This is a genomic window from Synechococcus sp. HK01-R, from assembly GCF_014217855.1.
GTDB lineage: Bacteria > Cyanobacteriota > Cyanobacteriia > PCC-6307 > Cyanobiaceae > Synechococcus_C.
On record NZ_CP059059.1, the window covers coordinates 1,879,376 to 1,936,160 of the forward strand.

Below are 56,785 nucleotides of genomic sequence, written 5' to 3' on the forward strand. Positions count from 1 at the left end.
TTGCCCGCACCGGAGTGGATCATCAACAACTGGCCCGGCAGCGCCACGATCCTGGCGATGCGCTGCAAAGGCAAGCGGGATGGCAAGCAGATCGACGAGACCCTTACTACGTCACCGTCTCAGGACCACAGCCACAGCCTTGCTGCAACATGTGAGAGACCGCTGGTCGATCGAGAACAGCTGGCACTGGCTGCGAGATGTGCCGCTGCGGGAACACGCCCACCGCTACCGCGGGAACAACGGCGTCCAGATCCTGGACATGCTGCGCCGCCTGGCCGTCAATGTCCTGCGCTGGAAGTGATCTGGTCGATCAGCGAGAGGATCGTCGCCCTCGCTCACGACATCAAAGGCCTGCTCAGATTGCTGGGATGGAGGCCAGCAGTTGAGGGGCCATCAGGATGACGTCTAATAGGACCCGACCAGCTCCCAGCGGAACTGTTTAACCCAATCTGCTTGACGATCTGCGTTCACGATTCGCTGTCATAGTCTGGGGTTAATGAGCTTCTCAAGAAGCACCGCTGGATCAATTCACTGCTTGATTCATGGCTCTGTGTAGTCAAACGCACTACCTTCAGTGAGCCAGCGGGGCTGATCCGCTCGGTCATAAATGAACCAGGGCTCAGGTCGGTTGAACTCCTCTGGCGTGGTCTGGGTGAGCACCCAATTACAGAACTGAGCCGCTATAGCAGCAGGTATCAGATTGGCGCGGTTGCCACGGAAGAACGAAGCGAGTGGGAATTCATCAGGATCTGGGTTGCGTAGGTCGGCTTGCATACCAGTATCCACCTCCCCGGGAATCAACTCTGCAACGGTGATTTTCGGATTCAGATCATGCCGCAGACTTTCAGTAACGGCATGCAAAGCGTGCTTGCTCATGCAGTAAGCACCAAGGCCTGGAAAGATCGCCTGCGCTGACCGAGTCGATAAGTTGAGGATTCTGCCGCCTGTTGGCATGAATGGCGCGACTGCAGCAGCTAGTCGAACCGGCGCCACAGCCATCAGACACAATGCTCGCAGCAGATCAGATGTGCTCTGGTGAATCAGAGCTCCTAACGGCTTCACATCTCCAGCCGCATTCACCAGCCCCGCCACAGGTCTGCCGTCGATCACAGTCTTCAACATGTCGACAGCGGTACTGAGCCCGTCCGCGTCGCTGAGATCTGCGCTCAGTGCAGTGAGGTTCTCGGCAGGCTTGCAAGCTTGTCGTGACAGTGCCACCACCTCGATCCCAGAGGCCAGTAACACGTGCACCAATTCACGCCCGATTCCTCGGCTGGCGCCGCTCACCACAACCAAGCCATTCTGTAGTTGATTGCGCTGATTCAGAAACGGCACTACTGACTTATGCACTATGTTACGACAACCGTTTCCTTGTGGCTTGGAGAAACGTTATCCTTATTCATAACTGAGCAGCAAATTCTAATCCTAATGTGATAATCAACCATGGCTCAACGAGATGCACGGTCTGATTGGCAGGCCTTTGCAGCGGAGGAGATTCCTACGAAACACGATTTTCGCCCTCTCGAGTTCGTGCTGGCTGACGTCATGGCCACGTTCGGCGATTCAAGGCCGCCCGCCATTCTCGATGCTGGATGCGGTAGTGGAGTATTCAGCCAAATGATTTTTCACAAGGGCTTTTCTGTTGTTGGTGTTGATATTAACAAATCTGCCATAACGCAAGCCCTTCAATCCACTGCAGGATTGAGGCAAGCCTCAGATGGTGCTTCTGGCAGGCGCCTCGATTTCTTGTGCGGCGATATTCTTAGCTCGGATTGCCGAGCTTTGCAAGTTGGTTCGTTTGACGGTGTAATCTGCCAACTTGTCATTTCGATTGTTGGGCCAGGCCATGACCGAGCCGCCCTGCTTGCGAATCTATACAAAGCACTTCGCCCCGGTGGCTATCTCTATCTTTCAGCTTCGGGCGTATCCGATGACATCAACCCCATGTATGCTGAGCTCTACAGGTCAGACGCAGAAGTCACTAATGAACCGCACACGTATGTATCACGCAACGATCAAGGCAAAGCTTTGTACTTCACGCATCATTTCTCAGAAGAGGAGCTGCATCAATTGTTGAAAAATGCTGGTTTTACGGATCAACGCATCGACAAAAAGAGAGAGACAAGCAGCCGAAGAAATACTCAGTCTGCTTACTTCTTTTATTGCTGCTGTCGCAAGCCTTTGGCGCCTAAGTATTTATATTAAGCAGGTCTGCTGCGCTCACTTCCAGTAGTGAATGCCTTCAGGTTTCAGTTTAATAGATTATCATGATAGGAAGAAATATCGCGAGGATAAACTTCTCGGTTTCATGCTCATTGAATTGATTGATATTTCGTGATACCATGCTTTGTATTAATCAATCAATCTCAGTAGTAATCGGATCTGGCTGATCAATATCTGCGGTCGGCGGAATATCTGGATCGACTTGTCGATAGCTCTGTTTCAGTGTTAGCAACTGCCGCAATCGCAAGCCACTCAGCCAGGCCAGTGCAACGGTTGCTCCATCAGCGATCACTGTCATTGCAGCAGAACCAGCGTTGAGGTGTCCGGTGGCAGCCTCAACGCCAAGGGGACCTGACGTGCCCCTCGGCAGTTGCTCCAGGGTGAATGAGATTCCTCATTCGGCCAGACTGTGCCGGGGACTTCACCAAGATATGAATCCGCCACACAGCCGAGCAGATCATCCGCAAGCTCAAAACCGCTGAGCAGCTGATCGCCCAGTGCACAACCGTCGCTGATGTTTGCCGCGCCATCGAGGTCACCCAGCTGACCTATCACCGCTGGAAGCAGCAGTACGGAGGGATGTAGGCCGAGGAGACCAAGCGATCACCCAACTGGAGAAAGAGAATGCCCGCCTCAACAAGCATCTGGCCGAGGCTGAACTGGAGAAGACGATGCTCTAGCCGCAGGCCCGGCGAAGCCGCAGGAGTAAGCCGAGGGAACCTTCTGAGCCCAGAACGCCGCCGCAGGTCTGTTGAGGCCCTGCGCGCCATGTTCCGGGTTTCGGAGCGGCTCGCCTGCAGGGTGGTGGGCCAACACTGCAGCACTCAACGACATGCCATCAAGGTTGTCGACATCGAGGAAGCCAAGCTGCGGCGACGTCTCCGGGAGATCGCAGCTGAGCACATTCGCTGGGGCCGGCTTATGGCGTATCGCCTGCTCAGGCGAGAGGGCTGGCTGGAGAATCACAAGCGGGTGCAACGCCTCTGGAGCGAGGAGGGGCTCCAGCGCCCTACACCGAGAAAGCAGAAGCGAGCCAGGCGCGCCGATGGACATCCAGTTCGACGCCGGCGCCGATCCGCGTCGGACGGCGTTGCAAGGCCAACGACGTGGTGGCAGTGCTGGAGGAACTCACCAGCCCCTATCCAGCTCCGGCATTCATCCGGAACGACAACGGCCCCGAATTCATTGCTCACGCCCTACGGCTCTGATGCATGAGGAGCGGTAGGGCCACCGCCTACATCGAACCAGGAGCACCGTTTCAGAACGGCTTTGCCGAGTCGTATGAGCTCCGCTGGACTTCGTCTACAACAGCCGTTTCAGGGATGAATTCCTCAACACCGAGCTGTTTGCCACGGTGGCGGAAGCCCAGGGCTTGGCTGATCGTTGGCGCTGGGAGTACAACACACGCGGGCCGAATTCGGTCCTTCAGGGGCGTCGAACCCTGGAGGCAGCACAAGCAGCTGCTGCATAACTACCCACTCTCATTGCGCTTGGACCAATAAAGGGGGTCACGTCACCACCACGATGTTCAGCTGGCGAAGGGGGTGTGATCCCTTCGCTGGATGAACTCCTAGTGCAACCTCGCTCCAGGAATCAGTACCCTTAAGCTGAGTCAATGTTCAGGCCATAGTTAAGCACCATTGCGCCTCCCCCTTAGGGCTATGTATTCGCTTTAAGTGCCTGGAGGCCAGCAGGTGAACCAGCAGGACGTAGAACAACGCTATCGACAACAAATTTTAGGATATCCAGGCGAGTGACTTGACAAGTCAATCAAAGAAATACATATTTAAAGCACAATGAGCACATCGCCTCACGAAAGAAGCAGCGTCAATCACGACTGGCCACCCTCGAATCAGGACAGCCTGGTATCGCGAGGCTTACAGGGGCGCGACAAAAATCCGTGAAAACCCCTAAAGTATTAATTGACCAGGCTATTCATCAATGTCTAACTGGGAACCATTATACGCAACCTTACAAGACGTCAAATTTGACGTCTGTCAATTGAAGAATCATTACATAGAGTGCATCAGGACTTTAGCTCCCAAGAATTACAAAGAAGGCGATGATGGCTATGATTGCTTAGCGATTACGAGCAGGAATGGACACATACACGATGGGATATCACGCAAGAGTATTGAGGAAAACAAAGATATCTTAGGTACTTCCGAGAAAGCAGTTAAACCCACTGAAATATTTTATGGCTATGTCCAGGAATTGAAGCATCTTTTAGAGGAAGCAGGGCTGGATTGCTATCGAATGAGGTACATGCGACTTAAGAGCAGAGATTATTTAATGCCGTTTCATAGAGACAGGATTAATGAAGAGGGGGCTTGGAGACTTCACATCCCTATCGTTACCAATCCTGACTGTAGCTTTCAATGGAAATCACTAGACAATAAGGTTTTTCAGGTCCATTTCCCTGCTGATGGCAAGGGTCATCTTGTTCGTGTAGATATTCCTCATCGAGCACTTAACAATGCACCTGCAGGCCTATTCAATGACCGAGTCCATTTAATTTGTGACATATATCAGCCACCTAGCTTAGATAGATTGGCTATTGTAATCATGGGAAATACAGAGACTAGCCAGAACGAAAAATCAAAAGTTGATTTATTAACGGCCTCTTCTTCTGGCAGAGATATGTTAATACCATGCACTCCTTCGACAGAGAATATATGTTTATCCTCAGGGCGCACCACCGGATCAGCGCACAAAGATTTAACAGATGATTCGATTTCAATGAATGGTAACTATAAAAGGAGGTTTCCTGGATTTGGCTTTTCAAAGCTAGCGCTTATTGTACTTGCTCTTCAGCAATTAAAAAATGGTGATCTTAATCCGGATCAGCCTATTTCAGCCTCTAATGACATCAACTCTGTGGATTATCTCAACATCAGAGGGAATACAAAAACAATTTCAGTTATGGGGGTTGTCAACAGTATTATCCATGCCCAATCCACCAATTCCTCGTTGGCACTTGCGCAGTACCTATTCGGCGATATCGATAACTATATCGCAAATGCATTAGAGCTATTTATAAAAGCTGATATATCTAGTCCAGAATGCCTCCATATCTCTAGCAGAGAAATGGAATCAAATCGAATCTCCCCATGGGAAGCTCTAAAATTTATGGATTTTATTTTTTGTGAGTGTCCTGAATTCTTTGACTATGCCAAGGCTGAAAGGTATGAATATATGGGCCGCTGGTTAAAATCGTCGAATCGTAAATTCGACAGTAATTCTGAAACGTGTGTGTTCAAGGTTAAGACCAAGAACCTCTCTCACTTTAATGGTGTGTTTTTATCTGAATATGAGGATGGTACTCCTAGCAAGATTCGTGTCGACTTTCGAGCAAATCATCAAGCCGTCAATAACTAGTACTCCCAACATCACGCGACTTAATGCCTACCCTTCAAGATCTCCGATCCGAAACATTCAAACACTCATCGTCAATCAATCAGATTGCAAAAGATTGGTGCAATAGTGAAACGAAATACGCAGGGTACATTGTTCTTCATGACTCAACTACGATCACTGTTGGAGAGTTGGATTTCTATCCTCCTCAATACGACAAAGCCCTGAGACAGGTTGATTTCGTGCACAATTCATACCTATCTAATGTAATTGCATTCAAGCAACTTAATAACGTACACTATTGCGGTAAGTCGTCGCTGATCATCGATGAAGAGGGCCTGCCAGTTATGCCGTCGTCAAGGTTCAAGGGAAGAATACATTACGTGCATCCATTATATTCCGATGATGTTGATTTTATGCGCTATAAAGATGACCTTGACTCGACACATATCAGGGTAGTTGATGAGCCTGTTGTCCGGGTAGTGAATAGTGATTCTATAAACAACTATGGTCATTGGCACTTGCAGACTTTGCCTTCAATTAAGTTCTTAGAAGACTTAGGCATTCTCGGTGATATGTACTTACTTTTGCCATCACTAAAGCCGTGGCAGAGTAGTTCATTGCGGTTCTGGTTTGGGAATAGCGTTAATATATTAGAAGTCAGGAAGGAGGTCATCTTGTGCAAGGAGCTAATCCATATTTCGGCTGCAGATAGATTCGATGAGGCTAAGTTTAACGGGAATCAGTTTTCCCTTTACACAGAGAAGTTCTCATCATCCGCTCCTCTGGATGGCTCCTATATATACCTTACTCGCCTTGACTCCTCTCGAAGAAGAGTGTCCAATGAGCTTGAGCTTATTGAGGTAATAAAATCGCTAGGCTTCAAATCTTATACGATGGGAGTTTTAACCTACAAAGAGCAGATTGATATCATGAAAGACGCAAGAGTAATAGTCGGCCCTCATTCAAGTTCAATCGTCAATCATTTATTTGCGGGTTCTGCCTCTAAAGTTTGTGAATTGCATTGCCTAGCAGCACTTCCCGGCATGCACGCATCCCATATGCGGAACTCGGCCTTGATCTCCGGTAAGAGTTACTATTCTCACATCAGCTCGCGCAACTCAAAGCAAAAAAACGATGAGTCAGGAAAAGGATGGCACTGGAGGGTGGACCCCATAAGTGTCGCTAAATACATTAAAGATTTCATTTGAATACCTTTTGATTTGCGCAATAGGTTTTGAAGTTTTAAGTAAGTTGTTTAGCACGCATAGCGGCTCTGTTTTAAGCCTGTAGGCCGCGTCCCGTCCGGAGGTGTAAATCCGAGCCTCGATTGCCCTGATTCGAAAGTGAACAGGGGTGAATGACGGGCTTTCATTCAAGAGGCAATGGGTGACTTATTGCTTAGCTATGAATCCATGAGACGTGGACCCCTGTCAATTGGTCCAGGGTGAATGAGAGGGCTCATCCGGCCAGTCTGGGTCGGGGACTTCACCATGAAACGGACCAGGCACACGGTGGAGCAGATCATCCGCAAGCTCAAGACCTCCAAGCAGCTGATCGCCCAGGGCAAGACCGTCATCGAGGTTTGCCGCCTCATCGAGGTGACGCAGCCGACCTACCACCGCTGGCGGCAGCAGAACGGCGGGATGCAGGCCGAGGTGGCCAGGCGGCTGACCCAGCTCGAGAAGGAGAACGCTCGCCTCAAGAAGCTGCTGGCGGAGGCAGAGCTGGAGAATGCCATTGACGTGGCCCCTGGAAATTGGTCCAGGGTGAATGAGAGTCCTCATCCGGCCAGGCTGGGCCGGGGACTTCACCATGAAACGCATCCGCCACACACCCGAGCAGATCATCCGCAAGCTCAAAACCGCTGAGCAGTTGATCGCCCAGGGCAAGACCGTCGCCGACGTCTGCCGCGCCATTGAGGTCACCCAGCCGACCTACCACCGCTGGAAACAGCAGTACGGCGGCATGCAGGCCGAGGAAGCCAAACGGCTGACTCAGCTGGAGAAGGAGAACGCCCGCCTCTAGCCGAAGGCTTCTCCGAAGGAGTAGAAGCTTCTGGCCGAGGCTGAGCTGGAGAAGGCAATGCTTTAGCCGCAGGCCCGGCGAAGCCGTAGGAGTTAGCCGAGGGAAACTTCTGAGCCCGGAGCGCCGCCGGCTGGCTGTCATGGTCCTGCAGGAGCATTACCGGGCATCCCAGCGGATGGTTCGCCGTGTGGTTGGCCAGCACCGCAGCAGCCAGCGCCATGGCGGCAAGGTCCTCAACATTGAGGAGGCAAGGCTCCGCCTTCGTCTCCGGGAGATTGCCGCGGTACACATCCGCTGGGGCCTGCGCATGGCCTACCGCCTGCTGCGGCGAGAGGGCTGGACGGTGAACTACAAGCGTGTGCAACGGCTTTGGCGGGAGGAAGGCCTGGAGCGGCCTACACCCAGGAAGCGAAAGCGGGCATGGCCCGCAGATGGCTCGGCATGGCGTCATCGGGCTGAGCATCCCCACCATGTATGGGCCATGGATTTCCAGTTCGATGCCACGGCCGCCGGCTCAAGTTCCTGAACGTGATCGACGAGCACAGCCGCCTCTGCCTGGCGATCCGGGTGGGCAGGCGGTGCAAAGCCCAGAACGTGGAGGCGGTGCTTGAGGAACTCACCAGCCTCGACCCGGCACCGGCATTCAACGGTCGGACAACGGGCCAGAGTTCATTGCCCAGGCTCTACGCGACTGGTGTGAGGCCAGCACCACTACCAGCAAGGCTTACAGCGCGCCTGGATCGATCTGGGAGAATGGATTCGCAGAATCGTTCAACGGCCGGTTCCGGGATGAGTTCCTCAACACCGATCTGTTGACCACTGCTCCGGAAGCACAGATCCTGGCTGATCGTTGGCGCTGGCAGTACAACTCACTCAGGCCGCACTCGGCCCTCCAGGGGCGTACTCCCCTGGAGGCAGCTCAAGCAGCTGCTGCATAACCACCCACTCTCACTGCACCTGGACCAATAAAGGGGGTCACGTCAGTTCCACTGCCAGCTGAATGCTCGTTGGACCGTTAGCTTTGCCGTCGTCTCCGGCGTGAAGATCGCTGTGAACAACGTGGGCGTGTCGAACTCGCTCTACAAGGAGTTCCAGCGCAAAGGGCTGGAGAAGCTCTGGGCGCCGGTGGCCGATGGCCTCGCCATCGGTCGACCCATCATCGATGGGTCGTTTCCGTCAGCGTTTATCAGAAGAGGATCTCAAAAGGATCAATGAACTGATCAAAGAGCGCGGTATGGGCATGCTGCTGGAGGCTGTGTTGTCACTGGATGACGACGACAACTCAGGTAACCCAGTCGCTGATGCCGGAATCCCGTTTTTGATCGACTGACTGTTGGAAAATGCGATCGCCGACGTTTGGAGGCGATGTATTGCTACAGCTCATCCATAAATCTATCTGTGCTGTAGCCAAAAGACTAATCCGATACTATCATAGAGAGATTGGGCCTTTCATGTTCGCTAACCATGCTGTGGCCTTCATCTTTAAGAGTCACCGCAGCACTATAGATCGCCAAATCAACCCCGTTTTTGTGATTAAGAATGCAGCCCAGTATTTCCGAAGACAAGCACGCTCTCCCGGTATGCGCTGACATACTGTTGATGACAGGGCTGCATGAGGAGCTGCAATGGCTCAAGAAGGTATTTGACTGTGAATTCCAGCGCATGTCTGTACTTGGAACATCATATCTTCTTGCCAATTTCACCTTCTCTAATCGCAGTGTGACGATTGTTGCGCTCCGTCAACAGGAAAAGGGTCTGACCAGTTCGGCGATTACTGCCACTAAGGCAATGTGTCTATGGAGGCCAAAGTTGGCAGTGATGACCGGAATCTGCGCAGGTGTCAAGGGTTCGGTGAACCTTGGTGATCTTGTCGTAGCTACTCAATTTTTCGAACACTCTAGTGGGCAATTGTTGCATAGAGGGTTGATTCCATTGCAGAATCGGGTCTCTCCACCGCCATGGGTGCTGGATTTTCTGATTTCCCTGACTGATACGACTAAGTTGCAAGAATTGGTTCGTCTTGGCTTTGGTTATTCAATGCCGAGCGAGGCAGAGCCGCGAATTCATTACGGCGCAATGGCATGTGGCCCACAGGTGATTAAGGATCAGTCCTACATCGACATGCTCAAAGACAATGAAATTTCACTACTGGCTATCGATATGGAGTCGTATGGACTTGCTCTTGCTTCATCGATGTGCAGCACCTATCAGCGTCCTGTTATTCCATTGGTTGTCATGGGTGTCTGTGATTGCGCGGATCTAGAGAAAACCAATGACTGGCATGACTATTGTTCATACTCTAGTGCCGCATTTATCCGTTCCGTTCTAGAGGTTGCCATTGGACGAGACAAGATCTGCAGTTGGATAAAAGAGTGAACTATTAATGAAAAATACCACGCAAATCGATACTCTTGTCTCAGGGGGTATCATTGTCACCATGGATCACAATCGGCGCGTCATCCATGATGGCGCGATTGCCATTAGCGGTGGTCAAATTGTAGCGGTGGGCGATCGACATGAGCTGCACTCGTCCTACGAAGCTCTGAATCACATCGATGCCAATGGTCGAACAGTGATACCTGGTCTGATCAATGGTCACGCCCATATTCCAATGACTCTGTTCCGTGGTTTAGCGGATGATGAGGACCTTGACGACTGGCTAGAACATACGATCTTTCCTGCAGAGGCGATGAATGTCGATGAAGCATTCGTCCGTTGCGGAACACGTCTGGGACTCGCAGAGCTGATCCGAGGAGGTGTCACCACTGTTTGCGATATGTACTACTACGAGAATGCAGTAGCTGAAGAGATGGTGGTCGCCGGATTACGCGGTGTACTTGGTCAAGTTCTTATCGATTTTCCCGCTCCGGATTGTGTCGATTACAACGCGGCGATGGACACTTTGCATCGCTTTGTCGAACGTTGGCATGGACACCCTCTAATCACACCGTCCATTGCTCCGCACGCCCCCTACACCGTTGGGGATGACCATCTGATTGCAGCACACCGTTTCGCTATTGAGCACAATTGTCCACTGATCATCCATCTCGCAGAAACTCAGCACGAGGTGTTGGAGAGCATCCGCCTTAAAGGGCACAGACCTGTGGAGCATCTGGCGCGCCTTGGGGTACTCAGCGAGGCCATGGTGGCTGCCCATGTTGTCTGGGCTGACGACCACGAACTCGAGCTGCTGGCCCAGCATGGCGTCGGCGTGGTGCACAACCCACAATCGAATATGAAACTTGCTTCAGGTGTAGCGCGTCTCCCGCAAATGTTGTCGCGCAATATAAGTGTCGGTCTCGGTACAGACGGATCAGCCTCCAACAACGACCTCAGCCTCTGGGAGGAAATTGATACGGCAGCCAAATTGCATAAGTTAATCACTCTTGATCCCAAGGTGGTGTCAGCGCAGGAAGCATTTGAGCTCGCCACCATTCATGGTGCAAGAGCCTTGCATTTGGATCACATGATTGGCTCTTTGGAGGTGGGCAAGCGTGCGGATATTGTCGTAATCCAGATGGATCCCATCGATCAAATCCCACTACGAAGCATCTACTCGGCACTGGTCTATGCCACGAAAGCGAATGATGTATGCGATTTGATGGTTGATGGACGTGTCCTCTTGCGTGATCGCCAGTTAACCACACTCGATGAGGATCTGATTAGAGAAGAAGGGCTTGTGCTTCGACGACAGATTATTGAACGGCTTCAGCCCTCTGTCTAACTACTCAGGATCTAAGAGTCGACCAATCTCAACCCCACCTCGCTGTTGCTCTTGTGGTGATCTTCAGGAATGGGTAGCGGCCCTGGCTCCTCGAGCTCATCAGCGTGTGGCGGCGCCGTGCTCGGCTTCCCCGACGCCTCCAAGCCTCAGCGACCGCCGCAGGCCGGTTCGAGATGAACACTGCGCCTCAGCATCTGACGCTCCACCTGTAGCACCGGTGGGTTGGCTGTAGGGCTGCAAGCCGTGCGCTACTAGTGCGGCCAAGGGGTGTTGGTTGTACAGGGGGCAGGGCTATTCCCGGGGTTGCAGCTGCTCACGGATCTGGGGGTAGTTCGTTCCGCCTTTTCTTCCAACGGGAACCATCACGGTGGCCCACCAAGGCCCGGCTGCGCCCCAGGATGCGTTTTGCCTGCCGCGGCATGTGTTCGGCGTGGGTAGGGTTTAGTTGTTCGACATCCAGGGCTGGATCACTAAACGCTGGCTGCGGTGATGCGTTGGATGCTCAACGACATCCCCCAAGACCCCTGCCGCAACGAATACCGCCAGGGTTCCACCTTCGGCTCTGAGCACCGCCATTGGTACCGGGCCAAGTTCTTTCAGCAATACCGCCTCTTTTTCCGTTATCAGCGATCGAGAGTGATCGTTCTGGGGTGGGTGAACGGCACGGCCACCAAGCGGGCCTATGGCAGCTAGACAGATGCCTACCGAGTCTTTCAATCGATGCTGGCCAACGGTCATCCCCCCAGCGACTGGTAAGAACTCCTTCAGGAAGCAAGCTAGGTCAGCACGCGCTTCAAGCTGCTCACAGCAAATATCACCGATCCGAATAGCGAATCATCTGGTTGACGCCACAAGCTTCAGTTGATCGCGCAGGGAATCCACCTGCTGAACCCGCAGCAGCAATGGTTCACCGGGCTCGGCGTTCGCAGGGCATTCCGCAGCTAGGTCCATGGCCAGCTCCTCGATTCGCACCAGGCCGAGCCGATCCTGGGGGCGGAGCCAGCGCAGAAAATCGGCTTGCCACTGCTCGCTGTTGTGAGCTTCAAACCACACCTGCTGCCAGTGACGCTGATCTTCCCGGGAGATCGCGATCCCCTCACGCACGGCGCTATCGAAACTATTGAGCAGCTCCTGCAGCGCATCTGGATTCAGGGGTATCTCGCCGCTCAGTTGGGCCTCAATTTGACGTTGCACCACCAGATCTCCGTAGCGGCGGATGGGTGATGTGGCTTGGGCATAGGCGGATAAACCCAGGCTGAAGTGGGGCGCTGCTGCGGTGCCCATCAGACCGCGACTGAGGCAGCGCTTGATTGCCGCAAAGCGCACCGCCCCGTCGGGAAGCTCATCCAGTTGTGCAGGTGAAGGAAGATCCGCCGGCAACTGACTGCGGAAGGGCAAGGCCAAGTCGTGCTCCACGCCAAAACGAGCCGCCACCGCCCCCGCCAGGATCATGGCCTCAGCCACCATCAGCCGTGATGGACTTGGTTCGGTGATTTCAACGCTCGGTTGCTCGTCGTTGCGACAGCGGATCCTGCCCTCCGGCAGATCCATTAACAGCGCTCCATGACGGACCCGCCATTCGCGGCGTCGCTCGAGCAAGTCGTTGAGCTCCGCCAGATCGGCCTCTTCGGGCGGGGCAAGGTCGATCAACTCATCGGCATCCTCATAACTGAGCCGATAGCGCGGGCTCACCCAGCTCCGTTCGATGCTATAGGCCTCGATTTCACCGCTGTCATCCAGCTCTACCCAGGTGCTCCAAGCGGCATTGCGTTGCCCGGCCAGCAAGCTGAACGGACCGGTGGAGAGGATTTCAGGGAACATCGGCAGGATGCCCCTGGCCAAATAAAGGCTGCTGCCCCGTCGTCGTGCCTCCAGATCCAGGGGGGAATCAGGTGCAACCAAGCGTCCGGGATCGGCTACATGGATCCAGATCCGAAGCCTGCCATCGGATCTGCGCTCCAGCGCCAGGCCGTCGTCGATATCGCGGGTGTCGTCATCGTCGATCGTGACGCAGCGCTGGTGGGTGAGATCAAGGCGTTCAGCATCACCAGGCAGTTGCTGAGCGTGCTTGACCAGCAGGTGTTGAGCTTCTTCTTGAAGCGTTTGGCTGAATCCTTGGCACCAGCTCGTGCCGTCCATACTCATGAGCTGATGGCGGTCCCACTGGCCAAGTGCCGCCAGTAGATGGCGCAGGTCGCCACGATCTTCACCAAGGCGTAGGCGTCGGAGCGATCCCTGTAGGTCTGGATCCAGTGAATCGAGGCTGCGTTTGCCGGAGGCAAGTTCTTTGATCGCTGCGATCCAGTTTTGATGCGTGGGATCGAGTGTTGCCAATTCAACGGGTTGAGCGAGTTTCAGCAGCTGTCTCCAGCGTTCCTCTCTCCGCTCGATCAGCTTTTGATGCTGTCGCTCACGCCGTCTCATCCGCACATCGCTGAGACTGCGGGCGACCACTCCCTCCTGTTTGAGGCGGAACAGGTCTTGATCCGATTGCAGAGCTAGCCAGCATGCTGCGCGCTGAGCGGCTCCGTCTTCGGCGCACACCAACCCCGCGAATTCGTTCAGCTCAAGCGTCTCGCCGGATTCATGAAGTAAGACCCATGTTTCGCCCCATTCGCGACGCATGGGACGGTGGTTGGCAAGGCTTTGCTCGTCAAATTGCCAAGGAGAAACCCCCAGCCTTGGCGGGGCTGATGCTCCGCTAGGCAGGGGGTGAAGGATCTGAATCTGACGGGCTGGAACAACCTGCTCCTTACCGCCAAATCCAACAGAAAGACGTACTTTGCTGCCCTGAATGGATTGAACAACCGCCAACTGAGCTGATTTCTGGTCAGAAAATCCGACCAGATCCCCCTGTTGGCAGGCAGGAACAGCCAGGGATCAACCCTCTGGATTCACAAAAGGCAGAAGCGCCACGATGCGGGCACGCTTCACGGCGTTCGTGAGGTCTCGCTGTTGCTTGGCGGTGAGGCCGGTGAGACGACGGGGAAGGATCTTGCCGCGCTCAGTGATGAATTTCTTGAGCAGATCCACATCTTTGTAATCGATGGGATCGCCGGGCTTGATCGGAGAAAGACGCTTCTTGAAGAAGGAGCTGGACATGAATCAGGAACGGTGGTGAACGGTGAAGACCTGCAGGGTCACTTGATCTCCTTGTGGGGAGTCGACTTGTTGCAGTGGGGACAGAACTTCTTGATCTCCAGCCGTTCGGTGGTGTTCCGGCGATTCTTCTCGGTGGTGTAGCGGGACACACCGGGAGAGCGCTTGGCGGGATTGGACCGGCATTCGGTGCACTCGAGAGTGATCACGATCCGGACGCCCTTGTTCTTGGCCATAAAGGACGTTGCGCCGCAGTTGCGAAGCGAAGTGACAAACAACAAGCTTACAGGTCGGACTGTCCTGCTCCTCTGAGCACTCCTGGTGGTGGTGCTTCGTAGGATCACTCACCGTTCCGGCCGTGACGATGCGGGTTTCACTTTCCTGGCTACAGGATTTGGTGCAGGTGAATGAACCCGCCGATGCTCTTGCAGAGCGTCTGTCCATGGCGGGGTTTGAGGTCGAGGAGATTGAAGACCTCACCCGTTTGGCCCAAGGGGTTGTGGTCGGCCATGTCCTTGAGAAGGACTGCCATCCCAATGCGGACAAACTGAGTGTCTGCAAGGTCGATGTCGGTGCAGGGGAACCTCTGCAGATCGTTTGTGGTGCCAGCAATGTGCGTGCTGGGATTCACGTGCCGGTGGCCACAATCGGCGCCGTTTTGCCAGCCGTGAATCTGACCATCAAAGCGGGTGAGCTTCGCGGTGTCTCCAGCCAGGGCATGATCTGTTCGCTCACGGAGCTAGGCCAGCCCAGCACTGTGGATGGCATTGCCATTCTCGAGGATCTGGTCGCGGTGATCCCCTCGCCTGGCTCGCCTGTGGCGCCCCTTTTGGGCCTCGATGATGTGGTGCTTGAGCTGGCGATTACGGCCAACCGCCCGGATGGACTTTCGATGGCTGGAATCGCCCGGGAGGTTGCAGCACTGACTGGATCCAAACTCAGCCTCCCTCCACTGCCACCCCCTGCGCAGACCGAGGGGCTCGCTGTCGATCCGCCCAGCACCGCTGCGATGCATCGCGGTGGTGTCTACGCCCTGACCCCAATCGAGGGCATCAAGGCTGGAGCCCCGTCACCGGCTTGGTTGCAACAGCGCCTCCAGAGGGCAGGCATGAACAGTGTGAATACGGTGGTTGACCTCACCAACCTCGTGATGCTTGAGCAGGGGCAGCCCCTGCATGCCTTTGATGCCGATGCCCTTGAACGGCTCAGCGGGCAAGCGGTTGAGGCCAGCGACTTCGGGCTTCGCCAAGCTCGCGATCAAGAAGTTTTTCAAGGGCTGGATGGCCGGGAATTGACCCTGGATTCCAGAGCTCAGGTGGTGACCTGTCACGACATTCCCGTTGCCCTCGCTGGGGTGCTGGGTAGTGAGGCCAGTTCGGTCACGGACTCCACGACCAGGATTTGGCTGGAATCCGCGATGTTCTCCGCAGCGTCTGTCCGCAATACGGCCAGAAGTGTGGGGCTGCGGACGGAAGCATCCAGCCGTTTTGAGAAGGGCCTTCCTCGTGAGGTCACCCTGCTTGCAGCCCAAAGGGCTTGTACGTTGATTAAGCAGGAACTCGGGGGCAGTTCCGGTTCTACAAGGATTTGCGCTGCATCCCACCAAGAGCCTGAGCCTCTTGCCTTGCGCCGCGATGCCCTGCATCAGTTGCTCGGCCCGATCGATGGTCCCGATGGTCCCGAGGACCTTGAGGATGACGCCATCGAACGCTGTCTCACCGCCCTCGGTTGTGGCCTTGTTGCATCCGACGATGGTTGGACGGTGACGGTCCCTCCTTCCCGTCGTTGTGATCTGATCCGAGAGGTCGATCTCATTGAGGAGGTGGCCCGCCTGGTGGGCTTCGATCGGTTCTGTTCTCATCTGCCTGATCCTCTGCGTCCTGGAGGACTCAGTCCGCTCCAGACTGCGGAGCGGCGTTTGCGTCAGTTGTTGTCTGCTGCCGGATTGCAGGAGGTGACCACCCTGTCGCTGACTGGTCCCTCAGACCAGGATGTGCGAATCCCTATCAGCAACCCCCTTCTGGCGGAGACCAGTCATCTCCGTTCCAGCCTCTGGGAGGAGCATCTACGCATCTGTCAGCGCAACCTCCAGGCTTCACAACCTGGCTGCTGGCTCTTCGAGATCGGCCATGTGTTCTCGGCCGATGGAGATGCTGGCATCGTGCAGGAGTCGAGACTTGGTGCCGTGATCTGTGCGGAGAGGCGACTCGAGCGTTGGTCTAGCAGTGGCAAATCCATTCCCCTCAGCTACTACCAGGCCCGTGGTTTGTTCAGCCCTCTCTTCGAGAGCTTCCACCTTGATGTGCAGGATCGCCCCTTCAGAGACGACGAGCGTCTCCATCCCGGGCGCAGTGCCCAATTAGTCCTGGAGGGACGTCCGTTGGGTTCATTCGGTCAACTTCACCCCTTGCTTTGCGAGCGCTACGACCTTCCGGACGCCACCTATCTTCTCGATCTCGATCTGTCGCGCTTGCTCCAAGCTGCGACGCGGAGCAATCGCTGGATTCCATCCTTCAAGCCTTATCCCACCGTTCCAGCCATGGAACGAGATCTGGCTGTTGTGGTCAGGCGTGACCAGAGGTCGGGCGATCTGATTCAGGCGATCCGTAAGGCTGGAAAACCATTGCTGGAAAGCGTTGAGCTGATCGATCGCTTTGAGGGTGGTCAGCTCTCTGCAGATCAATGCAGCCAGGCCTACCGAATCCGTTATCGCGGTAAGGATGCAACCCTCACCGATGAACAGTTACAACCTGTTCACGACAAGGTGAGGCAAGCGCTGGTGAAGCAATTCGGAGCAGAGCTCAGGAGCTGATCCGCTTCAACAGTGCAAGGCATTCGAGATGCGTGGTCTGTGGAAAGAAATCCACTGGCTGGAGCCGCTCCATCTTGTAGGGGCCTTCAGGTCCCGCCAGCAAAGCAAGATCACGAGCAAGGGTCGCAGGGTCACAGCTGAGATAGGCCATCCAGGCAGGTGGATCGGCCACGATCGTTTCAACAATAGCTGGATCCAGACCCTTGCGAGGTGGATCCACAACGAGCACCTCGTGGCTTGGCAGGGCATCGGCAAGCAGCTGTTTGACATCTCCAGCCTTGAAACGGGCGCTCACTAACCCGTTGGCGCTGGCGTTATGGATGGCCTGCTCGATCGAAGCCTTGTGGAGCTCTAGGCCAAGCACGTCCATGCCGGCGGCTGCTAATGGGAGGGCGATCGTGCCGATGCCGCAGTAGGCATCGATGACCCGGGTTGATGGCGCGACCTGTTGAAGCCACTGGCGCAACACCATTACGATCCGTTCGGCCTGAATGGTGTTCACCTGGAAAAACGTGGTGGTAGCCAGGGTGAGGTTGAGATCGCAAAAGCGTTCCCGAATCGTTGGTTGACCAGCCAGGGTGCGGGTTTCATCTCCCAGCACGCGATTGCTTCTCAGCGGTTGCCGATTGAGCGTCACGCCCTTGATCTCCGGCCATCGCTCCATCCATTGGGCAGCCAGTCGTTCCACACCCGGAAGCTCCCATGTGCTGCTGATCAAGGTCAACAGCACCTCCCGCGATTGCGTTCCGATCCTCATGCCCAGGTGGCGAAGACCATCTCCCTGATGAAGATCCGCATCGGCCACCCAACCTGTTTGATCGAGATCCTTCTTGATTGGGTCGAGCAAACAATCCAGTCCTGGATCAAGAACTGGGCAACGATTCAGATTCACCAGACGGTGACTGCCGCGCCTGTAGTACCCCATGCGCAATGTCCCTTCCTCATCCCGTTGAAGCGGGATCAGGGCGCGGTTGCGGTAGCCAAGTGGTTGGGCCTCCAGAGCAAGCAGTTCCTCGACTGGCGAGTTGATGCCACCAATCCGCTGGAGGGTCTGGATCAGACGGTCCCGTTTCCAATGGGCCTGGTTCTCATCGTCGAGATGTTGGAGCGTGCATCCCCCACAACGGTCTGCATGAATGCAAGGAGCCTGTCTTGCTCCCTCTGCTGGAAGCAACGTCTCAATTCGACGTCCACGCCACTGGGATCGGCGACGCTGTTGCAGTTGCACCCGGGACACTTCCCCAGGCAACAGGTCGGGCACCACAATCACCCAGCCTTGCCAGCGAGCGATGCCCTCACCCTGGAGCGTCAGATCCTCACCCTTGAGGGTGATAGTGAGGCCCGGTTCCGGTCGGGGGTCCATCTCGGCCATTGCAAAGGCGTTACACCCGGGCCGATCAGCGCAGCTGCTCGGCCGGAGAGCACTAAACTCTTCTTCAGCATGCCAGCTGCCATGAGCGTTGTTCGGGATCTGATCCTGCAGGCCGATGATGATCTCCGTTATCCCACCAGCGGCGAATTGCGTTCCATTGTCGATTTCCTCGGCCAGGGAGCGACTCGTCTTGCTGTGGTTCGGATCCTGACGGACAACGAGAAGAAAATCGTCGATGAGTCAGCTCGACTGCTGTTTAGCCGCAAGCCTGAGTACGTTGCACCCGGTGGCAATGCCTACGGTCAGAAGCAACGAGCCCAGTGCCTTCGTGACTACAGCTGGTACCTGCGACTCGTCACCTATGGCGTGCTTGCTGGCAGCACGGAGATGATCCAAAACATTGGTCTCGTTGGTGCCCGTGAGATGTACAACAGTCTTGGGGTTCCGATGCCCGGCATGGTTGAGGCCATGAAGGCCATGCGGGAGGCGTCGCTCGCCCTCCTTTCCGAGGATCAACAATCCTTGGCTTCTCCCTACTTTGATTTTCTGATCCAGGGGATGCAGACCACGACCTGAACTTGATTTCAGCTGCAGAGCCGGTGCCTTGTCACCGGCTTTTTTGTGAGCCATAGGTCTTTTAGGTCTTGCCTGAGACGCTCAATGAGTCCTATTTTGATTCCGGAGCGAGACGCTAGAGGCTCTCACTTTTGGCTGTGGGCTGACGCTGCGATGGGTCGCGAGTGTTCGCCTGCGTATCTGCATCTACAGCAGTTACGCCATGACTGGAACGATTGCAAATACTGAGTAATTTGCGTTGGCCAGGTGTTCTGGACAAGCCAGTACTGGACTTGGACAGAATTTGACTGCGCTCTTGGGCATGGCCTGGATGTCAACATTGCCTTTTGCGCGTTTGCCGCGAGGGGCTTTCTTGGATCAGTGGGATATAGGCTTCTTGCACGCAGAATGATGGAGAAAATAAATGTTGATCATTAAGCCGTTAGGGGTGGGCCGTTGAGGTGCCTCTAGGGCTCCAGCGCACTCCCCGTGCAGAGCCGAATGTCTTAGCTGAGATTAGTTCTTGGACCCAGTGCGAGTCTCACTTGATTGCCATGAAGGCTTGATTGTCTCATGAGGGACGTTATATGGGACTTGGAGTAAGTCTCATGCTTGACTATCGCAACTACTTCTGTCGATACAATTCACGCAGCATCTGGTAGGCCTCATTGAGGCGGCGCATGGCATCGGTGCTGCCACCAGCGTCTGGGTGAGTCTCCATGGCCTTCTGCTTGTAGGCATCTCTGATGGCCCGCAAGGTCAAGGATGCACCTGCCTGGGTTGGTAGTCCCAAGAGTTTCAGGGCTCCATGCACGGTCATGGTGGACTGCAAGGCCTCAAAGGACGTGGTGCGACGGCTGCGTTTGAAGCGATTCACAAACCGACGAATCAATGTCGGCATTCGATGAATCAGATCCGTGGTGGCAAAGGGGTCCTCCAGGACTCCAGCTACCACCATCACCTGGCCGAAGGAGGGGCTTGCGTTCACCCAACCTTCACATCGTTGATCAATCTGTCGTGCCGCTTGAGACCAGGTGAAGGTGCGGCCTTCACTTCCTTCGGCACTCGGCCAGATGTCACGGGCTAACCAGAGCATGGCAGCCTCGAGAACCGTCTGGCCCGGGGCTTGGCCGTAGAGATTGAGCCAGTGTTGCAGTGCTTCCTCTGCACAGGCCTGAAGATCCCCAGGCCCGATGGGTGGCAGCAACAGCGTTTCTTCAGAGCGGTCAGTCTCTTGGGTTCTCTGTTGAAGGCTGTTGCGTAATTGCGTGGTGCTTCGTCGAACGAATCCAGGTAGGTCAATTCCAGGTTTCTCGTCTCGACCGAAACCGGTGTGTGAAAAGCCTGCAAACGAGGGGTCTTGACCAGGAGGAGCTTGGAGTCCGACACCCTTCTCACTAATCAAGACCAGTGCACAGTCATCGCGATAGGGGGTCGTGGGTTCACTGTCGGTTGGCTCCTTGGTGGCGACACGAACTGGCTCATCGTGCACCTCTGTTTCTGTTTGGTCTGGATCCCCTGGTAAGAGCTCTTCAAGGAGGCGACTCAGGCAGTCACCACGGGCCCGCAAGCCCCATTCTTCCTTGAGGGAATCGACCCAGCGAACAAGATGATCTGGCAGCTCAACGCTGATGCGACGCTTCCCGTCAACTTCAGGTCCCGTCACTCAGCCGACAACGCACGACGTAAGACTATCGGCCCTGTAGACGCCTGAGCCATTCCTGCTGGGCTCGGATCGCATCTCGATAGCGTTGCTCGAGACTTTGATTCACCCTTTGAGGGAGGATCATGGCCGGAGGCATCGGATTCAGGCCGCTACGGGGAGCGACCAGGACCGGCGGCGGTGGCAGCGGAGAACTTGGATATGTCTGCCGAGGGCGTGCTGGTTTGCTGGCTGGCGTCGGGTTGTTCGTTTTGGGCCCGGCTTTGTCCTGCTCTTTTGTCTTGGCGGTCTTGGCGTCCTGACCGGTTGGAGCATTCAGGGCAGGGGGAGCCTGGGTTGGACTGACGGATCGCCGGCGTGCAGCTTCGGCCTGACGGGCTGCTTCCAGGGTTTCTTCACGACGACGCAGGATGGCGAGCTGCTGGATGGGAACAACACTCAGCAGATGTCCTGGCGTTGCATCCGCTGGATAAACGAGACTGACCCGAACGGGATTTAGTTCGCCGCCTTTAAGATTGAGCTTGGCAATGGGAAGGCTCTGACCCGACCTGAGACCGACATGCACTTCCTGGTAACCCTCTGCACTCTTGATGCCGATTGATCCTCGAAAGGCGGTGAATGGCGGACGTCCTGACGCCACAGGGTGGCTGAATACGAGGTCGTAAGGACCTTCGCCGGAGAGGTTGAGGTCAATATCAAAGCGCACTCCATAGGTCCCCACATTGTTCACTGCGGAATCAACCATGCGGGTGCTGAGAGCATTCACCTGGATTTCGCGGGTTCCAAAGTGATGCTTGTGCGTACTTGTGAGTGGCACATGCAACGGCCCCTGCGATAAATCATGACGAATCAAAGCTTTGTATTCATCCCCAAGCGCTACGCCAGCAACCCTTGAAAAGACTTTCCCGCTTTTGATTTCGGCAATCCTGTTGAGATAGATACGCCCAGGTGCGAGCATTCCGCGATCGAGCACAGCTATTAACTGTTGCTCATTATCTGTTTCCTCTGCTGCAACAACTGCCATTTGAAAGGGGCCATCACTCGATCCGCGCAGAAGGCCATTGGCAATCCCTCGTGCTGGTAGAACCGTGCTGACAATTACACGCCTGGATCGTGGCGGGATGACAACCTCTCGAGGTAATCGTCTGTCCAGTTCTCCTCGCAACATCTGCACTGCTGTGGCATCACCAGGGCCTGTATTCCAAGGCCTGGGTCCCAGAGGCTTCACCCCCATCAGTTTGTTGGGATGGTATGGCGCCTCGAAACTGTTTTTGACTGATCCTTTGCTGAATCGAAGGGTAACTGGCTGGTCGCCGGGGTTAATCGCAATCGCTGCAATAGTTAGAAGGCCACGCTGGCGCCGTCCACCTAACTTATTGGCATCTCCAGGATAGTATTTATGATGCATATGAACACCAAACTCTCCATTGAATGTGTGAGTCGCATTCTTTAAAGGTTGGTTTGTTTCAATAGCAATTGCTGAGCCTGGTGCCGTGTTCACCAGTATTCCTGGACCCTCAACAATTTCTGGTTGGTTGGAGTGCAGCACGGGCACATCGTTGAAGCGGCCGTTGAGCGGCTTTGCCTGCTGGCCAGCCATCAGCGGCACGTAAGCTCGCGCGGGGGCGACCAGGGCTATTTCAGCAGTCGCAAAGGAGACGCCCGCCAAGACCAGGAGTGGGATTCGCTGAGACAACCGAGACAGGTTCGGAGGGCGTTGGGCGGGTCTGCGGTCTGTGCAAACCACGCAAGTTCCAAACTTAATCACGCCGCCCATATCAGCCAAGCCCATCCCCATCAAGCCTGGAGTTTCGCCAACATGGTGGCGTCTGAGCCCGTGGTTATGTTCCCTGCCTTTTGCACCCAGGCCTGTCGTGGTGACTGGCGTCGTCAGCATCAGACGCGCAAGCTGGAGATGTTGCGCTTCTGGCGTGATGGGCTTGAGCGCCAGCTTGCAGCTCTCAACGCCTCCATCCACACACTCCAAACTCAGATCGAGCGGGACCAGAATGAGGCTGCCGATCCCAGCTGACTCGGTTCAGGCCATCCCTAGGTCTGAGCAGCGGCATGACAGTCGCTCCAGTCCCCGTTTGACGCGTCTGTGAATGGTCATCGCACTGACGCCGAGGGCTCGACCGGTTTGCCGCAAACTGCGTCCTTGCAAGATCACTGCCTGAATGGAGGTTAGCTCATCCTTGGGTAGACGCTTCAGCTCGCTGATCAGTTGCTCGTAGCGCTCCCAGCGTCCCAGCGAGTGCATCGCTGACTCCTTCTCATCGATGGCGAGCTGGACGTTGCTCTCATCAAGGCTGACCCAGCGCGTTCGATGGGGCAACCAGCTCACTCCCATGGTCGATGCGCTCTCCCAGGGCTTATCAACGCCGTTGCTTCGTCCCCTAGACGCTTGATCCTGAATTGATCTGGGCAGCCTGACCAATCCATGGCTGTCACGCAGGTAATGCAGGATGGCTCCTCTGATGTGCGGTCTTGCATAGGCACTAAAGGGAACACCTCGAGATTCGCTGTACAGGTTTGCTGCTCGGATCAGTCCGAGTCGCCCGACCTGGATGAGGTCATCCATGTCGACGTTGGTTCTCAGGACGTAATAGCGTGCCAGGGGCAACACGAGGTCGAGATGCTGTCGCACCCGTCGATTTCGCTTGCATTGTTGCTGTTTCATTGGTTCGGAATCGGTCTGTGCCGCGTTGATCAGCGGCCCTCGTTTCAGCGATTCACACCGCGGCAGTCCCTGACAACCGTGAAACCACTGCTTTAGGCAACAACAGCCTTAAGCAACAACAGCCTTAAGCAGTTCCTCAGGTCCGTGCCTCTTCAGCCACGCCACGTCAGAGTCATCGGTCGCTAGGAGATATCCGGCAAAGCCCAGACCATTGATGCTGAAGCCCCTGGCTTTCTCTCGATTGCGCAGAATCACGGCTATCCAGGTTGGTGAGAGCAGCAGGTTGTAGGGGTGGCGTGGTACAGGCTCCTTGGCTGGATCGCCTAGACCCAGTTCGACGACCAGATCTGTGTAGAGCCTGTAGAGATCCTGCTCATTGCTGTCGCGAGCTCGAACCCCACAGGAGTGTTCGAGCGCTCCAAGCTGAGCAGCGCCCTGCTGGGCATCGGATTGTTGGCTCAACCGTGTCTCAAACCAGGTTGCTCTTGGACAGATCGCTGTGAGCTTGTTTCTTGGCAGCAGCTGAAGATGCCGATGGGGTTGGCTGGCTCCTGCCAGCGGGCCACTGTTGAAGAACCACAACCCTGTCGTGTCTTGATCAACACTCTGCACGGCGTGCCAGTCCTCTTTGTTCAGCCAACCCGTCTGCGCTGCCCACTGCCGTGTGATCAACAGCATGTGGCCCCGTTGCACGGGATATTTGTTGAGAATCAACATGTGACCCCGGCCAACGCCTTCGACTTCCAGATTTGGATCCCATGGTCTGAATGGATTGGGTTTTGGTCCGGCTGGTTGCAGATGTCGGGGCAGGCGGCTCTGAAGACGCCGGCATTCGAACTGAGAGGCCCAGGATCCCAGGCTCACGATCTCCGTTTTCAGTGGTTTGAGTGCACCGCACTGCTCGGCTTCATCACTACGGCCAAGAGCTGCTTTCCAAAGTCGTTGCTCAGCCATCAGCCTTGAGTCGAGCGATTGATGCTCCCTGGTAGAAGCGGCCAAGAATCTCATTGAAGGCCAGACCCTGTTGCGCGAGCTCCTGGGCACCGTGCTGGCTCATGCTCGCCCCGAGGTGGCCATGGGCTTCTGCGCTGATCTCACTCGTGGCTGCATACAGGCTCTCCACGAGGCCTCCTCGGTAACTCAACACCATTCCACGGGTGGCATCGGTGGCTGATCGTGTCGCCTCTGATTCACTGCTCAATCCTGAAAAGGCCTGCCAGCGGGTTGTGTCTCCAAGGTTGTAGATCGAGCTGGCGGGTCGCACCAAATGCACCAGGGCGTAGGAACGCGCTGCAACGGCCTGCGCTTTGAGGGCTTCCTTCCTCCAGTGGGATGGCATCTCTGCGCCCACCACGGAAGCAACGTATCGCTCCAGATCAAGCATGTTCACGGCCAGCCAACCTGCACCCTGCCGATGCAGCGTGATTCGACCGGTGTAGGCCTTTCCATTCACCTGAATGCTGCTGCCAGGATCCGATTGGCAGAACCAAGGCTGACGATGGCTATCACCGCGCAGCATGCTCTGCAGAACGGTTGATGAGAGGAGCTGGCCGGATGTCGTCAGACAGCTTGCACCTTGAGCAATCACCACGCTCTGCACTGGATATTGGCTGAGCAATGCCACGCGAAGGGCTGGATTGAGGGAGCTGGAGGCTGGTGGGACCCGGGGTACGGGGTAGCCCCTCTCCACCGCTTTTGCTGCCTTAGGCACCGTTGCTTGATTGGCTCTCGCCTGTGATGGGCTTTGCCCCTGAAGCAGCGCATCCAAGAGTGGCTCCTGGTTCTTCTCAGCTCCAAGATCAGCAGGCGGTGCCAGCTGGTCAACAAGCCGCCAACCAATGCCTGCGCTGCTGATCAGCAGGATGAACAGGGCGACCCTGTGCCCGTGGCGTGGCATGAATCCATCACGGAAGCACAGCCATCCTCGCTGACCCAAGAATGATCGTCATGTCCCTCAGTCGTTGGAACGGTCTGGCCCTGATCGTGGGGGCTGGCGGAATTGGTCGTACCCTGGCCTCTCAGTTGCGTCAGCGTGCATCGGGTTTGCATGTGGTTCTCTGCGGTCGCCAGCAGGGCCCTGAGGTCGCCTGGGAGCTCGATCTAGAGCAACAGGACTCCCTAGGCGACTTGGCACCACGGATCGCTTCCTCTGGGCTTCCTCTGCGCCTAGTGATCAATGCTTCGGGTTGGCTCCATGATCAACACCATCAACCTGAAAAGCGACTGCAGCAGGTTGATGCCGATGCCTTGCTGAAAAGTTTCTCGATCAATGCGATGGCTCCGCTCCTCCTGGCCAAGGCCGTGGAGCCATGTTTGCTGCGCGATCACCCCTTTCACTTCGCCAGCCTCAGTGCCAGGGTCGGCAGCATTACCGATAACCGCAGTGGTGGTTGGTATGCCTATCGAGGTGCCAAGGCCGCGCAGAACATGTATCTGCGCTCATTGAGCCTTGAATGGGCCCGACGTTTCCCTTCGGCCTGCGTCACCCTCCTTCACCCTGGGACCACCGACACAGCTCTCTCCAGACCATTTCAAACGTTTGTAGCTGCCGATCGACTCTTCAGCCCTGAGCGGGCAGCTGTCCAGCTTCTCGATGTTCTCTCCCAGCAGACGCCTGAACAAAGTGGTGCCTTCCTCGCCTGGGATGGTCAGTCGATTCCCTGGTGAGCGTGTCGCTTGAGGATCTCCAGAGGGATCAGGTCCAGGGTGCTGCGTTCGGTGGCCGCCAAGCGCACCAGCGGTGCCATTCCGTCCTCATAGGCCTGCCGCCAGCGTGGAGCACACACGCACCAGTGGTCCCCCGGGCGTAGCCCTGGAAAGCCGAAGGCCGGCACAGGGGTCGACAGATCATTCCCCTGAGCCTTGCTGTAGCTGAGAAAGGCTTCGGTCATGACGCAGCAGACGCTGTGCTGCCCCAGGTCAGAGCTCTCGGTGCGGCAATGGCCATCGCGAAACCAACCTGTCATCGGTTCACAACCACAAATCTCTAAGGGTTGCCCCAGAACGTTGAGATCTTCCGTGCTGGACTGGTTTTTCACGGTTGATGTGGGTGGATTCCGGCCTGGAGTCTGCCGAATGAATGGCACATTGCGCGACAAGGTGGTTGACGGATCCCGGGGGCGAGGCGTTAAAGGTCAGTCAGTTATGCCCCCTCGATGGACTGGGAGTTCACTGAAGACGCGGCCTTCATGGCCCTTTGCGACGCCTTTCGCGAGAGCGGAGAGAGTTCCGCCATTGAGTTCCTGGCCAATGGTGAAGGGGCATTCCATTTCCAGGAGCTCTCTCAGAATGCCGCTGGCGAGGGGCTCGACCTGAGCGATTCCGATGATCTGGAGGCTTTTCAGCAGGAAGTGATCGACACCATGGAATCGCTCTGCCAGGACTGAGAGGGCCTGGCACGCTCAACCAACTCAGCCGTAGTAGAAGCTGATTTCCTTCTCCTTGAGGCCGTCCCAGCCCGCTTCGATCAATCGTTGGTTGAGGGTCTCTTGGTCGAAATGCTTGGCTCCTGTTCTCACCACGCGATTGCGCATTGATTTGCGGACACCACTGCGCTTTCTTTGCCCTTCCTTCTCCATGACATCGCGGTAGAGGTTGAGCATGGCTTCCGGTAGCGGCGTGCCGTCGAGATCGATCCCCGCATCAATGGCGCGGTCGATGGCATCAGGTCCACTGAGGTCCATGGAAGGGAAGCGAGAGAACGATCCCAGTCTGGATTGTGAGTCGGGAGCGGCGAGAGAAGCCGTCAGGCGCTGAAATATCGCGCTTTGCTGTGGAGAGCCACCAAGGCCGTGGTGCTCTGCTCCGGGTGGAGTTGCTCGGAGTCATCCATCTGCAAACCAATGCGGTCTGCTCCGAGCCATTCCAGTTGTTGACGCGAATCGCCGACCGTCGGACATGCCGGATAACCAAAGGAGTAGCGGCTGCCTCGATAGCGCTGGGCCAGCACCTCACGGATTGGCATGCCATCCGGATCCTGGAAGCCACACTCGCGACGGATCCGCGCATGGGTCCACTCAGCGAGGGCCTCAGCCATCTGCACCGACAATCCATGGAAGAACAGATAGTCGCTGTAGGCATCGTTCTTGAAGAGCTCTTGGCTGAATCGGCTGGCTTCTTCTCCCATCGTCACCGCTTGCATGGGAAGCACATCGCTGGGACGTCCGCCTTCCAGGTCCCTAAAGAAATCAGCGATGCAATAGCGGTTGCCGCTGCGTTGACGAGGGAGATCGAAGCGACCGAGTGTTGTCGTCGCGTCCTCCGCAAAAACAATCAAGCTGTTGCCATCACGACCACAGGGGAAATAGCCATAAGCCACTGCCGGTTGCAAGAGATGCTCCTCGCGGATCCGATTCAACCAGTTCTGAAGAATCGGTTCTGCTGTTTCCTCAAGCTGCGCCTCATAGTCCTCGCGGCTTTGCTCTTTGGTTTTGCGCATCTGCCATTGGCCAGCGAATAGGGCCTGACGATCGAGATAGGCGATCACTTGCTCGAGTGGGATATCAGGTTCCCCTTGAAGCAGATGTGAGCCCAGGAACGGGGGCTTGTTGGCGGTCTCAGCAGGCACGGCATCCGAACGCTCAGTGCTGAGGGGTTGTGGATCAGGCGATGCACCGACGGACGTGGTGGGTTGGACCGACGCGTCCGCCTCACCATCTACGGCTTCACGATCATCGGAGAATCCACTGGCTGCCAGGCCAACGCCCTCGGGAATTCCATTCAGGAATCCCTGATGATCATCCCAAGAGCCTTCGCTGCGTGCACTGACGAAGGCATCCATAAACCGTAAGTCGGTGAATGCGTCACGGCCATAAACCACCTTTCCCTTGTAAACCTCACTGCAGTCTTTGTTGACAAAGCGTGGGGTCAGCGCTGCGCCACCAAGAATGACTGGAACGCTGATACCAGCCTCGTTGAAGGCTTCGAGGTTGTCTTTCATGAATGCTGTTGATTTGACCAACAATCCACTCATGGCAATGCAATCGGCCTGATGTTCCTGCTGAGCCGCAATGATGGCTCCAACATCTTGCTTGATCCCTAAGTTAATCACTTCATAGCCATTGTTAGTGAGGATAATATCGACAAGATTCTTGCCAATATCATGCACGTCCCCCTTCACGGTTGCGATCAAGAACTTCGCCTTTGCTGAGCGCTTGCCATCCGTTTTCTCCATGTGCGGTTCCAGGTAGGCAACAGCCGCTTTCATGGTTTCTGCGGATTGGAGCACAAAGGGCAATTGCATTTGCCCAGAACCAAACAGATCACCCACGACCTTCATGCCATCCAGCAGGTAGGTGTTAACGATTTCTAGGGGTGCGTACTGTTGCAGTCCTAGGTTGAGAGCTTCCTCGAGGCCGATGCGCTCACCATCGATGATGTGCTGCTTAAGGCGCTCTTCAATGGGAAGATCTGTTAAGGAGGGGCCTGATTGACGTGCCTCCTTCGCGCTGACACCCTCAAATAACGTGGTGAGTTCAGTGAGGGGGTCGTAGCTACAGACGCCACCTTCAAACCGTCGTCGATCAAGAATCAGGTCACGGCAGACCTGTTGATGCTCTTCGCTGATCTTGATCAGAGGCAAGATCTTTGCCGGAGAAACGATCGCAGCATCCATTCCTGCCTCACAACAGTCATGAAGGAAGACTGAGTTGAGACTGATTCGTGCTGCGGGCGAGAGACCGAAGCTCACATTGGAGACTCCCAGCAGCACATGAACGCCTGGCAGTTCTGAGCGAATGCGACGGATCGCTTCAATGGTTTCCAGGCCATTGCGGCGATCTTCTTCGATACCCGTGGAAATCGGCAGTGCTAACGGGTCATAGAAAATTTCACGCGCTGGAATTCCATACTCAACGGCATCTCGATAGGCGCGTTTGGCAATTGCCACCTTCTTGTCGGCGGTTCGTGCCATCCCTTCTTCATCAATCGTGCCAATGACGACGGCAGCTCCATAACGCCTGGCTAGTTCGAGAACTTTGAAAAACCGTTCATCTCCATCCTCATAGTTGGTCGAGTTGAGAATGCACTTGCCGCCAGCCACTTTCAAACCTGCTTCCATCTTTTGCCACTCAGTCGAGTCGAGCATTAACGGCAGGTTGATGTTGGTGACAACGCGTGAGACCAGCTCGTGCATATCACGTTCGCCATCACGCCCCACGTAGTCAACATTCACATCGAGGATGTGAGCATTTTCCTTGACTTGTCCTCTAGCAACAGCGACCAGGCCATCCCAGTCTTCTGCATTCAGAAGTTCCCTTACCTTCTTGGAGCCACTTGCATTCAATCGTTCTCCGACGATCAGAAATGAATTGTCTTGGTGATAGGTGGTGGCTCCATAGATCGACGCTGCAGCCGGCTCATAGCTCAACTGGGTCCGCTCCATGGCGCTATGACGCGATGGACGCTCAGCAGCCTTGAGATCTTCAGCAAGCTCGGCCAGCGCTTGGATATGTGCTGGCGTTGTGCCACAACAACCACCAATCACTTGCACACCAAGATCTTCGACGAAGTGCATCAGCTGCATCTTCAGCTCCATGGGTTGCAGCCGGTAGTGCGCGACCCCACCCACATTCTCTGGTAAGCCGGCATTGGGGATGCAGCTCACCACAAAGGGGGACTGCTCCGCCAGGTAGCGGATGTGTTCTTTCATCTGCTCCGGTCCTGTGGCGCAATTCAGGCCAAGGATGTCGATCGGAAATGGTTCTAGGATTGCAACAACAGCGGCAATATCCGATCCCACGAGCATGGTGCCTGTGGTCTCCATCGTCACCGACACCATCAGTGGCCGCCGTTCACCGGCCTTTTCGAAGGCCGCTTCAATGCCCTGGAGAGCAGCCTTGATCTGCAGCACGTCTTGACATGTCTCGACGATGTACAGATCAACACCCCCGGCCAGTAATCCTTCCGCCTGCTCTTGGTAAGCCGAACGCAAGGTGTCGAACTCGATATGACCCAGCGTCGGGAGCTTGGTGGTTGGCCCCATCGATCCGGCTACAAACCTTGGCTTTGCTTCCGTGCTGTACTCATCAGCGACAGCTCGGGCTAGTTCGGCAGCCCGTTGATTGAGCAGGAAGGCCTGATCCTCTAGTCCGTATTCAGCAAGGACCACGGATGCAGCTCCGAAGCTGTCGGTCTCGATGACGTCACAACCCGCTTCAAGAAACTGACGGTGCACCGCCTGAACCGCATCTGGTCTCGTGATCACGAGGTTCTCGTTGCAGCCTTCCAGTTCTGCGCCGCCGAAATCCTCTGCAGTGAGGTTCAACTGTTGAAGGGAGGTCCCTGTAGCACCGTCAAACACGAGGACCGGCCGATCAGGGGAATGCAACCGGGTCAGAAAGCGGCTCGCAGCTGTCGTCGGCGCCACCTTGTCTGACTGCATTCCCCGTTTGCGTTGCTTTGGGCATCCTATGAAGTCCACCTTGAACGCTGGAGCTGGCGGCAACCCCGCAGCTGAGTCAGTCGCCGAGTTCGATCCGGGTCACCCAGTGATCAAACTCCCGGTCACGCCCCTCTGTAATGGCGACGAGTCGTTCTCGCAGGGCCTCCATGACCGGACGCTCACTCTGGAGAACCGTTGATTCCAACTGACGAATGGGAGTGATCTTCGCTGCTGTGCCAGTCAGAAACACCTCATCAGCGATGAACAGTTCCGTTTTGTCGACTGGCCGTTCCAGGACCTCCAGGCCCATGGATTTCGCCAGTTCGATCACGCTGGCGCGGGTGATGCCTTCGAGGATGTCTTGGTCGACGCCCGGCGTAATCAACTGGCCATCACGGACGATGAACAGGTTCATGCCGCTCGCCTCGCTGATTTTTCCGCGGCTGTTCAAGAGCAGGGCTTCATCAAATCCACTCTTGACCGCCTCTGTCTTGGCCAGAGAGCTGGTGATGTAGGCACCACTGATTTTTCCGCGAAGGGGCAGGGAGCGATCCTCCTGTCTGGTCCAGCTGCTGATCCTGCAGCTCACACCCTCTGGCGCCAGATAGTCACCAAGTTCGAGGCCATAGATCAGGAAATCCGTTTCGATGTTGTGCAGCCTTGGCGCAATCCCTAAATCACTGGTGTAAACGAAGGGCCGCAGGTAGATGGGAGTGGTGGGCCGGTTCGCCTTCAGCATCGCCGTCAGAGCCTCCATCACCGTCTCTTCACTCAGTTCGGCGAGAAGCAGCCGGGCACTTTGGCTCAGCCTGCGGGCATGCCGATCCGCCCTGAACAGCAGGACTTGATTGGGATTGGCAGGATCAGGAATGGCACGCATGCCACCGAATGCACCGGTGCCGTAGTGCAGCGCGTGGGTGGCGATCGATACCTTGGCTTCCTCAAAAGGGATGCAGCGGCCTTGAAACCAGGCGTACGGCAGGAACTGGTGCATGGCTGGATCGGGCCGACCGCAAAATCTTCTCACTCTCGCCGACTCCCTCCCAGGCAGAGAATGGCTGCATGCATCGTTTGAGCCACCTTCCTGGATCCGATCAGGACGACGGTGTCGTTCTGGTGGAACAACCCAGCGCCCCTGTGCTTTGGCTCACCAGCGCCCAGACCGATCTCTCCACCCTCGCTTCGGTCCTTGAAAGGCCTGATCGCAACGCCTGGCGGGGGCGCATCCGTGCCCTTTCCCTGGACGCACTCCAGCATCCCGCCCAGATTGACCATTACCTGGCCACAACAGGGGCTGCCGCCAAGCTGATTGTTGTTCGTCTCCTAGGCGGACGCGGCCATTGGTCCTACGGACTGGAACAACTGGATCGTTGGAGGAGGTCCCAAGCGGGCCGCACCACCCTGATCTTGGCTGGTACGCCTGATCAGGATCGTGCCCTGCATTCCCTGGGCTGTTATCCAGAACCACTCAGCGATCGATTGGCCAGCCTCTTGCGTGAAGGTGGTTTGGACAATCAGGCCCTTTTTCTCGAGGTGCTTGATGCTCTTCTGAACAACCATCACCCGGATCCGGCGACGATTCAGCCGCGTGTCATGGAGGATCCTTCGCCCTGGCGTTGGAAGGATCAACCTGGCCCAAGGGTTGGAATCATCCTCTACCGAGCACTCGCCCGGGCCGGAGACACTGCTGTTGCCGAAGCCCTCCTGGCCGCCCTTGAAAACGAAGGTTTGGTCCCTCGTGCTCTTTGGGTAAGCAGCCTCCGTGATCCCGCCGTTCAACAAGGGACGTTGCACTTACTCCAACAGCAGAAGGTGGATGTGGTGATTACCACCACGGCCTTCGCCTCCGTTCAGTTCGAGGAGGCGGGTCTTGGCTGCCCATTGTTTGACCGCTTGGACTGTCCCGTTCTTCAGCTGCTCAGCAGTGGTCGGTCTCGCGACTCCTGGGCCGCATCATCGCGAGGTCTTGACCCCCTTGATCTCTCTCTCCAGGTGGTACTCCCCGAGCTGGATGGAAGGATCACCACCCGAGTGGGTGGATTTCGTGAGCTGACCAAGGCCCATGGAGATCTGGCGACGGCCATCCATGCCCTAAAGCCTGATCCAGAAGGGATCGACTGGGTCGTTCGTCATGCCTCAGCGTGGATCAACCTGCGGCAAACCGAGCCCAGCAAGCGGCGCTTGGCGTTGATCATGGCCAACTACCCGATCCGTAACGGACGGTTAGCCAATGGGGTTGGCTTGGACACCCCCGCGAGCCTTCACAACGCCTTGCAGTGGCTTCAAGAGTCTGGGTATGACCTTGGCCGTGAACCCTTGCCAGCGACCCCAGAGGCCCTCATGGCTTCACTCCTGGCCGGTCGAACCAATGACCCTGAAAGTCAGCATCTGCCTTCACTGGATCATCTGTCTCTAGAGGACTACCAGCGTTGGTGGCAGAGCCTTCCCGCCGACGCCCAGGAGCCCATTCTCAAGCGTTGGGGGGATCCCGAGCAAGCAGAGGATTTGGAGACCCTTTGCGACGGCCGCAAAGGATTTGCCGTTCATGGTCTTCGCTTTGGAGGTCTGACCCTTCTCGTACAACCCAGTCGCGGCTATGACGCTGACCAACTCAGTGATCTCCATTCCCCGGATCTACCTCCTCCCCATCGTTATCTCGCCCAGTACCTCTGGCTTCGTGTAGTCCACGGGACCCAAATGATGGTGCACATGGGCAAACACGGAAGTGCCGAGTGGCTTCCGGGAAAAAGTGTTGGATTGAGTCGTCGATGTGGTCCGTCCTTGGCGCTAGGGCCCGTCCCGCATCTGTATCCCTTCATTGTGAACGATCCCGGCGAGGGATCTCAGGCCAAACGTCGTGGCCATGCCGTCATCCTCGATCACCTCACACCGCCGCTCGGTCGTGCTGGCAGTCATGGAGAACTGGAACGTTTGGAACGGTTACTCGATGAATCCGTCGAAGCCCGTGAGTTGAATGCCAGTCGTTGTCGACAACTCGACCTGCAGTTGTTGAAGCTGCTCTTGGAGTTGAACTGGCCTGGGTTGCCCCAACTGGCTGCTGAAGGCGAACCCACTCCAGAGGATTTTTTTGCAGCCTCTGAGTGGATGGCTTGTTTAGAGCAGGCTGAAACCTATTTATGTGAACTCAAGGAATCTCAAATTCGCACTGGTCTCCATCGTTTGGGCATGCCTCCCAGTGGCGATGCGATGACCGAATTGGTGTTGGCTACAGCTCGATGCCCAGGTCCTGATCGGCTCGGATTGACCCAGGCAATCGCCAGATTGCTTGGCTTCCGTTGCGACCCTTGGTGTGATGAAGATGGTGTTGCCCTGGCTGAATCGGATCGACGCCTGCTTCATCAACTTGGTGTCCCCCAGGGTCGCAGGGTCTCCGATGTTGTCGCCTGGTTGGAGGATCAAGCGCTCCGGTTGATCCGGCGCGATTTGATCCTCAATGGTGGCTCGACCTCGACGGCTTGGGACGACTTTGAGCTCCATCCAGCGCTGCTGTCTTGGGTGACTGAAGGAACGGATCCAGCGTTGCAACACCTCCATTCCAGCTTGATTCCAGCCTTTCTTGCCTGTGCTGAACGAGAGCGCTCAGGCTTCCTACATTCGGTGGCTGGTGGTCGGCTAGCGAGTGGTCCCTCGGGCGCCCCGACGCGAGGACGGCCTGACGTGCTCCCGACGGGCCGCAACTTTTATTCGGTCGATCTTCGTGGTCTTCCAACCGAGGCCGCCTGGGATCTCGGCAGACGCAGTGCCGAACAGTTGCTTGAGCTTTACCTGCTTGAACATGGGGAACCTCTTCGCCATTTGGCTCTTTCCGTCTGGGGCACCGCGACCATGCGCAACGGAGGCGAGGATATTGCTCAGATGCTCGCTCTGATGGGGGTTCGTCCGGTCTGGGATGGGCCGATGCGGCGCATGGTTGACCTCGAACTGATCCCTCTCTCTCTGCTTGATCGTCCTCGCGTGGATGTGACCCTGCGGATTTCAGGCCTATTCAGGGATGCATTTCCGCAGCTCGTGCTTTGGGTGAACAGAGCGTTGCAACTGGTTGCTCAATGCAATGAGGAGAAGTTGTGGAACCCCTTAGCTGATTCGACAAGACACTCAGGGCCACAGCACAGGATCTTTGGTTCCGCCCCTGGCGCTTACGGCGCTGGACTTCAGGCATTGATCGATTCAGGGCAATGGGAGAACCAGAGCGATCTTGCGGAGGCTTATCTGACTTGGAGTCGTTGGCGATATGACGGCTCCGCAGAGCCCATTGAGGACCGTGAGGCCCTTGAGTCCAGCCTCAAAAATGTTCAGGTTGTCTTGCATAACCAGGACAACCGAGAACACGACCTTCTCGATTCAGATGATTACTACCAATTTCATGGCGGTCTTGCTGCTGCTGTCACCAGCGTGAAGGGTGAGAGCGCTGAGGTCTGGTTTTCAGATCATTCCCGCCGGGAGCGACTACGACAGCACCCCCTTTCACGGGAGATCGACAAAGTGGTGCGCTCCCGACTTTTGAACCCTCGCTGGATCGAAGGCATGCGCAGTCATGGATACAAAGGCGCTTTTGAAATGGCAGCCAGCTTGGATTACTTATTTGCCTATGACGCCAGCACAGGCCTTGTGCCTGATTGGTGTTACAGCTCTGTTCAGGACAGCTGGTTGGATGAGCAGGCGAATGCTGAATTTCTCAAGCGCCACAACCCCTGGGCCCTCCGCGACATGGCCGAGAGGCTGTTGGAAGCCGCCAATCGCGGTTTATGGGACTGTTCCGATCAGGCCAGGTTGGAGCGCTTGCGCGACATCGTTCTCAACGCTGAGGGATGCATTGAGACCGGTGCATTCAGACCGACAGCTGATCGTTGATCAGCTGTTCAGATCTCGGACCATTGCCCGGAAGGGATCGATGGACCCTGGTGCTGAACTCTGCGATTTGGATGAGGAGCTGGTCGTTACCTCTTGCTTGAGCTCGGTTTTGCGAGCAACGGGTGCCGCATCGGGCGCAGCAGGGCTATTGACCCCCGTCAACGCACTGCCCTTCAGACGCTGACTGAGTTCCTGCTGCGTCATTGTTTCAGCGAAGGTTTTCTTCACTGGTTTGGGAACCCCCTGGGTCACCGACACTTTGTCGTCCTGTGCGACCTCACCACCTAGACCCTCGGTCTTGGTATCCACCTTCAGGGCCATCGCGTCCACCTCGGTGACGAGCTCCTTGTTGCCAGGGCTGTCTGCGGTGCCAGGGAAGGTGCGGCGGATGGTCTTGGCTTCCCGCATGTAGTTCAGATCTCCCAGTGAACTGGAGGAATCGCTGTCGAGAAAGAAGCTCTCATCCTTCTTTGCTGGCTTCGCCTGGGAGGTCTCGCTGTTCGTGCCAGCGGAGCGGGGGTTCAGCAGACGATCGAAGAAACCCATGCCTGGAGTCAGGTAGTCGTCTGAACTTAGCGACCTCTGAGGTCTTCTCCGTGGGTATCGGTTCCACACGTACGCAAAAGGCCAAGGTTCTTCAACTGTTGATCGATCCGGTCGCAGATCAATGGGGTGGCTGACCACGTGGGTTGCATGTCGTAGTCGTACCAGGCCTCCCCACCATCGAAACCGAGTTCGGCTGCGGCATCAATCAATTCGTTGAACCCGAGCCGATATCTGGCGGGATGGGCCAGAACCGCCAGCCCACCAGCCTCATGGATGGCTTTGCGAACCGTCTCAGCACGCAAACTCTCTCCCACGGCAGCATCCCCTTGGCTGTAAGCCTTCAAGGCGGTGTGGCCAGGCTTGAAGCCAAGGGCGAGCACATGCACGAGGCAGCCTTGAAGAACGCAACTGATTTCCATGCCACTCCAAAGGGTGGGAACGCTTCTGCCCTGATCCTGTTGAGCCTTGAGCCAGTCCTGCATTGGCTGAAAGGCCGCGACACTGTGGTGATCGGTCACTGCAAGGTGTTCCAGCTGCCTCTCGTGGGCCTGGCCAATCAGAGCGATGGGATCCAGGCTTCCATCGCTGCAGATCGTGTGGCAGTGAAAGTTGATGGCCCCTGGGCAGCTCTCCGGACCCACGGTTTCAAGGACGGAATGAAGGGGATGACGATCAGAGGGCATCGGCTTGTCCTGAGGAGGCTTCAGCGCGCAGGCGGCGCCAGCGGGCATAGAACTGGATGGATGCCGCCATGAACACAACCAGGGCCACCATGAACCAAGTGGCTGCACCTGTTGGGAACTGGTTCTTGAAGACAACCAGCATCACCACGATGACGAGAAGAAGCGTTGGTAATTCGTTGAGAGCACGAAGCTGACGTCCGTTCCATCGGCACTCCCCTTTTTGCAGCTGACCCATCAGGCAGTAACAGAACCAGTGATAGGCCAGCAGTGCTGCCACAAACCCAAGCTTGGCGTGCATCCAACCTTGTTGTAACCAACTGGGCTGCACAAGCAGCAGTCCCACGGCCATCGTCACCGCTACGACCATGCCAGGGGTGGTGATGATGTTCGCCAGCCGTCGTTCCATCAAGGCGTACTGCCCCTGGAAGGCATCGCGCAACTCAGGTGCTAGCTCTTGGGCTTCGACGTGATAGATGAACAGGCGAACGAGGTAGAAGAGGCCTGCAAACCACACGACCACGCCCACGATGTGGAGGGTCTTAAACCAGAGATAGGCCTCGGGAGGAAACGTCATCAGAGACGGCGCGTTGTGCTGACCATAAGCAGTGTTCAGGTGAGCCCGTCAAGAAAATCGTTCGCCGATTGCCGGTGCGTTGCGAGTGTTTCAGCTGGCATCCGGTCCAAATTCTTTGTCATCATGGCCAGTCTTGGTTGAGCGCGGAAGAACTTTTCGTGCCTAGCGATGAAACTCCAGAAGAGCCCATCCCAGCTCTTGCACCAATCACCGCGCCGGTAATCCGACATTTTTAAAACATAGTTCGAACCTGAGATATAGGGCTTTGTGGTGAAGATCCCACCATCTCCAAACTGACTCATGCCATGCACATTCGGCACCATCACCCAGTCGTAGGCATCCACAAATAGTTCCATAAACCATGTGCAGACACGACGGGGATGAAAACCACAGAGGAGCATCACATTTCCCAGAAGCATGAGTCTCTCGATGTGATGGCAGTAACCACTCGACAATGCGCGATGAATCGCATCGTCCACTGGTGGTAAGCCCGTCGAGCCTGTGTAGAAGGCCTTGGGCAGTGGTTTGTCTTCGCACCCCCAAAAATTGCCGTTTCGCATCTCGATGCCATGGCGTCGGTACATGACGGCCATGAATTCCCGCCAACCAATGAGCTGACGAATGAATCCCTCTAGAGAATTCAGGGGAATATCCCCCTCAGAGGCCCGTTCCAGAATGCGATTCAGAACCTGCTGGGGGGTTAGCAAGCCGACATTCAACATGGGTGTCAAAACGCTGTGCCAAAGCACCCTGTGCTGTGTGCTGATGGCGTCCTCATAGGTCCCAAAGAATTGGAAACGCTGCTCGACAAATTGAATCAACCAGGACTCGGCCGCGGCGTGCGTCACTGGATACGCGAAGGATTTGCCTGAGCCGATCAGCGGGAGGGCCTCGGTCTCTAGCCCCGGCCGAGCCTGCTCAACCCAGCGGTCGTCTTGATGGGTTGGAGGCTCTGGGACCTCGATGCCCTTTGGCAGTTTTTTGCGGTTGTCCGCATCAAGACTCCAGCGCCCACCGCAGGGGGAGCCGTCAGGCTCTAAGAGCAGGTTCAATCGCTTTCTCTGCATGGCGTAGAACGCAGCCATGAGGGGACGGCGACCGCGACCGAAGAACTCCTCCACCACCGTTGAGGGAGTCAGCAGCATCGGGGTGGGTAGGAGCTCCACCCTGCAGGCGAAACGACTGGCAAAGCTGGTCAGCCTCCTCTCCAGCATGTCATCGACGGGATCAACGCAGTGGAAGCTGCGGTATCCGGCGTCGTAGAGCTTTTGCAGATGCGCTGTTGTATCAGTGGCTTCATCGTGCCTCTGAACCCTCACGGAAAAACCACGCTGGTGAAGCGCATCGGCGAAGGCCTGCATCGAGGCGCGATGCAAGATCAACTTCTGTCGGTGCAGCTGTTGTGGCCAAGCTGGATCGGTTCCAAACAAGAGCGGGTCTTCGATCAGAACCACTTCCCTTCCCGGCTCCAGAGCGGGGTGCTCTTGAAAGAGCTGATGGGGAAAGATCAGTGTCAGCTCCATGGTCAGGTCTCTTCACCAGCCAAGCGGCAGGCACGCTTCCCTAAAGCCAGGGCGAAGCCGCGGTCCACTAGCCCTGCACGGGGACTCAACACACTGGCCTTGCAATCCATCACCACTTTTTCCCGGTGACCCTGTTGATCATTCAGTCGAAGAACCAGTTGCCAGTGGTTCTTCGCGCTGCGGCTGATGTTGTCTGCGCAAATGGGTCCAGTACAGAGGCCCGGCGCCGCCATCGCGGCGGAAACGATCACCAGATTCAAGAGGCAGAGCAGTAGCGGCAGCAGTTTTTTCATCCAGTCGTGTTGTCTTCGCGCTCACTCTGCTCTGCCGACGCTTCTGGGTGAAAGAAGCCATAGATCTGTTCCGCTAGGGAGCGCCCAACCCCCGGGGCCTCCATGAGCCGCTCCACAGGAGCGAGTTGAATCGCATCGATGGAATGGAAATGGGAGAGAAGGTCTCGAACCCTTCTCGGGCCTAGCCCGGGGATATCAGACAGCCTGGAACGCTTCATCCGTTCGCCCCGCTGCTGTCGATGGAAACTGACGGCAAAGCGGTGTGCCTCATCCCGCAAACGCCTCAGTAGGGCCACACCCAACTGGTCCGGGTCCGTGTCGAGTGGGTCGCGCTCGCCCGGCAGGAAGACCTCCTCCCGTTGTTTTGCCAGGGAACAGACGGTCAGATCCTCATCCAAATTGAGCTCCCTCAGGGCCTCCATCACGGCGGAAAGCTGACCCTTGCCGCCGTCGATCATCACCACATCAGGCCAATCGTTGAGGCCATCGGTCTGGAGAGCGCTGCCTCCCCGATGACGGAGGGCACCAAGATCTGCTCCCTCTGCCTTTGCCCTGGCCCATCGGCGGAATCTGCGGCGGATCACCTCGGCCATCGACATGAAATCGTCGCTGTGGCCAGCGCGCACGCTGCTGCTGCGGATCTTGTATTTGCGGTAGTGCTGTTTGGCGGGTAATCCATCGATGAACACCACCTGAGAGGCCACGGCATCACTCCCTTGGATATGACTGATGTCGTACCCCTCAATCCGTCTGGGTGGTCTGGGGAGCTCGAGCAATTGGGCGAGATCCTCCGTGGCGAGGGCCTGTTGCTCCTGGCCCTGTTGAGCGCGCAGCAATTCAAATTCGGCATTGCGTTGCACAAGTTCGATTAAATCCGCCTTCTGACGACGTTGCGGTGCATGGATTTGTACCTTCCGCTCCCGTTGTTCCCCAAGCCACTCCTCAACCAGGGTCTGTTGGGGCAAGGGATGTTGCACCAGGACTTCTGGCGGAATCTCCACCGCATCCACCTGGCTGTAGTGCTCTTCGATGACGCGTTGGAGAATCAAACCTGGTTCGAGCGCCTGCGCATCGGCTGTGAAGCCCAGTCGACCCACCAGCTTTCCAGCTCGCATCTGGAAGAGCTGCACTGCAGCGAGCCGTTGATCACAGGCCAGTGCAAGCACATCCCGACTGACAGAGGAATCGGGCAGGCTCATCTTCTGGTCAGCGGTCAGCTGATCCAAACCCTGCAGCTGATCACGAATCCTCGCTGCCGATTCAAAATCCAGCCGTTCCGCATATTTCTCCATCTGTTCACTCAGGAGCGTCTGCAGTTCGTCGCTACGCCCCTGGAACACCATCGCCACCTTTCTCAGGGTGCGGTGATAGTCCTCGGAGCTGATCTTTTCTTGGCACACCCCTGGGCAGCGGCCAATGGCGTGGTTCAAGCAGGTGCGGTCGGCATACAAGGGTCTGGGGCGCTGGCGCAACGGAAACACCCGTTTCACCAGGAACAGGGTGCGTCGCAGCAGACCCACATCCACGTAGGGGCCATAGAAGCGATCCAGAGGACTGCGAAAACGGCGGCGTCGCGTGATGAAAATCCTCGGATAGTCCTCACTCCAAGTGATGCATAAGTAGGGATACTTCTTGTCGTCTTTCAGCAACACATTGAAGTGAGGCTGATGGTTCTTGATCAAATTTGACTCAAGAGCGAGAGCTTCGGCTTCGCTGTCGGTCACGATGAATTCGATTTCACAGACCTGCCTTGTCATCAAACGGATGCGTGGCGACAGGTCATGGCGACTGCGGAAATAGCTGCGCACACGGCTGCGCAGACTTTTTGATTTGCCGACATAGAGGATGCGGTCGTCCTGATCGCGCATCAGATAACAACCGGGCTCCGCAGGGATGTCCTTCAGACGCTGTTCCAGTCGGTCAGGCTGCGTGAGTAATGGCGTTCGCAGCGTTGGTGGGCTCAAGGTTGATCCGCCTCTGCATTGCCTGGATTGAACACCAGTCTCGCGGCCTCTGCATAGGATCCGACTGGACTTGATCCCCAGCATGCGTGCCCTCTACCCAGGCAGTTTTGACCCACTGACGCTTGGTCACCTCGACCTGATCGAGCGGGGTAGCCAGCTGTTCGGAGAGGTAGTGGTTGCCGTGCTTCAAAACCCGGGGAAGACCCCTGCCTTTCCTCTGGAGCAGAGGCTCGCTCAGATCCAGACAGCGACCCATCACCTCTCAGGCATTCAGGTGATCAGCTTCGATGGCCTCACCGTGCGTTGTGCGCTCGAAACCGGGAGCGATGTGATCCTCCGAGGACTCCGCGCCATGAGTGACTTCGAATACGAACTTCAGATTGCCCATACCAACCGTTCGCTCGAACCCGATCTCGAGACCGTCTTCCTCGCCACCACAGCTCACCACAGCTTTCTCAGTAGCTCAGTGGTCAAGGAGGTGGCCCGGTTCGGTGGACAGGTCGATCACATGGTGCCCCCCGTGGTGGCGGATGATCTGCGCAGGCTCTTTAATCAGTCTTTCCGCCAGCGTCCGTGATGAGCGAGATCCGGTTCCCCGTACTCGACCAGCTCGACCAGCTCGAGGAGATCGTGCTGGAAGGCAGTCGTATCCCCTTTAGTGGTGGTCGGCTCGTGAATGAGCAGGACGCCATCGAACTTCTCGATGCCATTCGTGAAACCCTTCCGGGACAGATCAATCAGGCTGATGAGTTGATCCAGCGACGTGACACTTTCATCACCACCGCTCGGCAGCAGGCGGATGAAATCGTCCAGAAAGCAGCTCAACAGCGTGATCAGATGGTCAATGCTGCCTCGATTCGTCAGGAGGCAGAACGGCAGGTGAACGAGCTGCGGGACCAGGCCCGTCAGCAGTGTGAACAGCTTCTTCAGGCCACCCGTCAGCAGGCGGCTCAAATGGAGCACGACATGCAAGCGAAGCATGCGCAGCTTGAGCAGCAGTTCGCCAGCCGGCGCCAGCAGCTTGAACAGGAAGCCCTGCAACGCCGTCAACAGCTTGATCAGGAGGCGATCGAATTAAAGCGCCAGCTCACTGACCAGCATGAACGCAGTCGCCAGCAATCCCTTCAAGAGCTGGAACAGATCCGCATGGAGGGAATCCGGATACAGAAGGAAGCGCAGAGCGAGGCAGAACGCCTCCATCAGGATGCGCTGACCTACCGGCAGCAGACTCAACAACAGTGTGAAGCCCTCATTCAGAGGAGTCGTCAGGAGGCGGCTTCGGTTCAGGACGGTGCCAACCGTTATGCGGAACAGACTCTCGGCGAACTTGAAACTCGACTCAAGGAGATGGCACAAGTGGTCTTGGGCGGTCGCCAGGAACTCGTGAAGATTCAGACCCTTCGTTCTGAATCAAGTCCTACCCGGTCTTCTGCTCCCCAAGATTCAGGGGAGGCTGTGCCAATTTCCAGAGCCCGTCGAGCCGCATCTCGTCTCAGGTCAATGCGGAACACCGGCTGAATTTCTGCGCAGCTTTGAGAACGGTTCCGATCGTCTCGTTCGGAGCCCAGGAACCGTTCGAGATCAGACTCACGAATCGGAGTCCATCACTGGTCTCCAGAAAGCCGCTCACCGAGCGAACCCCGCGGAGCGTGCCGGTTTTAGCCCAGAGTTTTCCGTCCAAACTGCTGCCCCGGAAGTAATTCCTTAGTGTCCCTCGCCTACCGGCGATGGCCATGGAGGCCTGGTAGTAGGGGCCTAGGGGATGTTGATGCATCCGTAGGAGCAGAGCAGCAAGGGTCTGACTGCTGACTCGATTCGAACGCGACAACCCGCTGCCATCTGCAACCCGTAAGCCTGAGGTCGGCAGATGCTGGCCTCGCATCCACAGCTGGGCCCGCTGTGAGGCACGCGTCACATCCCACTGATCGGAGGCTTCCCGCAACAGCACTTCGGCGGTGAAATTGTGGCTCTCGGTGTTCGACAGGCTCAGCAGGGAATGCATCGGTGCGGAGACCTCCTCATGGAGCACCAAGAGATCATCGACACCACCCTGTTGTTCGAGCGAGCCTTGCGTGGGGTGCACCACCTTCAGGGCTACCCGCCCACCCTGCCGTTGCACTTCTTTTGTGAACAGGCTTTGGAATCGTCCAGCCGGGTTTTGAACAGCCATGCCGAGAGCGTTGCTCGTCAAGGCCAGTCGCGTCACGGGAGCCCCATAAGCCTCCATCCGGTCGGCCTTGGGCCAGTCACGGGGCCACCAACGTTGGGGCGGTTCCTCGCGAAGCATCAGCTGGATAGAGCCCGATGCTTCGCGACGACTCCCACCCTGGCCTAGGGCTGCCATCGCCAAACGCTGAAGTCCATCAATTCCTAGATCTGGATCCCCTTCTCCCTCCAGTTCCAGGACCCCGTCAGGGCGTTGCAATAAACGGGTTCTCAGGCGGAAATCTGGACCGAGCTGGTCGAGGGCATAGGCCGTGGTGATCAATTTCTGATTCGATGCCGGAATCAGAGCTGCAGCACCGTTGACCGCGGCAAGAACAGAGCCCTGTTCATTCAGAATCGTGATGCTCCAAGCCTTTTTTTCAGGGCCAAGGGCAACATCAACAGCGTTTTGAAGAGGTAGACAAGGCTCTCCGTCACGCAGGCTTGGCCAACCCAGTGTTTGCAGAGGTAATGGAGGGGCGAGCAGCTCAGGCTCGGCTGTCCGTCCGGGGGCGGGTAGCAGGACAGTCAATGCCAGGGCAGAGAAAGACAGAAGCCTTGTCACTGGATCTCGACCCCACTGACCGTTCCGTTGACCCGATATTGCGGACCCTCCAGTTCCACGGGAGTTCCGATTTTGAGGTTGGTTCCTGCCATCACCACACCGGAACCTGAGACCGTCGCCTCCCCATCCAGGATGAAACGGGCATCGAGTGTGCCCTGAATGCGCCGGTTGGGATCGACCGCTGTCAGCACGCGACCATCGGGGGTGAGGGTGACCAACTTGCGCGTGATGTCTTGCACTTGCACCAAGCGGACTGACCCGTGGGGCTGGTTGCGAATCACGATGCTTGTTCGGCCAGCCTGCAAGGCGTCCCTGAGAAGGCGGTCAGGATCGGCGGCAGGGACTCCACGCACGTCCACGCTGATCTGAACGGGTTTGACTGACCCTGTCGCTCGAGCAACGGTGTTGCTCAGTTTCGGGCTCCACAGCACGCCAGCCAAAGCGGCAATGCCGAGTAGGGCAGCCAAACCGTCAACGGCGTTCACACCCTTGATGCGTTGGTTGAGAGCCATCACGCGAGATCCTGAACCGCCACGATACGGAGCCCTCCAAGGGTCTACAAGAGAGCCCTCAGCTCCTTAGGTCATTGAGAAAACGGTCCATTGCCCCCATCTGCCTGTTCAGCTCGGAACCGGTGCCGGCAAGGGCCTCATCGATCTGCTCGGGATCCGGTCGTCGTTCGTAGTCCATCACGAATCGGTAGCCGTCGGGGTCGGCCCTAAACAGAGACCATGGTTGGGGCCACTGATGAAGGAGAGCGGCTCCGTCCAACGGCTGAAGCCAGTAAGCCACCTCCCAGGTCGCCACAAAACCTTGGCGTCTCGATCGAGCCACGCTGCCGATGCCAACTGCAGCATCTTCAAGACGGCCATTGAGCATGGCCACTTGGCCAGTCCAGTCCGCGCAGGCCTGCTCCAGTTCCTCGTAATCGCTGGGTTGAGGTGCCACAGCGAGGAGCAAATCGTCCTGACGCTCCATCAATCGCCCACGGCAGAGGTCCTGAAGGGAACAACAAGATTTCGCCAGCTCTGGTTCATCCCTCTGGGCAAGAGCTGCCGATCCAGCATCCGGGAATGCCAGCACAGGTTTTTGACCAGTCTCCTGAAGCTTGCGAGCAAGCCTCAGAGCGACAGGGAGAACCCGTAGCCCCTCGAAGCGCATGCTCACCATCCAGCGGCGCGATTGGCCATCGCTCAAAGCCTCGAGTAGTGACTCCCTCGCCTGCTCTTCAGCCTGCTTCAGGTCGGCGGGAAGGGTTCTGGTCACGGCAGAGGTCCATGGCAAGGCCGGAGGGTACTGCCAATCCTGACCTTCAACGCCCCTGCAGCCGATCGAGGGAGCGCGAAAGACGTTCTTTTAACAAGGGAAGTTCGCTCGGATTGTTCCAAGGGCCAAGGCTAATTCTGATGCCTGACTTACTGGCCTCGGCATTCAGTCCGATGGCCCTAAGCACAGAACTGCCCTCGTCGTGGCCAGACGCACAGGCACTACCACTGCTGATGGCAACGCCTTGTTGGGCCATCTCGCGGACGAGAGCTCGACCTGAGAGGGCGCGGCCTGCATCGTCAGACGCCAGAAGCGAAATGTGATGGGGCAAACGCTGGTCTCTGGATCCGGAAAGGCGTAGTCGAGGATCTTCGAGCAAGCTGGCTAGCAGCTCATCACGGAGATGACGTGTGCTGTGCGAGGTGCACAATGACGTCCAGGCAGGCAGTTTGGAGATCGCCAGCGTGAGCCCCGCGATCAGGGCCACTGGTTGTGTGCCCGAACGCAATCCCTGTTCCTGGCCTCCGCCTCCCAGCCAAGGGCGCATGGACTCACGTTGATGGGAACGAGTCAGCAGGAAGCCAACCCCCTTGGGCCCGCCACATTTATGGGACGACGCGCTCAGTAAATCAGCGGGCAAGGTTGACCAATCAGGCCGGCCCTGGCTAACCACCTGCGTGGCATCCACGTGAAAGGTGATGCCTCGCCGTCGGCATTCCGCGCCGACGACATCCACGGGTTGCAGGCTGCCGATCTCACTTTGCCCCCAAATGAGCGACACCATCTCGGTTGGTGCATCCAAGAGGGAATCAAGCTGCCCCAGATCGATCTGACCCTGCGGGTCGACAGGCCACTCGACCACCTCCCATCCTTGATTGGCCAGCTGTTGAGCTGCCGCCATCGTTGCTGGGTGCTCAACAGACGACACCACAAGGCGGCCAGGAGCACGGTCGACCGTTCGACCAAGCAAAGCAAGGTGAATGGATTCTGTTGCACCTGAAGTAAAGACCAAGTCGTTCGCCGCTGCCCGCAAACTGCTGGCGAGCTGCACACGCGATCGCTCCAAGCATTCAGCAGCCTTCAGACCATGGCCATGCAGGCTCGATGGGTTCCCCCAGGCGCTGCGCTGCACCTCAGCGATCCAATCGATCACCTCTGGATCGGTGGGGCTTGTCGCACACGCGTCGAAATACAAGGCCCTGTCGCTGTCAGCCACTGGTCTCGCGGTCCATTCGAGCCCGTGTGCGTTGTTCGAGGCTGTCACCGGCGAGGGTGATCATTGTGTCGAGCGACATCGTCTCGAGGAGGGCTTGCACCTGACGTTGGGCTTCTGCGCGCAGACAGTGATCCGGTTTCTGACAAGTCTCCTGACAGGCCGTTGCGCAGTTGAACTCAGCCTCGATGCTTGAAGGTGTGTCGTTGTCTGCTCGGTGGGTTGCTGCTTGGGGCTCAGGGGCCAAAGCAACTACCGGTGTGGGAACCAATTCAGGAACTAAGACTCCGTCAAAGACCGCTTCGGCTGGTCCTGTCATGAAGATGGAGCCGCTGCGATCAGGCCAACTGATCAGCAGTGGGCCTCCAGGAAGGTTCACCTGCGCGGAATGGTCAGCAAGTCCTAGGAGATGAGCGCAGACCAGGGTGGCGCAGGCGCCTGTTCCACAGGCAAGGGTTGGTCCTGCCCCGCGTTCCCAAACTCGGATTTCAAGGGACTGTGGACCATGCACCTGAAGAAAGTGCACATTCGTTTTGGCCGGGAAGGCGTCATGGACCTCTAGAGCAGCACCCCAGGGCTCAAACGGAATGGTTTTGAGGTTTTCAACAGGTACGACGACATGCGGATTCCCCATGCCGGCCGCCGCAACGCTCAGGGTGACCCCCGCAACCTCTAAGTCCCCCTGCGGCAAACCAGCTGACCCCACCGGGAGCGATGTCGGGACTTCATCTGGAATGAGAAATGGAAGCCCCATATCCACTTTGATCTGACCGTCAGCTTGGAGTTCGGGAACGATCATTCCGGCGGCTGTCTCGATGCGCCAGCGCTCACCGCTTTGACTGCCATCGCTGTCAGCCAGAAACCTGGCAAGACATCGAATGCCATTGCCGCACATCTCCGCTTCACTGCCGTCGGCATTGAAGATGCGCATGCGGAGATCCCCATCAGTCTCCGGCGGCAGCGCCAGGATGATCCCGTCGGCACCGATTCCAAAGCGTCGATCACAGATCTGACGGATCCAAGCTGCATCAGGGTTGCGGATGCTTGCATCCAGCTGTCCGGCTCGCCCTTCCAGGACAACAAAATCGTTGCCAAGACCCTGATACTTGCTGAACTGGAGCATGGTGTTACGCGGCGCCGGTTAGATGGAGACCACCTGTTTCGACCCCAGTCTGCCGGGCGTTCGTCTGTTGCAGACCTGGTTGAGAGAGCAACGGGCTTTGCGACTTGAACTTCTCAACGGTGCCAGTCACGAAGGAGTGCTGGCTTGGCAAGATCCAGAATTCCTTGCCCTCACTCGCTCTGATGCCGATCAACCTCTGTTGATCTCTAGACGGGCGATTGCTGTGATCCGTTGTCTCGGTTGAGCTGATCCTTTGTTTCCCAGCAAGGGAGAGCAGCTGTGTCACGATCGCAACCAGGTGAGCCCTGCCCGTGAGCCCCGTACCCCCATCGACGTCTGCTTCGACGTCTTCCAGTGATCATCGCTACGACCCCCTCACTCTTGAGGACCGTTGGCAGCAGCGCTGGAAGGACTGCCAGCAGGACCGCACAGCTGAACCACAGCCGGGGCAACGTCCTTTTTATGCACTCTCGATGTTCCCGTATCCATCGGGCTCTCTGCATATGGGACATGTGCGCAACTATGTGATCACGGATGTGATTGCTCGCACGCAGCGCATGCGAGGGGATGCCGTGCTTCACCCGATGGGCTGGGATGCCTTTGGACTGCCAGCTGAGAATGCCGCCATCGAACGCGGTGTGGATCCAGCGGTATGGACGGACCGCAACATTGCCCAAATGAGGACCCAACTCGACAGGCTTGGCCTATCGATTGATTGGGATCGCGAATTCGCTACCTGCCACGACGATTACTACCGCTGGACCCAGTGGCTCTTCCTGGAGTTACACGCTGGTGGCTTGGCCTACCAGAAAGAAGCGATCGTCAATTGGGACCCTGTCGATCAGACGGTTCTTGCGAACGAGCAAGTGGATGCCGATGGCAAGTCCTGGCGTTCCGGTGCGCTCGTTGAGAAGCGCAACCTGCGTCAGTGGTTCCTACGCATCACGGATTATGCCGATGCTCTGTTGGATGATTTGGATCTGCTCCAGGGGTGGCCGGAGCGGGTGCGCACCATGCAGGCGAACTGGATCGGGCGCTCGAAGGGAGCCGAAATTGACTTCCAGGTGTGCGCCGCTGACGGAAGCTCCTCTGACCAGCACATCACTGTCTTCACCACCAGGCCGGACACGTTGTTTGGAGCGAGTTACGTCGTTCTTGCCCCAGAGCATCCCCTCGTTGATCAGCTCGTCAGTACGACCGAAGCCACTGCCGTGGCGGCTTTTCGAGATCTGATGTCGACCCTCTCCCAGGAAGAGCGAACCGCTGATGACCAACCCAAGCGCGGGATTCCGATCGGCGCTGAGGTGATCAATCCGGTGAATGGGAAGACCATTCCGGTATGGATTGCCGACTATGTGCTTGCCGATTACGGCACCGGGGCCGTCATGGGTGTGCCGGCTCATGACCAAAGGGATTTCCTGTTTGCCCGACGCCATGAGCTGCCCTTACACCGGGTCGTACAGATCCCAGGCGTGGAATCTCAAACACTCGATGGTGAGGCATGGACAGAGCCGGGTGTTCTGGTCAATTCAGGGCGCTTCGATGGTCTCGCCTCTGAGGATGCGAAAACAGCGATCACCCTCCATGGCGAAAGTGAAGGCTGGGCCCGGACCAAGGTTCAGTATCGACTGAGGGATTGGTTGATCTCCCGCCAGCGGTATTGGGGCTGTCCGATTCCGATCATTCACTGCGACAGTTGCGGCGCTGTTCCCGTACCCAAGGAACAACTCCCAGTTGAGCTTCCCCATGGAATTGACCTCTCAGGGAAAGGGGGCTCACCACTGGCTCAGCTCTCCTCTTGGCTGACAGTGGAGTGCCCTTGCTGTGGCCAACCGGCGCGGAGAGAAACTGACACGATGGATACCTTTATGTGTTCATCCTGGTATTTCCTTCGTTTCGCTGACCCCCATAATGAAGAACGACCTTTTTCAGCAACAAACGTCAATCACTGGCTTCCTGTCAATCAATACGTCGGCGGGATTGAGCACGCCATTCTCCACTTGCTGTATGCCCGGTTCTTCACTAAGGCATTGCATGACCGTGGATTACTTGGCACCCGTGAACCCTTTGAGCGTCTGTTGACTCAGGGAATGGTGCAAGGGGTCACCTATCGCAATCCTCGGACCGGTCGTTATGTGGCACCTGCGGATGTCGCCGATGAACAGGATCCCCGTGATCCAGAGGACGGTGGTGCTCTCGAGGTCCTTTTCGAAAAGATGTCGAAGTCAAAGTACAACGGCGTCGATCCAGCTGCCGTCATTGATCGTTATGGCGCCGATACTGCACGGATGTTCATTCTCTTCAAAGCTCCACCCGAGAAGGATCTGGAATGGGATGATGCTGATGTTGAAGGTCAGTTTCGTTTCCTGCAGCGTCTCTGGCGCTTGGTTGATACAGGAGTCAATTTGAACGTTCAGGTTCAAGACAGCTGTTGCAACTTCCCAGATGCTCCGATGACCGATCTCGATCGCGAGATCCGTCGGGCTTTGCATACAGCCATTACTGCTGTTGATGAGGATCTCAGTGGCGATTATCAGTTCAACACAGCAATTTCTGAACTCATGAAGTTGTCCAACGCTCTCTCAGGGCAACTCGAGGCCATTAGTCCGGAAGTGCGTGTCGAAGCCCTCTCAGGGCTCGTGCGTCTTCTCGCACCATTTGCGCCTCACTTGGCTGAGGAGTTCTGGTCACGACTCGGCGGCGCCATCAGCGTGCATCAGCAACCATGGCCGGTGCATGATCCTTCGGCTTTGGTGCAAGAGAGCATCGAGCTGGTGATTCAGGTGAAGGGCAAAGTGCGTGGAAGCCTTCGGGTGCCGGCAGATGCAGATCAAGCCATGTTGGAACAGCTCGCCCTCAACAGTGATGTGGCTGCGAAATGGCTGGAGGGCCAGCCTCCCCGGCGTGTGATTGTCGTGCCGGGGAAGCTGGTCAACCTTGTGCCCTGACAATCAGCTCTTGGCAAAACGCAAGGAAGCCGGCTGATCCCAGCTTCCTTGCGCCACGTAGCCACGGCTGTTGGCACACAGGTGGCGAAGGATCCAGAACACGGATTCCATTGACCCTTCGCCGATTGCCTGTTGAACGTCTGAAACCGAACGACTCACTCCATCAGCGAGAAGAGCTTCAACTTGACCCTGAAGATTGAGGATCGCAGCCGCTGCTTTCTTGCCGGCTTCCACTCCGGGCTGGTGATAAGCATTGATGTTGACAAGTTCGCCGTAAAAGCCAACTGCGCGCTCAAACAGTGCAATCAGGGCGCCAAGGCGACGAGCATCGAAGTCCTTCATCGAGATGCTGATACTTTGGCGACCCCCCTCCATCAGGGCTGATCTAGTTCCCTGTAGGAAACCGTCGAGGAAATCGCCAGGGCGCTCCCCGTTGATTTCGGGAATATCAGAAGCGTCGGTCAGCTGCTCGATGAAGGTCACAAAGAAATTGTCTACGCCGTCTCGTAGTTGCTGGACGTAAGCGTGCTGATCGGTCGAGCCTTTATTGCCGTAAACGGCGATGCCCTGATGGACGACATTGCCGTCGCGATCAAGACGCTTGCCAAGAGATTCCATGACCAGCTGCTGCAGATAGCGGCTGAAGACCTCGAGACGGTCGCGATAGGGCAACACCACCATGTCGCGTTTGCCTTTGCCTTCGCCTGCTTTAAACCAGGCTGCAGCCATCAAGGCCGCGGGATTACGACGTAGATCCGTCAGACGTGTGGCCTGATCCATCTGGGCAGCTCCGGCCAGGAATTGTCTGATGTCTGTACCGATCAGAGCACCAGGAACCAGACCAACCGCACTGGTGATGCTGGTGCGACCACCCACCCAGTCGAACATGTCAAAGCGCTTGAGCCAGCCCTCCTGCACCGCCTGCTGATCGAGATGACTGTTCTTCATCGTGATTGCAACGGCCTGTTGGCTCCAGTTGCCGCCAATGGACTCAAGACGATGACGGGCCTGCTCCATGCCCAGATGCGGCTCGGGGGTTCCGCCTGATTTGCTGACCGTGATCACAAGCGTGGTGCGGAGCTTGTCAGCAAGCGATGCGAGCACACGACTCATGCCGTTGGGGTCGACATTGTCGAAGAAATGAAAGGGAAGACCCACTCCCTGGTTCTGGAGTGCCCGAATCATCAGCAAGGGCCCGAGTCCACTGCCACCAATTCCGATCCAGAGCACATCCGTGAAGGGTTGACCAGTGGGTGCCTGAATGGTCCCGCTCAGGACCGCCTGACCAAAGGCCTCAATGGAGTCAATCTCAGCACTGATATGGTCACGCACCTGTGGTGTGGGAGCCAACTCTGGCTGTCTCAGCCAGTAATGACCGACCTGCCGTTGTTCGTCGGCGTTGGCAATGGCACCGCCCTCCAACGCCTCCATGGCACTAAAGGCCCGGTCGAACCCGGGGGCCATCTCTTCAAGATCACCATGGTTGAGATGCATGCGACTGATATCCAGCCACATCCCCAGGTCATCGTGGAACCAGAGCAGATCACAGAACCGCTGCCATTGAATCTGGCTGTCACTCGCGCAGAAATCTGGAAAGCTCATCTCGTGTCGGAGCAGATCGCCTACTCGCAGAACCTATCCAGGATCCAGCAGTCTGCCCATCAAATGCGACACCCCAGCTAGCGTCTATAGGGATTCGTTCATCAACCATCCGTGCGCTTGAGGCCTCAGCTCAGTCTCCTGCTACCTGTCACGGGGGTTCTGCTTTCGTTGGCTGCTCTGTTGGGCGTGAGGGAGCCCGTGTCGATTGACAGGGTGATTGCAGAACGAAGCACCCCTGCCGCAGCGAGTGATCAGCCTCGGGAGCCTTACGGGCAGCCAACTGATTTTTCTGCTGAAGAGCTGGCGTTTTTGCAGCGTCGCTTTGGCGTGCATGGCCCCCAGACCCCGCTCGCACAGTTGTTCACTCGCGGGATGGACCAACTGGAGCCCCTACGTCTCAACACACTTCAGCGTCTCCAAGAGTTGAAGCCAGTCATCCTGCTCGAGGCGCATCGGCAGCATGTCAATCCCATGCTGATCGCTGGAATCCTGTATGACGAGATCCAGCATTCCAAGCCCGGAGAAGATCTTCCATTCGTAGCCCATTCAGGTTTGTTCTCCACCCTGGGCCCTGCACAGCTGGGTCTTTCCGAACTGATGCATCAGGGTCGCCTCCCTCGCAACCCCACCGATGCTCAAATTTCCAAGGCCAGGGAAACTCTGCTTAATCCAGCCTCGAATGTTCAGTTACTCGTTGGAAAGATGGCACGACTGAAGGCTGAGCTTGGTTTTGCCGAAGAGCGCATGTTGATGGCCAGCCGTTCTGCCATCGACGCCAAGGCCATTGCCACCCTGGCCTACCTTCACAACGGCAAGTTGGATTACCCCGCCCGCATTCTCCGCTACATGCAGGATCCAGCTCTGCACGGGCTGATCTACTCCACTCAACGTGCACCCGAGAGTGGGTTGATCTGATCAGGAGCTGCAGAGAAGCCCGAGTGCCGCAAGTCGTTTCTGCAATTCTGACCAATTAAAGCTGCGAGGATCTGATCGCTCCCCGCCAAGATCAACATGTTCATGGGTGGTGATCGCTGCAGGAGAAAACCCGTAGTTTTGGATCCATTGATCCAGTACCAGCGCGAGAGCGTCGTATTGGGCTGCTGTGTAACCGCTGTGCTTCGATCTGTCATTTTGACCATCTTCGGGTGTTTCAAGGCTCAGATGTAAGGCGAAATTGTTCACCGAGCCCTTGAATTTTGGATTGGTTGCTGCCCATTCACCGAGAAATGCTGAATAACCAGCCCCGAAGGCCCGATCGATTGGGCTCACCAGATCCACAATCTGTCCGTTGAGTCCAATCAACGTGTGATAGCTCACTTGGTCTTCGTCTCGTGGGTGATGGGTTTGGAAGGTATTAATGGCTGAATTCATTGAGAAAACCGTCTCATGCAGAATCACAACCCTGGGGCTTGGATCCAAGGGACGTTTCCATGGATCCCGCCGGTAGCGCTTCCCATAATTGCTTTTGTCGATGGCAATCGACTGGCGGAGTGAGGCAAGACGCGCCTTTTTGGTCTTCAGACGTTTCTGAATGGCCTGATCGATGCCACTGCATTGCCGAGCCAAAGGCGATGTCCAGGCGAGGGCGCGGGGGGCTTCCGGAGGTGATTCCTTCGGCAGTGTCTCGGAAGCTCCTTCAGTCGTGCGCCCCACGTCATCCAATAACTCGAGGAGAGACGGGCGTTCCTTAGCCCTGTCAGTGTCGGAGCGCCCTGCACTGAGTAAGAGAAAACTGACCGCACAGACCATCGATCCTGCAGCGACGAGTGCCAGCAGGCGACCGGAGGTGCGTGTGCCGGATTGAACCAGCTTGCGCAGTGGGCCTAAAGGATCCGAAACCATGCGTCTCGAAGAGCGCTCGCCTGCGGTGATGCCCCAGGATCACAGCTCAATTCCCAGTGGTCCAGTGATGGTGGGGCCTGTTGAAGGTGCGTCTCAGCCATGCGGCCCCGTCGAGCAAAGTGCACGACAGCTTCATCTGGTCCTGCCCAAAGGATTTGCCAATCCTCCAGGCTGCGAATTCGATGCCCATGAAGGGCGATGAGCTCATCTCCTGGAATCAGACCCGCCCTGGCTCCTGGACCTTGTTGCGCCACCCTCTCGATCAGAATTGCTCCCCGCTCCTCGCGAAGCACCAGACCGCTTTCAGCCCGATCTGCCAGGACTGGATTTAGCTTCAGCCCCACTCTGGAGACGCAGTCTTCAATCGGGATGGATCCGCAGTGATCGAGCCAATTAGGGAGAGACTGGGCCAGCTCTGGATGATGTTGTTGGACCGCATTCAACAGATCGCTACGGCCATAGCCTCGTCCATGGCGACCAAAGTGATCCCAGAGCTGTCTCAACAGCGAGGCCAGTGATGCCCCGCTTTCCCGCAACATGACGTCCAAACAGAACGCCATCGCAGTACCAAGGACGTAGTAACTGATCTGGCTGTCGGCACCGGCTGGAGTTCTTTTGTACAGGCGAACCCATGCTTCACGGGAACTATCGGCAAGGCTCTGGATACCGACACCAGGACTGATCAGAACAGTGGAGAGATCACGACCTAGATCCTTGAGGTACTGCTCCTGATTGCTACAACCCGCTAACAAGGGCAGGCCGAGGTCGAAGTAACTTGTCACCCCCTCGGCAAACCAGAGGCAGTCTGAAACCACAGGCCCTCCGTAGTCATAAGGGATGTAGTCGCGGGGTCTTAAACGCCGCACATTCCATTGATGCAGATACTCATGTCCGATCAACTGGAGCAGCTTGAGGTATCCGTCTTCTCCCGCTAGTGACTTCCAGGAATAGTGGAGGACAGCGGCGTGATCATGTTCAAGCCCTCCGTAGCCCTGATCCAACATCAACAGAACCAGTTGATAGCGATCAGCGCTTGGCGGTGACGTTTGCATGAGACGACAGGTCGCCTCACAAACGGCGCTGATGTCGCGAAGAAAATCCGGTGGCCAGCCCTGGGGTGGTGCTCCAAACAGAATCAGTTCGTGCTGACAACCCATGACTTCAAAGGGCTGGGATTCGAAACACCCCGCATGGACAGGACTATCAACAAGGGCATCAAAATCGTCGCTGTGGTAAATCCCTTGATCGTGTGGAAGAGGAACGGCTGCTTGCCAGCCCGATGGCAGAACCATCTCCAGATGATGGGGTGCCCATCGAAAGCCATCCACCAACATCACAACGGCGGAAAGACAAAGGCTGGCGAACTGCGGCTCGAGACAGCAGGTTCTGACCGTGAGTTGTCGGGCTTCCAGTTGATAACGAACTTCAACGTCTTGATCTGGTTGTAAATCCGCTCTCCAGCAAGACGGTGACGTGCGACGGAGCGGCACAGATTTCCCCTGCTGTTTGCAGGAGAGTGAATGGAGGTGTTGAACCGGATCACGGACCGTGTAGGAGCCTGGTGTCCACACCGGCAGTTGCCATCGGGTCGTGGCCTGGGCTGGTGTCCAGGTCATAGTCACAGTGATCGTCTGATTTGAAGCTTCCGTTAGGTCCAGACGAACCCTGACGGCAGACAAATCGCTCGTCATCAAATCAACGGGAGACCGCGAAGTCCTGGGGTGCTTCCACGGTGTAGCCCTGGTCCTGCAACCCTGGAATGCTGGTCATGGCCTGATGCAGTGCATAACGGCGGATGATTTGACTCAGCTGTTGTTGATAGAAAGGCTGGGCAGCGTCATGGCCCAGGTCTGTCACCAAGTCGAGACACTGCTGTCCTGGAAGCTGACGCCAACCCAAGCGGATTGAGCCCTTGCTTGCCAGGACCTCAACGGGAATCTGGCCTGAGCCCAGGGTGAAAAGGATGGTCCGACGCGTGACCTTGTATCCCTGTTCTTGAAGCACAACCTGCAAGCGCTCAGGATCGTCCAGGGCGGTGGGCAGGATGGAGAGATGGGACATGAGCCGAATGCCCGCTTTTCAAAACCCTAGCCAGCAGAACACGAACGGGGAATCCTCTTGTGCGTTTCTGTCGCCGCCTGCCACCCACTGGCCACAATTTGATCCCCCCCTGCGGTTGGGGGTCATGGCATCTGGCAGGGGAAGCAACCTGGAGGCTCTCGTGCATGCCTGTCGCGACGGTCGTGTGGATGGCAAGGTCGATCTCCTCGTGGTCAATAAGGCCGACTGTGGCGCTCGAACGCGAGCGGAACGCTTAGGGCTTCAATCCCTGGTTCTTGACCATCGTGAGTACCCCACCAGAGAGGCACTCGATCATGCCCTGGTGTCCTGTTTTCGTGATGCTGGGGTCGAAGCCATCGTGATGGCGGGTTGGATGCGGATTGTGACTGACGTGCTGATAAACGCCTTCCCAAGGCGATTGATCAATTTGCACCCGTCTCTTCTCCCCAGCTTTCGAGGGGTTGATGCGATTGGCCAGGCCCTCGAGGCCGGAGTGAAGATCACTGGCTGCAGCGCCCACTGGGTGGCACCAGAGGTCGATTCAGGACCCGTGATTGCCCAGGCAGCTGTGCCGATCTTCCCAACTGATGACAAGGATTCACTGGCGGAGAGAA

General features: G+C 56.7%; 57 protein-coding genes and 1 pseudogene (1 of these 58 only partly in view). 27 read left to right on the forward strand and 31 right to left on the reverse strand.

Features of this window, described 5'->3' with window-relative positions:
* The first annotated feature begins 79 nt into the window (after positions 1-79).
* Positions 80-301: a transposase gene (locus tag H0O21_RS09970; protein ID WP_255440979.1), complete on the forward strand. Its 222-nt coding sequence runs from the start codon at positions 80-82 to the stop codon at positions 299-301.
* A gap of 239 nt (positions 302-540) precedes the next feature.
* Here H0O21_RS09970 and H0O21_RS09975 read toward each other — a convergent pair whose 3' ends face one another.
* Positions 541-1,335 carry an SDR family oxidoreductase gene (locus H0O21_RS09975; protein ID WP_185189573.1) on the reverse strand — a complete coding sequence of 265 codons (795 nt, stop codon included), beginning with the start codon at positions 1,333-1,335 and terminating at the stop codon, positions 541-543.
* Between the two features lie 210 nt (positions 1,336-1,545).
* Between H0O21_RS09975 and H0O21_RS09980 the strand changes: the two genes are divergently transcribed.
* Positions 1,546-2,205 carry a bifunctional 2-polyprenyl-6-hydroxyphenol methylase/3-demethylubiquinol 3-O-methyltransferase UbiG gene (locus tag H0O21_RS09980; RefSeq protein ID WP_185189574.1) on the forward strand — a complete coding sequence of 220 codons (660 nt, stop codon included), beginning with the start codon at positions 1,546-1,548 and terminating at the stop codon, positions 2,203-2,205.
* Positions 2,206-2,356: 151 nt separating this feature from the next.
* On the opposite strand, the gene H0O21_RS09985 is transcribed toward H0O21_RS09980, so the two are convergent.
* Complete coding sequence (locus tag H0O21_RS09985; protein ID WP_185189575.1) at positions 2,357-2,521, reverse strand: hypothetical protein; 165 nt, start codon at positions 2,519-2,521, stop codon at positions 2,357-2,359.
* A gap of 137 nt (positions 2,522-2,658) precedes the next feature.
* On the opposite strand from H0O21_RS09985, the gene H0O21_RS13665 reads away from it, so the two are divergent.
* Positions 2,659-2,808 (forward strand): transposase, encoded by a 150-nt coding sequence (locus tag H0O21_RS13665; RefSeq protein WP_185190980.1) that lies wholly within the window; start codon positions 2,659-2,661, stop codon positions 2,806-2,808.
* 183 nt (positions 2,809-2,991) lie between these two features.
* Positions 2,992-3,189, forward strand: a pseudogene (locus H0O21_RS13670) (IS3 family transposase); the annotation flags it as partial.
* A gap of 43 nt (positions 3,190-3,232) precedes the next feature.
* Here H0O21_RS13670 and H0O21_RS13455 read toward each other — a convergent pair.
* Positions 3,233-3,355: a hypothetical protein gene (locus H0O21_RS13455; protein WP_255440980.1), complete on the reverse strand. Its 123-nt coding sequence runs from the start codon at positions 3,353-3,355 to the stop codon at positions 3,233-3,235.
* Positions 3,356-3,514: 159 nt separating this feature from the next.
* Here H0O21_RS13455 and H0O21_RS13675 point away from each other — a divergent pair, with 159 nt between their 5' ends.
* The 11 genes from H0O21_RS13675 to H0O21_RS10050 all read left to right on the forward strand — a co-directional run bounded on the left by H0O21_RS13675 (position 3,515) and on the right by H0O21_RS10050 (position 12,022).
* Positions 3,515-3,694 carry an integrase core domain-containing protein gene (locus tag H0O21_RS13675; RefSeq protein ID WP_185190981.1) on the forward strand — a complete coding sequence of 60 codons (180 nt, stop codon included), beginning with the start codon at positions 3,515-3,517 and terminating at the stop codon, positions 3,692-3,694.
* Positions 3,695-4,164: 470 nt separating this feature from the next.
* A complete protein-coding gene (locus tag H0O21_RS10005) occupies positions 4,165-5,601 on the forward strand; it encodes a hypothetical protein (protein WP_185189577.1) in 1,437 nt (478 codons plus the stop codon).
* 167 nt (positions 5,602-5,768) lie between these two features.
* A complete protein-coding gene (locus tag H0O21_RS10010; RefSeq protein WP_185189578.1) occupies positions 5,769-6,788 on the forward strand; it encodes a DUF563 domain-containing protein in 1,020 nt (339 codons plus the stop codon).
* Between the two features lie 282 nt (positions 6,789-7,070).
* Positions 7,071-7,448, forward strand: coding sequence for a transposase (locus H0O21_RS13680; protein WP_370523035.1), 378 nt, complete (start codon positions 7,071-7,073; stop codon positions 7,446-7,448).
* A complete protein-coding gene (locus H0O21_RS10020) occupies positions 7,393-7,605 on the forward strand; it encodes a transposase (RefSeq protein ID WP_185189580.1) in 213 nt (70 codons plus the stop codon). Before H0O21_RS13680 ends, H0O21_RS10020 begins: the two co-directional genes overlap by 56 nt.
* A 175-nt stretch (positions 7,606-7,780) precedes the next feature.
* Entirely contained in the window at positions 7,781-8,131 is a 351-nt protein-coding gene (locus H0O21_RS10025; RefSeq protein ID WP_185189581.1) for an IS3 family transposase, read from the forward strand.
* 145 nt (positions 8,132-8,276) lie between these two features.
* A complete protein-coding gene (locus H0O21_RS13685) occupies positions 8,277-8,543 on the forward strand; it encodes a transposase (RefSeq protein ID WP_370523112.1) in 267 nt (88 codons plus the stop codon).
* Between the two features lie 224 nt (positions 8,544-8,767).
* Positions 8,768-8,935, forward strand: coding sequence for a hypothetical protein (locus tag H0O21_RS10035; protein ID WP_185189582.1), 168 nt, complete (start codon positions 8,768-8,770; stop codon positions 8,933-8,935).
* Positions 8,936-9,204: 269 nt separating this feature from the next.
* Entirely contained in the window at positions 9,205-9,981 is a 777-nt protein-coding gene (locus tag H0O21_RS10040) for a hypothetical protein (RefSeq protein ID WP_185189583.1), read from the forward strand.
* Between the two features lie 7 nt (positions 9,982-9,988).
* On the forward strand, positions 9,989-11,329 hold the full coding sequence (locus tag H0O21_RS10045) for an amidohydrolase family protein (protein ID WP_185189584.1): 1,341 nt from the start codon (positions 9,989-9,991) through the stop codon (positions 11,327-11,329).
* A gap of 489 nt (positions 11,330-11,818) precedes the next feature.
* On the forward strand, positions 11,819-12,022 hold the full coding sequence (locus tag H0O21_RS10050; RefSeq protein WP_255440982.1) for a type II toxin-antitoxin system YhaV family toxin: 204 nt from the start codon (positions 11,819-11,821) through the stop codon (positions 12,020-12,022).
* Between the two features lie 141 nt (positions 12,023-12,163).
* On the opposite strand, the gene H0O21_RS10055 is transcribed toward H0O21_RS10050, so the two are convergent.
* From H0O21_RS10055 to rpmG, 3 genes are all read right to left on the reverse strand, one after another.
* Entirely contained in the window at positions 12,164-13,954 is a 1,791-nt protein-coding gene (locus H0O21_RS10055) for a ribonuclease catalytic domain-containing protein (protein WP_255440983.1), read from the reverse strand.
* Positions 13,955-14,209: 255 nt separating this feature from the next.
* Positions 14,210-14,431 (reverse strand): 30S ribosomal protein S18, encoded by a 222-nt coding sequence (gene rpsR / locus H0O21_RS10060; protein WP_006041316.1) that lies wholly within the window; start codon positions 14,429-14,431, stop codon positions 14,210-14,212.
* 38 nt (positions 14,432-14,469) lie between these two features.
* Positions 14,470-14,664: a 50S ribosomal protein L33 gene (rpmG, locus tag H0O21_RS10065; protein WP_007102505.1), complete on the reverse strand. Its 195-nt coding sequence runs from the start codon at positions 14,662-14,664 to the stop codon at positions 14,470-14,472.
* Between the two features lie 128 nt (positions 14,665-14,792).
* Here rpmG and pheT point away from each other — a divergent pair, with 128 nt between their 5' ends.
* Positions 14,793-17,240: a phenylalanine--tRNA ligase subunit beta gene (gene pheT, locus H0O21_RS10070; RefSeq protein ID WP_185189585.1), complete on the forward strand. Its 2,448-nt coding sequence runs from the start codon at positions 14,793-14,795 to the stop codon at positions 17,238-17,240.
* On the opposite strand, the gene rlmD is transcribed toward pheT, so the two are convergent.
* The gene (gene rlmD / locus H0O21_RS10075) at positions 17,230-18,612 is read right to left on the reverse strand and encodes a 23S rRNA (uracil(1939)-C(5))-methyltransferase RlmD (protein WP_185189586.1); all 1,383 of its coding nucleotides are present in this window, start codon (positions 18,610-18,612) and stop codon (positions 17,230-17,232) included. The two genes, pheT and rlmD, sit on opposite strands and share 11 nt — an antisense overlap.
* A gap of 81 nt (positions 18,613-18,693) precedes the next feature.
* Here rlmD and H0O21_RS10080 point away from each other — a divergent pair, with 81 nt between their 5' ends.
* Entirely contained in the window at positions 18,694-19,188 is a 495-nt protein-coding gene (locus H0O21_RS10080) for an allophycocyanin subunit alpha-B (RefSeq protein ID WP_185189587.1), read from the forward strand.
* Between the two features lie 604 nt (positions 19,189-19,792).
* On the opposite strand, the gene H0O21_RS10085 is transcribed toward H0O21_RS10080, so the two are convergent.
* Positions 19,793-20,833, reverse strand: a complete 1,041-nt coding sequence (locus tag H0O21_RS10085; protein ID WP_185189588.1) for a molecular chaperone DnaJ — start codon at positions 20,831-20,833, stop codon at positions 19,793-19,795.
* Positions 20,834-20,858: 25 nt separating this feature from the next.
* A complete protein-coding gene (locus H0O21_RS10090) occupies positions 20,859-22,430 on the reverse strand; it encodes a DUF3370 domain-containing protein (RefSeq protein WP_255440984.1) in 1,572 nt (523 codons plus the stop codon).
* Between the two features lie 243 nt (positions 22,431-22,673).
* On the opposite strand from H0O21_RS10090, the gene H0O21_RS10095 reads away from it, so the two are divergent.
* Positions 22,674-22,862, forward strand: a complete 189-nt coding sequence (locus H0O21_RS10095; RefSeq protein ID WP_185190985.1) for a hypothetical protein — start codon at positions 22,674-22,676, stop codon at positions 22,860-22,862.
* Between the two features lie 6 nt (positions 22,863-22,868).
* On the opposite strand, the gene H0O21_RS10100 is transcribed toward H0O21_RS10095, so the two are convergent.
* From H0O21_RS10100 to H0O21_RS10110, 3 genes are all read right to left on the reverse strand, one after another.
* On the reverse strand, positions 22,869-23,510 hold the full coding sequence (locus H0O21_RS10100) for a sigma-70 family RNA polymerase sigma factor (RefSeq protein ID WP_185189589.1): 642 nt from the start codon (positions 23,508-23,510) through the stop codon (positions 22,869-22,871).
* A 108-nt stretch (positions 23,511-23,618) separates the two neighbouring features.
* Positions 23,619-24,464, reverse strand: a complete 846-nt coding sequence (locus H0O21_RS10105) for an ATP adenylyltransferase (protein WP_185189590.1) — start codon at positions 24,462-24,464, stop codon at positions 23,619-23,621.
* A complete protein-coding gene (locus H0O21_RS10110; RefSeq protein WP_185189591.1) occupies positions 24,457-25,407 on the reverse strand; it encodes a SpoIID/LytB domain-containing protein in 951 nt (316 codons plus the stop codon). Before H0O21_RS10110 ends, H0O21_RS10105 begins: the two co-directional genes overlap by 8 nt.
* Positions 25,408-25,457: 50 nt before the next feature.
* Between H0O21_RS10110 and H0O21_RS10115 the strand changes: the two genes are divergently transcribed.
* A complete protein-coding gene (locus H0O21_RS10115; RefSeq protein ID WP_370523036.1) occupies positions 25,458-26,177 on the forward strand; it encodes an SDR family NAD(P)-dependent oxidoreductase in 720 nt (239 codons plus the stop codon).
* Here the strand turns inward: H0O21_RS10115 and H0O21_RS10120 are convergent.
* Positions 26,159-26,476 (reverse strand): DUF2237 family protein, encoded by a 318-nt coding sequence (locus H0O21_RS10120; protein WP_131455565.1) that lies wholly within the window; start codon positions 26,474-26,476, stop codon positions 26,159-26,161. The genes H0O21_RS10115 and H0O21_RS10120 overlap by 19 nt on opposite strands.
* A 189-nt stretch (positions 26,477-26,665) precedes the next feature.
* Between H0O21_RS10120 and H0O21_RS10125 the strand changes: the two genes are divergently transcribed.
* A complete protein-coding gene (locus tag H0O21_RS10125; RefSeq protein ID WP_131455275.1) occupies positions 26,666-26,896 on the forward strand; it encodes a hypothetical protein in 231 nt (76 codons plus the stop codon).
* Positions 26,897-26,920: 24 nt separating this feature from the next.
* Here H0O21_RS10125 and H0O21_RS10130 read toward each other — a convergent pair whose 3' ends face one another.
* From H0O21_RS10130 to H0O21_RS10140, 3 genes are all read right to left on the reverse strand, one after another.
* Positions 26,921-27,193 (reverse strand): DUF4090 family protein, encoded by a 273-nt coding sequence (locus H0O21_RS10130; protein WP_131455276.1) that lies wholly within the window; start codon positions 27,191-27,193, stop codon positions 26,921-26,923.
* A gap of 62 nt (positions 27,194-27,255) precedes the next feature.
* On the reverse strand, positions 27,256-30,891 hold the full coding sequence (gene metH / locus H0O21_RS10135; RefSeq protein ID WP_185189593.1) for a methionine synthase: 3,636 nt from the start codon (positions 30,889-30,891) through the stop codon (positions 27,256-27,258).
* 76 nt (positions 30,892-30,967) lie between these two features.
* On the reverse strand, positions 30,968-31,885 hold the full coding sequence (locus H0O21_RS10140; RefSeq protein ID WP_131455278.1) for a branched-chain amino acid transaminase: 918 nt from the start codon (positions 31,883-31,885) through the stop codon (positions 30,968-30,970).
* A 68-nt stretch (positions 31,886-31,953) separates the two neighbouring features.
* Between H0O21_RS10140 and cobN the strand changes: the two genes are divergently transcribed.
* A complete protein-coding gene (gene cobN, locus H0O21_RS10145) occupies positions 31,954-35,763 on the forward strand; it encodes a cobaltochelatase subunit CobN (RefSeq protein WP_185189594.1) in 3,810 nt (1,269 codons plus the stop codon).
* Here cobN and H0O21_RS10150 read toward each other — a convergent pair whose 3' ends face one another.
* The 6 genes from H0O21_RS10150 to uvrC are packed head-to-tail and all read right to left on the reverse strand — an operon-like array spanning position 35,764 to position 41,331.
* Complete coding sequence (locus tag H0O21_RS10150; RefSeq protein ID WP_185189595.1) at positions 35,764-36,309, reverse strand: hypothetical protein; 546 nt, start codon at positions 36,307-36,309, stop codon at positions 35,764-35,766.
* Between the two features lie 26 nt (positions 36,310-36,335).
* Positions 36,336-36,992 (reverse strand): PHP domain-containing protein, encoded by a 657-nt coding sequence (locus H0O21_RS10155; protein WP_185189596.1) that lies wholly within the window; start codon positions 36,990-36,992, stop codon positions 36,336-36,338.
* Positions 36,982-37,566: a protoporphyrinogen oxidase HemJ gene (hemJ, locus tag H0O21_RS10160; RefSeq protein WP_185189597.1), complete on the reverse strand. Its 585-nt coding sequence runs from the start codon at positions 37,564-37,566 to the stop codon at positions 36,982-36,984. The genes H0O21_RS10155 and hemJ overlap by 11 nt, the downstream gene beginning before the upstream one ends.
* Before the next feature lie 35 nt (positions 37,567-37,601).
* Complete coding sequence (locus H0O21_RS10165; RefSeq protein ID WP_185189598.1) at positions 37,602-39,089, reverse strand: cryptochrome/photolyase family protein; 1,488 nt, start codon at positions 39,087-39,089, stop codon at positions 37,602-37,604.
* Between the two features lie 2 nt (positions 39,090-39,091).
* Positions 39,092-39,382, reverse strand: coding sequence for a hypothetical protein (locus tag H0O21_RS10170; RefSeq protein ID WP_185189599.1), 291 nt, complete (start codon positions 39,380-39,382; stop codon positions 39,092-39,094).
* On the reverse strand, positions 39,379-41,331 hold the full coding sequence (uvrC, locus tag H0O21_RS10175) for an excinuclease ABC subunit UvrC (RefSeq protein ID WP_185190986.1): 1,953 nt from the start codon (positions 41,329-41,331) through the stop codon (positions 39,379-39,381). Before uvrC ends, H0O21_RS10170 begins: the two co-directional genes overlap by 4 nt.
* 97 nt (positions 41,332-41,428) lie before the next feature.
* Between uvrC and coaD the strand changes: the two genes are divergently transcribed.
* Positions 41,429-41,923 carry a pantetheine-phosphate adenylyltransferase gene (gene coaD / locus H0O21_RS10180; RefSeq protein WP_131455567.1) on the forward strand — a complete coding sequence of 165 codons (495 nt, stop codon included), beginning with the start codon at positions 41,429-41,431 and terminating at the stop codon, positions 41,921-41,923.
* A complete protein-coding gene (locus H0O21_RS10185) occupies positions 41,923-42,864 on the forward strand; it encodes a hypothetical protein (protein WP_185189600.1) in 942 nt (313 codons plus the stop codon). The genes coaD and H0O21_RS10185 overlap by 1 nt, the downstream gene beginning before the upstream one ends.
* Here the strand turns inward: H0O21_RS10185 and dacB are convergent.
* The 5 genes from dacB to dapF are packed head-to-tail and all read right to left on the reverse strand — an operon-like array spanning position 42,839 to position 47,718.
* Positions 42,839-44,083, reverse strand: coding sequence for a D-alanyl-D-alanine carboxypeptidase/D-alanyl-D-alanine-endopeptidase (dacB, locus tag H0O21_RS10190; RefSeq protein WP_255440985.1), 1,245 nt, complete (start codon positions 44,081-44,083; stop codon positions 42,839-42,841). The two genes, H0O21_RS10185 and dacB, sit on opposite strands and share 26 nt — an antisense overlap.
* 29 nt (positions 44,084-44,112) lie before the next feature.
* Positions 44,113-44,628, reverse strand: coding sequence for a DUF4330 domain-containing protein (locus tag H0O21_RS10195; protein ID WP_185189601.1), 516 nt, complete (start codon positions 44,626-44,628; stop codon positions 44,113-44,115).
* Between the two features lie 58 nt (positions 44,629-44,686).
* Positions 44,687-45,382 (reverse strand): DUF1995 family protein, encoded by a 696-nt coding sequence (locus tag H0O21_RS10200; RefSeq protein WP_185189602.1) that lies wholly within the window; start codon positions 45,380-45,382, stop codon positions 44,687-44,689.
* Between the two features lie 46 nt (positions 45,383-45,428).
* Positions 45,429-46,598, reverse strand: coding sequence for a cysteine desulfurase family protein (locus tag H0O21_RS10205; RefSeq protein ID WP_185189603.1), 1,170 nt, complete (start codon positions 46,596-46,598; stop codon positions 45,429-45,431).
* The gene (gene dapF / locus H0O21_RS10210; protein WP_185189604.1) at positions 46,591-47,718 is read right to left on the reverse strand and encodes a diaminopimelate epimerase; all 1,128 of its coding nucleotides are present in this window, start codon (positions 47,716-47,718) and stop codon (positions 46,591-46,593) included. Before dapF ends, H0O21_RS10205 begins: the two co-directional genes overlap by 8 nt.
* Positions 47,719-47,740: 22 nt before the next feature.
* Here dapF and H0O21_RS10215 point away from each other — a divergent pair, with 22 nt between their 5' ends.
* Together H0O21_RS10215 and leuS are read left to right on the forward strand one after the other, a co-directional pair.
* On the forward strand, positions 47,741-47,962 hold the full coding sequence (locus H0O21_RS10215) for a hypothetical protein (protein ID WP_131455290.1): 222 nt from the start codon (positions 47,741-47,743) through the stop codon (positions 47,960-47,962).
* A 67-nt stretch (positions 47,963-48,029) separates the two neighbouring features.
* Positions 48,030-50,666, forward strand: a complete 2,637-nt coding sequence (gene leuS / locus H0O21_RS10220; RefSeq protein ID WP_185189605.1) for a leucine--tRNA ligase — start codon at positions 48,030-48,032, stop codon at positions 50,664-50,666.
* A gap of 3 nt (positions 50,667-50,669) precedes the next feature.
* Here leuS and H0O21_RS10225 read toward each other — a convergent pair whose 3' ends face one another.
* A complete protein-coding gene (locus H0O21_RS10225) occupies positions 50,670-52,268 on the reverse strand; it encodes a glucose-6-phosphate isomerase (protein WP_185189606.1) in 1,599 nt (532 codons plus the stop codon).
* A gap of 216 nt (positions 52,269-52,484) precedes the next feature.
* On the opposite strand from H0O21_RS10225, the gene H0O21_RS10230 reads away from it, so the two are divergent.
* Complete coding sequence (locus tag H0O21_RS10230; RefSeq protein WP_255441200.1) at positions 52,485-53,183, forward strand: helicase DnaB; 699 nt, start codon at positions 52,485-52,487, stop codon at positions 53,181-53,183.
* On the opposite strand, the gene H0O21_RS10235 is transcribed toward H0O21_RS10230, so the two are convergent.
* From H0O21_RS10235 to H0O21_RS10245, 3 genes are read right to left on the reverse strand one after another with little or no spacing between them, the layout of a single operon-like run.
* On the reverse strand, positions 53,184-54,110 hold the full coding sequence (locus tag H0O21_RS10235; protein ID WP_185189607.1) for an N-acetylmuramoyl-L-alanine amidase: 927 nt from the start codon (positions 54,108-54,110) through the stop codon (positions 53,184-53,186). It lies immediately after the preceding gene.
* The gene (locus tag H0O21_RS10240) at positions 54,092-55,801 is read right to left on the reverse strand and encodes a M61 family metallopeptidase (RefSeq protein WP_185189608.1); all 1,710 of its coding nucleotides are present in this window, start codon (positions 55,799-55,801) and stop codon (positions 54,092-54,094) included. Before H0O21_RS10240 ends, H0O21_RS10235 begins: the two co-directional genes overlap by 19 nt.
* Positions 55,802-55,805: 4 nt before the next feature.
* Positions 55,806-56,171: a DUF1257 domain-containing protein gene (locus H0O21_RS10245; protein ID WP_185189609.1), complete on the reverse strand. Its 366-nt coding sequence runs from the start codon at positions 56,169-56,171 to the stop codon at positions 55,806-55,808.
* A gap of 124 nt (positions 56,172-56,295) precedes the next feature.
* Between H0O21_RS10245 and purN the strand changes: the two genes are divergently transcribed.
* Positions 56,296-56,785, forward strand: the 5' portion of a protein-coding gene (gene purN / locus H0O21_RS10250) for a phosphoribosylglycinamide formyltransferase (protein ID WP_255440986.1). The gene runs 74 nt beyond the window's last position; 490 of the gene's 564 nt are visible here — the first part of the coding sequence; the start codon lies at positions 56,296-56,298; its stop codon lies off the right edge, out of view.

Coding starts and splice junctions, on each gene's coding strand:
- H0O21_RS10165 (WP_185189598.1), bottom strand. CDS start 39,089: ATGGAGCTGACACTGATCTTTCCCCATCAGCTCTTTCAAGAGCACCCC.
- H0O21_RS10020 (WP_185189580.1), top strand. CDS start 7,393: ATGAAACGCATCCGCCACACACCCGAGCAGATCATCCGCAAGCTCAAA.
- hemJ (WP_185189597.1), bottom strand. CDS start 37,566: ATGACGTTTCCTCCCGAGGCCTATCTCTGGTTTAAGACCCTCCACATC.
- H0O21_RS10105 (WP_185189590.1), bottom strand. CDS start 24,464: ATGGCTGAGCAACGACTTTGGAAAGCAGCTCTTGGCCGTAGTGATGAA.
- H0O21_RS10080 (WP_185189587.1), top strand. CDS start 18,694: ATGAGCGTTGTTCGGGATCTGATCCTGCAGGCCGATGATGATCTCCGT.
- H0O21_RS10245 (WP_185189609.1), bottom strand. CDS start 56,171: ATGTCCCATCTCTCCATCCTGCCCACCGCCCTGGACGATCCTGAGCGC.
- H0O21_RS09970 (WP_255440979.1), top strand. CDS start 80: ATGGCAAGCAGATCGACGAGACCCTTACTACGTCACCGTCTCAGGACC.
- H0O21_RS10155 (WP_185189596.1), bottom strand. CDS start 36,992: ATGCCCTCTGATCGTCATCCCCTTCATTCCGTCCTTGAAACCGTGGGT.
- dapF (WP_185189604.1), bottom strand. CDS start 47,718: ATGCTCCAGTTCAGCAAGTATCAGGGTCTTGGCAACGATTTTGTTGTC.
- H0O21_RS10170 (WP_185189599.1), bottom strand. CDS start 39,382: ATGAAAAAACTGCTGCCGCTACTGCTCTGCCTCTTGAATCTGGTGATC.
- H0O21_RS10040 (WP_185189583.1), top strand. CDS start 9,205: ATGACAGGGCTGCATGAGGAGCTGCAATGGCTCAAGAAGGTATTTGAC.
- cobN (WP_185189594.1), top strand. CDS start 31,954: ATGCATCGTTTGAGCCACCTTCCTGGATCCGATCAGGACGACGGTGTC.
- rpsR (WP_006041316.1), bottom strand. CDS start 14,431: ATGTCCAGCTCCTTCTTCAAGAAGCGTCTTTCTCCGATCAAGCCCGGC.
- pheT (WP_185189585.1), top strand. CDS start 14,793: ATGCGGGTTTCACTTTCCTGGCTACAGGATTTGGTGCAGGTGAATGAA.
- H0O21_RS13680 (WP_370523035.1), top strand. CDS start 7,071: ATGAAACGGACCAGGCACACGGTGGAGCAGATCATCCGCAAGCTCAAG.
- H0O21_RS10140 (WP_131455278.1), bottom strand. CDS start 31,885: ATGCACCAGTTCCTGCCGTACGCCTGGTTTCAAGGCCGCTGCATCCCT.
- H0O21_RS10055 (WP_255440983.1), bottom strand. CDS start 13,954: ATGCGTCGCGAATGGGGCGAAACATGGGTCTTACTTCATGAATCCGGC.
- H0O21_RS10120 (WP_131455565.1), bottom strand. CDS start 26,476: ATGACAGGTTGGTTTCGCGATGGCCATTGCCGCACCGAGAGCTCTGAC.
- H0O21_RS10115 (WP_370523036.1), top strand. CDS start 25,458: ATGTCCCTCAGTCGTTGGAACGGTCTGGCCCTGATCGTGGGGGCTGGC.
- H0O21_RS10130 (WP_131455276.1), bottom strand. CDS start 27,193: ATGGACCTCAGTGGACCTGATGCCATCGACCGCGCCATTGATGCGGGG.
- H0O21_RS10125 (WP_131455275.1), top strand. CDS start 26,666: ATGGACTGGGAGTTCACTGAAGACGCGGCCTTCATGGCCCTTTGCGAC.
- rpmG (WP_007102505.1), bottom strand. CDS start 14,664: ATGGCCAAGAACAAGGGCGTCCGGATCGTGATCACTCTCGAGTGCACC.
- H0O21_RS09980 (WP_185189574.1), top strand. CDS start 1,546: ATGGCCACGTTCGGCGATTCAAGGCCGCCCGCCATTCTCGATGCTGGA.
- H0O21_RS10215 (WP_131455290.1), top strand. CDS start 47,741: ATGGAGACCACCTGTTTCGACCCCAGTCTGCCGGGCGTTCGTCTGTTG.
- H0O21_RS10025 (WP_185189581.1), top strand. CDS start 7,781: ATGGTTCGCCGTGTGGTTGGCCAGCACCGCAGCAGCCAGCGCCATGGC.
- H0O21_RS10090 (WP_255440984.1), bottom strand. CDS start 22,430: ATGGCTGGCCAGCAGGCAAAGCCGCTCAACGGCCGCTTCAACGATGTG.
- H0O21_RS10150 (WP_185189595.1), bottom strand. CDS start 36,309: ATGGGTTTCTTCGATCGTCTGCTGAACCCCCGCTCCGCTGGCACGAAC.
- H0O21_RS10005 (WP_185189577.1), top strand. CDS start 4,165: ATGTCTAACTGGGAACCATTATACGCAACCTTACAAGACGTCAAATTT.
- H0O21_RS10045 (WP_185189584.1), top strand. CDS start 9,989: ATGAAAAATACCACGCAAATCGATACTCTTGTCTCAGGGGGTATCATT.
- H0O21_RS10185 (WP_185189600.1), top strand. CDS start 41,923: ATGAGCGAGATCCGGTTCCCCGTACTCGACCAGCTCGACCAGCTCGAG.
- H0O21_RS10225 (WP_185189606.1), bottom strand. CDS start 52,268: ATGAGCTTTCCAGATTTCTGCGCGAGTGACAGCCAGATTCAATGGCAG.
- H0O21_RS10110 (WP_185189591.1), bottom strand. CDS start 25,407: ATGCCACGCCACGGGCACAGGGTCGCCCTGTTCATCCTGCTGATCAGC.
- rlmD (WP_185189586.1), bottom strand. CDS start 18,612: ATGGCCGAGATGGACCCCCGACCGGAACCGGGCCTCACTATCACCCTC.
- H0O21_RS10100 (WP_185189589.1), bottom strand. CDS start 23,510: ATGAAACAGCAACAATGCAAGCGAAATCGACGGGTGCGACAGCATCTC.
- H0O21_RS10050 (WP_255440982.1), top strand. CDS start 11,819: ATGCGTTGGATGCTCAACGACATCCCCCAAGACCCCTGCCGCAACGAA.
- metH (WP_185189593.1), bottom strand. CDS start 30,891: ATGCAGTCAGACAAGGTGGCGCCGACGACAGCTGCGAGCCGCTTTCTG.
- H0O21_RS10235 (WP_185189607.1), bottom strand. CDS start 54,110: ATGGTTTCGGATCCTTTAGGCCCACTGCGCAAGCTGGTTCAATCCGGC.
- H0O21_RS10035 (WP_185189582.1), top strand. CDS start 8,768: ATGGGTCGTTTCCGTCAGCGTTTATCAGAAGAGGATCTCAAAAGGATC.
- H0O21_RS10195 (WP_185189601.1), bottom strand. CDS start 44,628: ATGGCTCTCAACCAACGCATCAAGGGTGTGAACGCCGTTGACGGTTTG.
- H0O21_RS09985 (WP_185189575.1), bottom strand. CDS start 2,521: ATGACAGTGATCGCTGATGGAGCAACCGTTGCACTGGCCTGGCTGAGT.
- coaD (WP_131455567.1), top strand. CDS start 41,429: ATGCGTGCCCTCTACCCAGGCAGTTTTGACCCACTGACGCTTGGTCAC.
- H0O21_RS10240 (WP_185189608.1), bottom strand. CDS start 55,801: ATGACGAGCGATTTGTCTGCCGTCAGGGTTCGTCTGGACCTAACGGAA.
- H0O21_RS10095 (WP_185190985.1), top strand. CDS start 22,674: ATGTTCCCTGCCTTTTGCACCCAGGCCTGTCGTGGTGACTGGCGTCGT.